General features: G+C 69.4%; 46 protein-coding genes and 1 tRNA gene (1 of these 47 running past the window's edge). 27 read left to right on the top strand and 20 right to left on the bottom strand.

Features of this window, described 5'->3' with window-relative positions:
• Positions 1-92: 92 nt before the first annotated feature.
• Positions 93-422, bottom strand: coding sequence for an MBL fold metallo-hydrolase (locus tag J2X21_RS25815; RefSeq protein ID WP_310333018.1), 330 nt, complete (start codon positions 420-422; stop codon positions 93-95).
• The gene (locus J2X21_RS25820) at positions 419-982 is read right to left on the bottom strand and encodes a peroxiredoxin-like family protein (protein WP_310333019.1); all 564 of its coding nucleotides are present in this window, start codon (positions 980-982) and stop codon (positions 419-421) included. The genes J2X21_RS25815 and J2X21_RS25820 overlap by 4 nt, the downstream gene beginning before the upstream one ends.
• Positions 983-1107: 125 nt before the next feature.
• Here J2X21_RS25820 and J2X21_RS25825 point away from each other — a divergent pair, with 125 nt between their 5' ends.
• Complete coding sequence (locus J2X21_RS25825) at positions 1108-1668, top strand: TetR/AcrR family transcriptional regulator (protein WP_310333020.1); 561 nt, start codon at positions 1108-1110, stop codon at positions 1666-1668.
• An 80-nt stretch (positions 1669-1748) separates the two neighbouring features.
• Here the strand turns inward: J2X21_RS25825 and J2X21_RS25830 are convergent, their stop codons facing one another.
• Entirely contained in the window at positions 1749-2069 is a 321-nt protein-coding gene (locus J2X21_RS25830) for a TfoX/Sxy family protein (protein WP_310333124.1), read from the bottom strand.
• A gap of 182 nt (positions 2070-2251) precedes the next feature.
• Here J2X21_RS25830 and J2X21_RS25835 point away from each other — a divergent pair, with 182 nt between their 5' ends.
• On the top strand, positions 2252-2761 hold the full coding sequence (locus tag J2X21_RS25835; protein ID WP_310333021.1) for a GFA family protein: 510 nt from the start codon (positions 2252-2254) through the stop codon (positions 2759-2761).
• A 38-nt stretch (positions 2762-2799) separates the two neighbouring features.
• Here J2X21_RS25835 and gloA read toward each other — a convergent pair whose 3' ends face one another.
• The 3 genes from gloA to J2X21_RS25850 form a co-directional block, all read right to left on the bottom strand.
• Positions 2800-3207, bottom strand: a complete 408-nt coding sequence (gloA, locus tag J2X21_RS25840; protein WP_310333022.1) for a lactoylglutathione lyase — start codon at positions 3205-3207, stop codon at positions 2800-2802.
• Positions 3204-3590, bottom strand: coding sequence for a tautomerase family protein (locus tag J2X21_RS25845; RefSeq protein WP_310333023.1), 387 nt, complete (start codon positions 3588-3590; stop codon positions 3204-3206). Before J2X21_RS25845 ends, gloA begins: the two co-directional genes overlap by 4 nt.
• A gap of 76 nt (positions 3591-3666) precedes the next feature.
• Positions 3667-4083 (bottom strand): tautomerase family protein, encoded by a 417-nt coding sequence (locus J2X21_RS25850; RefSeq protein WP_310333024.1) that lies wholly within the window; start codon positions 4081-4083, stop codon positions 3667-3669.
• A gap of 118 nt (positions 4084-4201) precedes the next feature.
• Here J2X21_RS25850 and J2X21_RS25855 point away from each other — a divergent pair, with 118 nt between their 5' ends.
• Positions 4202-4768 (top strand): TetR/AcrR family transcriptional regulator, encoded by a 567-nt coding sequence (locus tag J2X21_RS25855; RefSeq protein ID WP_310333025.1) that lies wholly within the window; start codon positions 4202-4204, stop codon positions 4766-4768.
• A 568-nt stretch (positions 4769-5336) separates the two neighbouring features.
• Here the strand turns inward: J2X21_RS25855 and J2X21_RS25860 are convergent.
• The 6 genes from J2X21_RS25860 to J2X21_RS25885 form a co-directional block, all read right to left on the bottom strand.
• Entirely contained in the window at positions 5337-7136 is a 1800-nt protein-coding gene (locus J2X21_RS25860; protein ID WP_310333026.1) for a putative bifunctional diguanylate cyclase/phosphodiesterase, read from the bottom strand.
• Positions 7133-7705 carry a YfiR family protein gene (locus J2X21_RS25865; RefSeq protein WP_310333027.1) on the bottom strand — a complete coding sequence of 191 codons (573 nt, stop codon included), beginning with the start codon at positions 7703-7705 and terminating at the stop codon, positions 7133-7135. The genes J2X21_RS25860 and J2X21_RS25865 overlap by 4 nt, the downstream gene beginning before the upstream one ends.
• A gap of 5 nt (positions 7706-7710) precedes the next feature.
• On the bottom strand, positions 7711-9681 hold the full coding sequence (locus tag J2X21_RS25870) for a TonB-dependent receptor plug domain-containing protein (protein ID WP_310333028.1): 1971 nt from the start codon (positions 9679-9681) through the stop codon (positions 7711-7713).
• A 192-nt stretch (positions 9682-9873) separates the two neighbouring features.
• Complete coding sequence (locus tag J2X21_RS25875; protein ID WP_310333029.1) at positions 9874-11439, bottom strand: ABC transporter substrate-binding protein; 1566 nt, start codon at positions 11437-11439, stop codon at positions 9874-9876.
• A gap of 56 nt (positions 11440-11495) precedes the next feature.
• Positions 11496-12731 (bottom strand): cyclic di-GMP phosphodiesterase, encoded by a 1236-nt coding sequence (locus J2X21_RS25880; protein ID WP_310333030.1) that lies wholly within the window; start codon positions 12729-12731, stop codon positions 11496-11498.
• Between the two features lie 142 nt (positions 12732-12873).
• Entirely contained in the window at positions 12874-13518 is a 645-nt protein-coding gene (locus J2X21_RS25885) for a c-type cytochrome (protein ID WP_310333031.1), read from the bottom strand.
• A 98-nt stretch (positions 13519-13616) separates the two neighbouring features.
• Here J2X21_RS25885 and J2X21_RS25890 point away from each other — a divergent pair, with 98 nt between their 5' ends.
• From J2X21_RS25890 to J2X21_RS25940, 11 genes are all read left to right on the top strand, one after another.
• Positions 13617-14471 (top strand): AAA family ATPase, encoded by an 855-nt coding sequence (locus tag J2X21_RS25890; protein WP_310333032.1) that lies wholly within the window; start codon positions 13617-13619, stop codon positions 14469-14471.
• Complete coding sequence (locus J2X21_RS25895) at positions 14471-14695, top strand: hypothetical protein (protein WP_310333033.1); 225 nt, start codon at positions 14471-14473, stop codon at positions 14693-14695. The genes J2X21_RS25890 and J2X21_RS25895 overlap by 1 nt, the downstream gene beginning before the upstream one ends.
• Positions 14692-15288, top strand: a complete 597-nt coding sequence (locus J2X21_RS25900) for a GNAT family N-acetyltransferase (RefSeq protein ID WP_310333034.1) — start codon at positions 14692-14694, stop codon at positions 15286-15288. The genes J2X21_RS25895 and J2X21_RS25900 overlap by 4 nt, the downstream gene beginning before the upstream one ends.
• The gene (locus J2X21_RS25905) at positions 15285-17279 is read left to right on the top strand and encodes a S9 family peptidase (protein WP_310333035.1); all 1995 of its coding nucleotides are present in this window, start codon (positions 15285-15287) and stop codon (positions 17277-17279) included. Before J2X21_RS25900 ends, J2X21_RS25905 begins: the two co-directional genes overlap by 4 nt.
• Before the next feature lie 68 nt (positions 17280-17347).
• The gene (locus J2X21_RS25910; RefSeq protein ID WP_310333036.1) at positions 17348-18952 is read left to right on the top strand and encodes a serine/threonine protein kinase; all 1605 of its coding nucleotides are present in this window, start codon (positions 17348-17350) and stop codon (positions 18950-18952) included.
• Positions 18949-20190 carry an OmpA family protein gene (locus J2X21_RS25915; protein WP_310333037.1) on the top strand — a complete coding sequence of 414 codons (1242 nt, stop codon included), beginning with the start codon at positions 18949-18951 and terminating at the stop codon, positions 20188-20190. Before J2X21_RS25910 ends, J2X21_RS25915 begins: the two co-directional genes overlap by 4 nt.
• A gap of 114 nt (positions 20191-20304) precedes the next feature.
• Positions 20305-21411: an EAL domain-containing protein gene (locus tag J2X21_RS25920; RefSeq protein ID WP_310333038.1), complete on the top strand. Its 1107-nt coding sequence runs from the start codon at positions 20305-20307 to the stop codon at positions 21409-21411.
• A complete protein-coding gene (locus J2X21_RS25925) occupies positions 21408-23042 on the top strand; it encodes a M28 family metallopeptidase (RefSeq protein ID WP_310333039.1) in 1635 nt (544 codons plus the stop codon). The genes J2X21_RS25920 and J2X21_RS25925 overlap by 4 nt, the downstream gene beginning before the upstream one ends.
• Before the next feature lie 69 nt (positions 23043-23111).
• Positions 23112-24302: a vWA domain-containing protein gene (locus tag J2X21_RS25930; RefSeq protein ID WP_310333040.1), complete on the top strand. Its 1191-nt coding sequence runs from the start codon at positions 23112-23114 to the stop codon at positions 24300-24302.
• Between the two features lie 12 nt (positions 24303-24314).
• On the top strand, positions 24315-26144 hold the full coding sequence (locus tag J2X21_RS25935) for an autotransporter assembly complex protein TamA (protein ID WP_310333041.1): 1830 nt from the start codon (positions 24315-24317) through the stop codon (positions 26142-26144).
• Positions 26141-30127, top strand: a complete 3987-nt coding sequence (locus tag J2X21_RS25940) for a translocation/assembly module TamB domain-containing protein (RefSeq protein WP_310333042.1) — start codon at positions 26141-26143, stop codon at positions 30125-30127. Before J2X21_RS25935 ends, J2X21_RS25940 begins: the two co-directional genes overlap by 4 nt.
• A 128-nt stretch (positions 30128-30255) precedes the next feature.
• Here the strand turns inward: J2X21_RS25940 and J2X21_RS25945 are convergent, their stop codons facing one another.
• Both J2X21_RS25945 and katG read right to left on the bottom strand, forming a co-directional pair.
• Positions 30256-30606, bottom strand: coding sequence for a GFA family protein (locus J2X21_RS25945; RefSeq protein ID WP_310333043.1), 351 nt, complete (start codon positions 30604-30606; stop codon positions 30256-30258).
• Between the two features lie 58 nt (positions 30607-30664).
• Positions 30665-32878, bottom strand: a complete 2214-nt coding sequence (katG, locus tag J2X21_RS25950; protein ID WP_310333044.1) for a catalase/peroxidase HPI — start codon at positions 32876-32878, stop codon at positions 30665-30667.
• A 153-nt stretch (positions 32879-33031) separates the two neighbouring features.
• On the opposite strand from katG, the gene J2X21_RS25955 reads away from it, so the two are divergent.
• From J2X21_RS25955 to J2X21_RS25985, 7 genes are all read left to right on the top strand, one after another.
• A tRNA-Arg gene (locus J2X21_RS25955) sits at positions 33032-33106 on the top strand.
• A 236-nt stretch (positions 33107-33342) separates the two neighbouring features.
• Positions 33343-34200 (top strand): hypothetical protein, encoded by an 858-nt coding sequence (locus J2X21_RS25960; RefSeq protein WP_310333045.1) that lies wholly within the window; start codon positions 33343-33345, stop codon positions 34198-34200.
• 138 nt (positions 34201-34338) lie between these two features.
• On the top strand, positions 34339-34884 hold the full coding sequence (gene ssuE / locus J2X21_RS25965; protein WP_310333046.1) for an NADPH-dependent FMN reductase: 546 nt from the start codon (positions 34339-34341) through the stop codon (positions 34882-34884).
• A gap of 138 nt (positions 34885-35022) precedes the next feature.
• Entirely contained in the window at positions 35023-35982 is a 960-nt protein-coding gene (locus J2X21_RS25970) for a sulfonate ABC transporter substrate-binding protein (RefSeq protein ID WP_310333047.1), read from the top strand.
• Positions 35983-36073: 91 nt separating this feature from the next.
• Positions 36074-37246: an FMNH2-dependent alkanesulfonate monooxygenase gene (gene ssuD, locus J2X21_RS25975; RefSeq protein WP_310333048.1), complete on the top strand. Its 1173-nt coding sequence runs from the start codon at positions 36074-36076 to the stop codon at positions 37244-37246.
• Between the two features lie 2 nt (positions 37247-37248).
• Positions 37249-38019, top strand: a complete 771-nt coding sequence (gene ssuC / locus J2X21_RS25980) for an aliphatic sulfonate ABC transporter permease SsuC (protein WP_310333049.1) — start codon at positions 37249-37251, stop codon at positions 38017-38019.
• A gap of 2 nt (positions 38020-38021) precedes the next feature.
• Positions 38022-38804 carry an ATP-binding cassette domain-containing protein gene (locus tag J2X21_RS25985; protein WP_310333050.1) on the top strand — a complete coding sequence of 261 codons (783 nt, stop codon included), beginning with the start codon at positions 38022-38024 and terminating at the stop codon, positions 38802-38804.
• Here J2X21_RS25985 and J2X21_RS25990 read toward each other — a convergent pair.
• Complete coding sequence (locus J2X21_RS25990; RefSeq protein WP_310333051.1) at positions 38801-39265, bottom strand: hypothetical protein; 465 nt, start codon at positions 39263-39265, stop codon at positions 38801-38803. The two genes, J2X21_RS25985 and J2X21_RS25990, sit on opposite strands and share 4 nt — an antisense overlap.
• Positions 39262-39384: a hypothetical protein gene (locus tag J2X21_RS25995; RefSeq protein ID WP_310333052.1), complete on the bottom strand. Its 123-nt coding sequence runs from the start codon at positions 39382-39384 to the stop codon at positions 39262-39264. Before J2X21_RS25995 ends, J2X21_RS25990 begins: the two co-directional genes overlap by 4 nt.
• 210 nt (positions 39385-39594) lie before the next feature.
• On the opposite strand from J2X21_RS25995, the gene J2X21_RS26000 reads away from it, so the two are divergent.
• Positions 39595-40683, top strand: coding sequence for an MBL fold metallo-hydrolase (locus J2X21_RS26000; protein WP_310333053.1), 1089 nt, complete (start codon positions 39595-39597; stop codon positions 40681-40683).
• 4 nt (positions 40684-40687) lie between these two features.
• Here the strand turns inward: J2X21_RS26000 and J2X21_RS26005 are convergent, their stop codons facing one another.
• Positions 40688-41089: an EF-Tu C-terminal domain-related protein gene (locus tag J2X21_RS26005; RefSeq protein ID WP_310333054.1), complete on the bottom strand. Its 402-nt coding sequence runs from the start codon at positions 41087-41089 to the stop codon at positions 40688-40690.
• Positions 41090-41169: 80 nt separating this feature from the next.
• On the opposite strand from J2X21_RS26005, the gene J2X21_RS26010 reads away from it, so the two are divergent.
• Together J2X21_RS26010 and J2X21_RS26015 are read left to right on the top strand one after the other, a co-directional pair.
• A complete protein-coding gene (locus J2X21_RS26010; protein ID WP_310333055.1) occupies positions 41170-41514 on the top strand; it encodes a thioredoxin family protein in 345 nt (114 codons plus the stop codon).
• A 138-nt stretch (positions 41515-41652) separates the two neighbouring features.
• Entirely contained in the window at positions 41653-50178 is an 8526-nt protein-coding gene (locus J2X21_RS26015; protein WP_310333056.1) for a GH36-type glycosyl hydrolase domain-containing protein, read from the top strand.
• A 61-nt stretch (positions 50179-50239) separates the two neighbouring features.
• On the opposite strand, the gene J2X21_RS26020 is transcribed toward J2X21_RS26015, so the two are convergent.
• Entirely contained in the window at positions 50240-50443 is a 204-nt protein-coding gene (locus J2X21_RS26020) for a hypothetical protein (RefSeq protein ID WP_310333057.1), read from the bottom strand.
• A 167-nt stretch (positions 50444-50610) separates the two neighbouring features.
• Between J2X21_RS26020 and J2X21_RS26025 the strand changes: the two genes are divergently transcribed.
• On the top strand, positions 50611-52101 hold the full coding sequence (locus J2X21_RS26025; protein ID WP_310333125.1) for an ABC transporter permease/substrate-binding protein: 1491 nt from the start codon (positions 50611-50613) through the stop codon (positions 52099-52101).
• A 26-nt stretch (positions 52102-52127) separates the two neighbouring features.
• Positions 52128-52919, top strand: a complete 792-nt coding sequence (locus J2X21_RS26030; RefSeq protein WP_310333058.1) for a substrate-binding periplasmic protein — start codon at positions 52128-52130, stop codon at positions 52917-52919.
• Here J2X21_RS26030 and J2X21_RS26035 read toward each other — a convergent pair whose 3' ends face one another.
• A complete protein-coding gene (locus tag J2X21_RS26035; RefSeq protein WP_310333059.1) occupies positions 52920-53912 on the bottom strand; it encodes an MBL fold metallo-hydrolase in 993 nt (330 codons plus the stop codon). It abuts the gene before it with no gap.
• A gap of 140 nt (positions 53913-54052) precedes the next feature.
• Between J2X21_RS26035 and J2X21_RS26040 the strand changes: the two genes are divergently transcribed.
• Positions 54053-54982: a LysR family transcriptional regulator gene (locus tag J2X21_RS26040; RefSeq protein ID WP_310333060.1), complete on the top strand. Its 930-nt coding sequence runs from the start codon at positions 54053-54055 to the stop codon at positions 54980-54982.
• On the opposite strand, the gene J2X21_RS26045 is transcribed toward J2X21_RS26040, so the two are convergent.
• Positions 54979-57002 carry the 3' portion of a patatin-like phospholipase family protein gene (locus J2X21_RS26045; protein ID WP_310333061.1) on the bottom strand. 202 nt of this gene lie beyond the right edge of the window, so only the last 2024 of its 2226 coding nucleotides appear in the window; the start codon falls outside the window, past its right edge; the stop codon is at positions 54979-54981. The genes J2X21_RS26040 and J2X21_RS26045 overlap by 4 nt on opposite strands.

Below are 57002 nucleotides of genomic sequence, written 5' to 3' on the forward strand. Positions count from 1 at the left end.
GGCGCCACGGCACCGCCGGCGACACTTCGCCGGTCGAGTTCGAACGACGCCATTCCCAACGGCTCACGGGTGTCTAGGAAATCCGGGGCGATTCACCCGAAGGTGCCCGTCGCGCAGAACGTCATGTGCTCTCGCTGCCGGTAGTGCTGCGCATCGCCCTCGTGCGCACAAACCGGCGCGCCGGTCAGCGCACGCAGCCGCGCCGCATTGCCTGCGTGGTCGATGTGGGCGTGCGTGACGACGATCAGCCGGATGTCGTGCCAGCTCATGCCTCGGGACTGCAAGGCCTTCTCCACGGCGCGCTCCGTGTCGGGCAGACCTGCGTCCACCAGCACGGCGCCCGTAGCGCCTACGACGAGGTGTGCATTGACCAGACCAAACGGCAATATGGGGATTCGAACCACCTCAGGCGCTTCCGTCACGCCGTCACCTCGCTTGCAACGATGGGCGGATTGCGCTTCAACCAGGAGGAGACCTCGTCCAGCGGGACATGTTCACCCGCGGCACGGGCGTAGTACGCCAGCTCGATGCGTCCATCGGCCCCAATGAGGAAGTCAGCAGGCAGACGGTCGAATGGGCCTTCTATTCGGCCAGGCGCGAATCCCTTGGAGAACGCCCGGACCGCATGCACCACGTTGCTCGGAGCAAGAAGTCCGGCCCAGCCCCGCTCTACCTCGAATAGCCGGTAGAGCGTCATGTCCGGGTCGGGGATCAGCGCGAACGGCGCGTCATGCCGACCCACATACTCCTGCATGCTTTCGGCGGTGGACTGGAACACGACGAGCATCACCAGCCCATCGCGCGACAGCCGCTCGTGCGCCAGGACCAGCTCCCGCACCCTGAGGTTGCACATTGGGCAAGACGCATAGCGCATGAACGACAGAAGGAGCGGCTGCCCCCTCAAGTCGGAAAGTCGGACGGCGTCACCAAACATATCGGTGGTCTGAAAGTCGGGCGCAATGCCGCCCTGGCGAAGTGACATATCGAATCCCCTGTTGGACGGTCGCCCAATGCTATCAGGACGACCGTCCAAACAAGTGACATTTTGGACGAGCGTCCAGATAGAATCAGTTCATGACAGAGACGTCCGCCCCCCGAGACCGCGTTGTGGCCGCTGCTTCGCGGCTCTTTGCGACTCGCGGCTTCGCAGCGACGTCCATCGCGGACGTCGCCGAGGCTTCAGGACTGCTGAAGGGCAATCTGGCCTATTACTTCAAGACAAAACAGGACTTGCTGGAGGCGGTGGTCGAAGCGCGCGCCAAGGCGCTGTGGGACGAGCTGGTCGCACCGGCACAGCCCGGCGAGGACGCCCGCGCAACGGTTGGTCGCCTGCTGGATCACGTCCGGGCATCCGCCGACGAACTGGCCCAATACGGGTGCCCGGTCGGCGGTCTGGCCACTGAACTCGGCAAGACGGATGACGCACTCCACACGAACGCTGCGGGCTTGCTGCTGAAGCTGGAGGCTTACCTGTTCGAGGCCTTCGCGCAGACGATGCAGAAGAAGGACGCCGAGCGAGCTGCCGAGCACTTGCTCGCTCGCCTGCAAGGGGCGGCCGTCGTTGCGCAAGCGCGGCGCGATCCGGCTGTGGTTCACCGCCAGATTGACGACGCCTTGACCTGGCTGGACACCGTTCTTCCGAGCGCGCGCAGGCGCAGACGGGCCTGACCGTCGAGTTGGTGATCTGCCCGAACGCGCATGAGGGCGCGCGGGTGCAAAGGCGAACTGCCGGCCACCCCTGAGGCGCGCTAGCCAGCCTTCGACGTGCTGCGCGCGACAGGCGTCTTTTGTTTGCCGGCCGGCAGCGTAGCGTTGTGCTGGAGGCAGAGGTCGATCCAGCGGTCCAGGGCAGCATTGGTATTTACCGCTGTCGAGGCAACGAAGACGTAGCCGAGATATGGCCGCCCCTTCATGACGACGGTCTCGACGCCTTCTTGCTTCAGCGACTCGTCGTGCAGAGCTGGGTCGATGCGGCACATCAGTCGTTCGGGCCGAGCTGTAACGCACAGGTTGTCTCGCACCATGAACCCGAGGCTGCCGAACATGCGCTTCTCCCTCACGTCAGACACGCCGGCAAGCGCGCCGCGGACCCGCCCTACCAAGTCGTCACCTGTCGATTTACTCAAGGTTCCTCCGTGTCTGCGCGTTCAGCCATTGCTGCGACTGAGGCGACTGCAGCGGTGAGGTCCACCGGCTAGCATCGAGCTCGCGTCACCTGCGGGGAAGTATCAGCCAAGCTCAAGAGGGTTGCATGGACAGGACCACGTTGTTTCCTACCGAGGGCGGCTGCGACTGCCGCACAGTCAGGTATCGCCTGGAGAGCGCGCCGCTTTTTGTTCACTGTTGCCACTGTCGTTGGTGCCAGCGGGAGTCGGGCGCGTCGTTCGCGCTCAACGCCATGATCGAGGGCGACCGCGTCACGCAGCTTGGTCAGGACCCGGAGATGGTCAACACACCGTCGAATAGCGGCAGCGGTCAGCTGATTGCCCGCTGCCCGCGCTGCAAGGTTGCCGTGTGGAGTAACTACGCTGGTGCCGGGCCTGTGGTGAAGTTCGTTCGCGTGGGTACGCTGGACAACCCCGACCTGCTCCCTCCAGACATCCACATCTTCACCGCATCCAAGCAGCCATGGGTTGTGCTGCCTAGCGATGCGCCTGCGGTGCCAGAGTATTACGACCGCGAGGTGTTCTGGCCGCCGTCGAGCCAAGCCCGCCGGTCAGCGATTCTTCCGCTGATCGAGGCGTATCAACGTTCGAAGTAGCTGCACGCATTACCCCGAGCCTCGCCCGCCTGGCACCCTCAACGCTGGATGAGTTCCACCCGATAGCCGTCAGGGTCATTCACAAAGGCGATGACCTCATCGGGACTTCCGTTCAGCGGGCCGGGTTCGCGTGTGATGGGAACGCCGGCGTCCCTCAAGGCTTCTGCGGCCTCGAACACGTCGGGGACGCCGATGGCGATATGGCCGTAGGCGCTTCCCAATTCGTACTCCCGGGCCTCCCAGTTCTCAGTCAGCTCCAGCACGGTGGACTCGCCTTCATCCGCGTAGCCAACGAACGCCAGCGTGAACCGCCCCTCCAGAAAGTCCTGACGTCGCAGCAGCCGCATGCCAAGCTTTCCGACATAGAAGCCCAGCGCGACGTCAAGGTTCCGGACGCGCAGCATTGTGTGCAGCAAGCGCGGACGCTGCAGTGGAAGGCCCCTCATGCAGTAGCCTGCGCGAGACCGCTGCCGAACGACCAGTTCTCTCGACTGGATTCAACCAGGTTGACGATGACGTCACCCGGGTCGACATGGGCCATTGCCTGGGTGTGAGAGACGATGGCAGCAAACAGCGCTCGCTTCTGCTCGACAGTGCGGCCGGGCGCGCAGGTGATCTGCACGAAGACCGCGTCGGCCGAATGCCGGATACCCAGGAAAGCTGGCGTGATCCTCAGCTGAGAGCCTGCCGAGCGTGCGGAGAACGCCTGAAACAGGTCGTCTGACGCGACACCGAAGGTGTCCCTGAGGGCTTGATGGACAGCGTCTCCGAGACGCTCGACCCGCTCTTGGCTGAAGTCTCTGCTGTGAAAGATTTGGACAAACGGCATGGAGGTGTTCCCTTATGGCGTGACGGCTGGCGAGCAGGCTCGCCAGCACTTGCGAATTGCACTATCGAGGGCTGAATCACCCCTTTGCCACGGCCTCCAGCAGCTCGGCATTCGTCAGCGCTTCGCCACCAATACCCCAGGTGCCATCGACTGCATGCTTCACGTTGACCCAGATGTGCTCGCGGGGCTGACGCCCCCCGCAAGCCTCTTCGACGATGTCCGTTGCCTCCTTCACGTAGGCCCGTTGGACCTCCCGCGACGTGAAGGCGAAGGAGGGAGTCAACCACTCGACAACAGCGATGGGCCTTGGTTCCAGGCCACAGAAGCTGCTGCCGGCCGGCACGCTCTGGACGTGGCCCACCACGTTGGGCGTCAGTGCCCGATTTCCGGACAGGCCGTGCATGCGAAGGAACGACTCAGAAAGACGCGCGACGGTGTCTGCGTACCGGCTCGGGGGGATCAGTCCTTCGGTAACGATGAGGGTCAGGGGCATAGCGTTGCTCCAGTTGAGTGAGGTAGAAGCGGCGTTCACATAACGACCGTTACCCAACTTTAAATAGCGTTCGTTATCCGACTGATAAGATGGGTTATTGGCTTTAATGGACCAAGCGATGAGAAGCGAGCAAAAGGAGCAGACACGTCAGCGGATGCGGCAGGCTGCAGCTGAGGGCTTTCGAAGCCAGGGCTACGGCATCGGCGTGGATGGGCTTGCGAAGCGCGCAGGGGTAACGTCTGGAGCGTTCTATGCCAACTTCAGTTCGAAGGCAGATGCGTTTCGAGAGGCGGTTGCCTTCGGCATGGATGAGCTGCTTGGTGGAATCCGCTACTTCCAGCAGGAGCACGGTCAGGCGTGGTGGCCTGAGTTCGTTCGGTTCTACCTAGGTGAAAAACTGAGTTGCGACCTGGCGCAGAGCTGCAGCCTTCAAACGCTCACACCTGAGCTGGCACGCGCTGATGACGCAGCCAAGGGCGTGTTTCAGGAAAGGCTGCAGTCCATCGCAGCAGCGGTCGTCGACGGACCGGACTCGCCTGCTAAGCCAGCGACACAGTCGGGTGCGCTGACCGCTCTTGCGTCGCTGATCGGGGCCGTGACGATGGCACGAGCAATGGGCGATGACCAGATGGCGCAGAAGGTCGCCACGGCGATGCGGCAGCAGTTGCTGGGACCTGCTGCCTAGCTGTGTTCGTGTGCCGCTGGGAGCTTGTGCGTCTACGTCAGCACCTGCCTCGCCTGCGTCGCAGTGACCGCAATGAGTCCGCCACCGGACGCACGGCGAACGGCGCCGACCGGCTGCAACCGCTGCGAAGCAGCCATTTCCCGCGGCGACGCAAGAACAACCCCGTCAACTCAGATCTTGCCTGTGTGCCGACCTTGGGCAGCGGCCTCATGGTGCCGTCGTCGCTCGATCCTTCGCGTGACGATGCCAACCTCGCGGCACGCGCCTCTGATAGCACCAGTAAATGGCGCAAAGTACAGGCGAAGCACATCCAAGAAGATCTGCTTGTGATTCAGGGGCTGCATGGTCGTCGAAGACGATAACGGATGGCCTGATACACGGGAAGGGGCCAATCGCCAAACGTGCAGTTGGCGCGGCTGCCTTAGTGCAACCCGAATCGTGACCAACCGACAAAGTGCAATCGGACTGTTCAAGATGGGCGCCGACAAGCCATATAGAGGGCCTAGAAACCTCGGCAAAAGGACGGAAAGTGCAATCCGTTGCCTCCGCCCCTGTGCAAGTCATTGGTTCAAGTCACAAGCAGCTGGGCCACCTCCTCAGGCGGCACTGGCCGGCAGAAGCCGAAACCCTGCATCAGGTCGCAGCCCATGGTCACCAGAGCGGCTTCGTCAGCCGGCAGCTCGACCCCCTCCGCCACGACCACCATGCGCATCGCGTGTGCGACGCGCACGACGGACTCCACGAGCATGTGCGAGTCCGCATTGGCCGACAGCCCATGCACGAACAGGCGGTCTATCTTGAGCTTGCGGCAGCGCATGCGCCGCAGGTAGGCCAGCGAGCTGTAGCCGGTGCCGAAATCATCAATGGCCAGGCCATAGCCCAGCCCCTGCAGCGTGAAGATGAAAGAGTCTGGCGTGTCGATGTCTTCGAAGTCGGCACTCTCAGTCAGCTCGAACTCGACGTCCTGCGGTTCCAGGCGCAGCGAGCGCAGCTGCTGCAGGAACCGCTCCCGGTGCTGAGGCTTGCGGCATTGCTCCCAGGACAGGTTGATGGCCACCGTCGGGCAGTTGATGCCGCGCACTCGCCAGCCGTCCAGGTCCCGGCGCAGCAGCGCCAGTGTGGCCAACCCCAATTCGACGATCAGTCCTGAACTCTCCGCAACCGGGATGAACTCGGCCGGAGACACCCAGCCCCGCGTCGGGTGGCGCCAGCGTGCCAGCGCCTCGAAGCCCTGTACACGCCGCTGCGCGTCGTACTGCGGTTGGTAGTGCAGTGAGAACTGCTCCTCTGCCAGCGCCGTGCGGATGTCGTTCTCGAGTGCCAGGCGTGAATGCAAGGCCTCGCCGATCTCCGTCGTGAACTGCTGGAAGCTGTCGACACCCAGCCGCTTGGCATGGCGCATCGCCGCATCGGCACTGCGCATCGCATCACTCGCCGTGCCAGCATGGTCTGGCAACGACACAGCACCGGCGCTGAGATGCACGCGCAGCCATTGGCCATCGTGCAGGCAAGGCTGGGTCAGGCCCGCCTGCAGGCGCTGCACATGCTCGCGCAGCGGCTTGTCCAGGAGGCCGGGGCTCAACAGCAACGCAAACTCGTCGGCCGACAGTCGAGCGATTTGATCGCCAGGCCGGCACAGTTCGCGCAGGCGCTGTGCGGTGGCCTGCAGCACGGCATCGCCAGCAGCATGGCCGTACTGGTCATTGATCTGCTTGAAGTTGTCCAAGTCCAGGATCATCAGCGTGGCGCGGTCGCGCTGGTGAAGCGTTCGCTCCAGCAGCGCGCGCATGTGCTCCCGGTTGGGCAGGTCCGTCAGCGCATCAAAGCGGGCCAGATAGCGGGTGCGTCGCTCGACCTCCTTGATCTGCGCACGCAGCCGCTTGGAGAACAGCCAGGCCAGCACGGCCGTGACCAGCAGGGTGCCGAACGTGGCAACCAGGAACTGCGCCAGGTCAGCCCACATGGGCAACCGGCTGGCTTGAACGACCAACGCGCCGACGTGGCGCCCGTTGGCAAGAACCGGCACCTGCACCTCCACCGTACCGGCCAGCTCGGACGCCGCAGGGTCGGCACGTGCGTAGCGGGTGAATTCGTTGCCCGCGCTGTTGAGCAAACGGGCGCTCAGCACGGCTGGGCTTTGGGCCAGCGCCGCCAGGCTCTCTCCGGCATCGCCGCGGCTTTCAAACACGAGTGCGGCAGACACGGTCTGCGCGACGATGCTGGTTTGTGTATGCAGGTCCTGCAACTGGCGATCGCGCAGGCGGCCGTACTGCAGCAGGCTCAGCACGACCGCGAAGACGAGCAACGTGGCCAGCGCCACCACGAACTCGCGGCGGCGCTCAAGGGCGTCGATCAACGCTGGTTTCATGGCGAGGTCTGCTGTCGGCGGACGAATCGGGCCAAGCGCAGGAGCTTGGTACTGATGTCGAGCCCCGCGCGTCGTGCGGCATCCAACTCGACGTCAAACACGATACGCCCGTCTTCGATCTGCAGGTTGATCATCGCGCCATGGTCCAGCATGGCCGGGGCATCCGAAACGACCAGGATCGCCCCCCCGGCGAGCGCCGCCTTCAGCGCAGGCATGGGTGTCGGCAGGTAGATCAACTGGCAGTCCCCCGCTTGCTCGGGGCGGGCCAAACGACGCACATCGATGGTCAGCTGGCGGATGGGGCGTCCCTGCAGCGACTGCAACGCGGTTTCCATGCGACCGTCCGCCAGCGTGCAGACACGCAACCCGCGCCCCGCAGCTTCACGTTCGGCGGGCCAGGTGACGAACATCAGCGCGCGATAGATGACCTCGGTCTTCAGCGTCTCCGCACTGGCCGGTTCGGCCGCCGATTCGCCGACGGGCGCGAGCCCGCCCGCAAGCAAGACCAGCAGCTCCAGCCAACAGCGCGCTGACGCCACCAGATGGAAAGTCCTCAGGCCGAGAGCCATGTCCGTCAGAACGAGACCGTCCAGTCCAAACGCACGCTGCGCCGTGGCTGTGGGATGACGTCCAGCGGCGTGTCCGGCGTAGACGGATCGAAGTTGCGCCGGTCCAGCGCGTTCGCCACGTGCAGCGCCAGCGTCTGCTGCGGCGCGAAGCGCCATCGCAGGTGGGCGTTGACGACGGCTGTTGCCGGCACCTCGACACGACCCATGCGTGGGCCCAGCACCGACCATTCCACACCCAGCTGCCAACGCCACCATTCGGGTGAGATGACATGCCCCTTGAACATCCATGCGGGCGCATTGCTCAACCGTTCGCCGGCCTCGTTGCGGGCATACATCCACGACGCGCTGGCACGCCACAACCAGCCGCCGGCCACGCGCTGCTCGATGGCCAGATCCACGCCGCGCAGGCTGACGCGGCCGACATTGCGCGACTGCACGACAGCGTCGGGCTCGTCGCTCAGCGGCACCAGCTCGATGAGGCGGTTCATGCGCGTGTAGTAGGCGTTGGCGCTGAGTGCCTGGCCGGTCGGCAGCAGGTACTCCCAGGCCGCCTCGATGGAGTTCAGCCGCTCGGGCTTCAGCGCCGGATTCGCGAGCTGCGACGTGCCACCGTCGTCATAGAAGCGCTCGTAGGCATTGGGCGTGCGGAAGGAGCGTGCCCACACCAGCTTGAACGACTCCCGTTCGTCGGGCCGGAACGCCAGCACCGCGCGCGGCGAGAAGGCGGGCGAGTAGCCACGCACGTGGTCCAGGCGCAGGCCGGAGGTCAACTGCAGCGTGGGGGTGAGACGCCACTGGTCCTGCACATAGGCGGCGGCGAAGTCCTGCGAGACGTTCGAGTCGAGCTTGAGCCCGTATGGGTCCGCGTCATAGTTGCGCTGCACGACATGCGGTGCGGTGCGCAATTCGGCACCTGCCATCAGCTCGTGGTTGAGCAGGCCGCGCCACAGCACCCGGCCCTCCAGCGTCAGCCAGCGGGCGTGGGCCTCATCACGGTTGACGAGCCGCTGCGCCGGCTCCCCAAACACGTAGCTGCCGGTGAAGTCGTAATGCGCCATGCTGACCCGCAGGCTGCGGCGCAGGTCACTCTGCCAGCCTTCGTCGTAGGCCACTTCGCCCAGCACGAGACTGTCCACATAGGTGGTGCCCGCTTCGCCGGCCAGCGTGCCGTAGGGCGCCGTGGGGGCATCCTTCTCGCGCCGCACGGCCGTCACCGACGAGCGCCAGGCACCATGACGATACTTGGCCAGCAGCGACACCTGCCGCTCGCCGTCCAGACCGCGCACCCAGCCATCCGGCGTTCCCAGCTCGGGCAGGTAGAGATCCTCGCCGTCCAGGCGCTGCGCATTAAAGCCGACGAAGAGGTCGCCTCCGCCGGCATCCGCGGCGCCGTACTGCATGTTCATCCGGCGCTGCCGGTTCTCGCCCAGGCTGCCGTTCATGGACAGACCCGGCGCATCCGCGCCATCCAGCGTGACGATGTTGACGACGCCAAGCAACGCATTGCTGCCGTAGATCGACGAACCCGGGCCTTGCACCAGCTCGACCCGCTTGACCCACTCAGCGGTCACCGGAAGTTCCAGCTGCGGCAGGCCCTGGTCGTAGATCGCATCGTTCAGGCGCTGCCCGTCCAGCGCCATCAGCGTGCGGGAGCTGTAGTCGCCCGGGCGATTGAAGCCGCGCAGCCCCAGCGAGCTGTAGCTGCGCGAGTTGCCGATGTAGACGCCGGGCAGCCGCGCAAGCATGTCGCCCACCGTCTGGTGGCCGAGGCGGCTGGCTTCATCGCGGCCGATGACGGTGACCGCAGCCGGCGCATCCATCAGGCTCTGCGCATAGCGCGATGGCCCTTGCACCTCACGTTGCAGCAGCGCTTGCAACGCCTTGTCGTCTTGGGGATCTGGAAACGGCTGGGCGAATGCCCCGGCGGGCACTGCCAAGGTGGCCAGCGCGGCCAACGCCAGGATGCGGCACTCCATGGTGCTGTCACCGTCAGGAATGACGGGAAAAGTGAAATCTGGGAGGACAGCTTAGCCGTCGGCCCCCTTGCGAACCCTGTCAGATTTCACGCTGGCGCGGAACTGAATCATCCCGCGCAAGCAAAGCGACAAGCCTCCTCCATTGCGCCGGTTTTTTGCAACAGGGCTGCCAGCCGCAGCATCGTGCAGGGCTTACTTGACCTGCACCCAGGCCAGCTCCACCCAGTTGTCGGGCCGGTGCACCGGCGTCACGTTGGCCCGCACGGCCCACGGGATGATCTGGCGGTGCAGCGGAATCACCGCCACCTGTTCCCGCAGTTCGACCAGCGCGCCGCGGATCTGCGCCTCGCGCTTCTTGGGGTCGGCCTCCACGCTGCTTTGCGCCATCAGCGCATCGGCCTTGTCGTTGCGCACGTTGCCGAAGTTGTAGAAACCCACGCCCTTGTCGCCGCGGTTGCGGTACAGCGGCGTCAGGATGGCTTCGGCGTCGGTGACGCTGCCGCCCCAGCCGTACATGAACAGACTGCTGTCCTGCTTCTCCAGCTTGGGGAAGTACAGCACGCGCGGCATCGCGTTGACCTTGACCTTGATCTTGAGCTGCGCCCACATGGCGGCCAGCGCCGCGCAGATCTGCTCGTCGTTGATGTAGCGGTTGTTGGGGCAGTCCAGCGTCACCTCGAAGCCTTCCGCGTAGCCGGCCTCGGCCATCAGCTTTCGGGCCGCGGCGATGTCGTAGGGCAGCCGCGTGTGCAGCGCCGGGTCGTCGAAGGACGCGTCGCCGGACGGCGTCAGCCCGCCGGTAGGCACCGCCAGCCCGCTCATCAGCTTGGCCTTCAGCGCCTCGATGTCGATGGCCTGGTAGAGCGCGCGGCGCACGCGCAGGTCCTTGAAGGGGTTCTTGTCGCCGGGCACCTTGCCGTACAGCAGCTTGTCGCGCGACTGGTCCATGCCGATGAAGACGATGCGGTTCTCGGGGCCGTCGATGATCTTCAGGCCGGCCGTGTTGCGCAGCCGCGCGATGTCGCGCGGTGCCGGGTCGTGCACGAAGTCGATCTCGCCGGAGATCAGCGCGGCTAGCCGGGTCGCATCGCTGGCGATGGGCGTGTAGACCACATCCTGCACATTGCCCTGGAATTTTCCCCACCAGTTGGCGTTGCGCTTGAGCACGGTCTTGATGCCCGGCTGACGACTGACCAGCGTGTAGGGCCCGGTGCCGTTGGCGTTCAGCGACGTGAAGCTCTCTTCCTTGTTCTTGAAATCCAGCGGCTTGGCGACGCGGTGCGTCTCACACCACTTGCGGCTCATGATCCACAGCTGGTCGATGTGCTGCAGGAAGATGGGGTTGAAGGTGGCGAGCTGGAAATCCACCGTCAGGTCGTCCACGCGCTTCGGAGTGCCCACCGCGTTCGCGTAGACGGCGATCTGCGACGTGGGCTCCTTGGCGCGCTGGATGGAGAAGACCACGTCGTCCGCCGTCAGCGGCGTGCCGTCATGGAACTTGACGCCGGCCCGCAGCTTGAAGCGCCAGGACAGCGGGCCAGTCTGGGTCCATTGCTCAGCCAGGCCGGGCACGATGGCCAGCCTGGCATTGCGGTTGGTCAGCCGCTCGTAGATCTGGCCGTTGACCATGTTGGTCAGGCTCTCGTTCTGCGAGTGCGGGTCCATGGTCTGCGGATCGCCCTGGTTGGCCCAGCGCAAGGTCTGCGCGGACACTCCGCAGGCCCACAGCAACAGGGCCATGCCCATCCATCGTTTCATCAATGACTCCCAACTGCCTTGTCTGGAGACAGTTTAGGAGGGGGTGGCAACACCCTTCAGGTCCTGGGGTTCCAGAGTTCGTCCAGGTGCTTGAATCCCCAGTTCTCGGGCGGCTCCCGGCCGACGATTCGGTCGTTGGCGTGCTGCGAGGAAAGATCGATCACCTGCAGCGGGATGGGCATGCCGGACTTGGTGGAAAAGAACACCTTGACCCGCGGCGCCACCAGCGAGGACGGGTTCTGGTCCACCACCACCCCAAGCCGGCCCGATTGCAGCCGCACCAGCGTGCCGGTGGGGTAGATGCCCACGCTTTTCACGAAGGCCTGGAAGATCGCCGGATCGAACTGGCCCTTCCACTGCGCCATGCGCTGCAGCGAGCCGGCCGGATCCCACGCTGTCTTGTAAGGGCGCGTGGACGTGATCGCGTCATAGACATCGCAGACGGCACCCATGCGCGCCATCAGGCTGATCTGCTCACCCGCGAGCTTGTGCGGGTAGCCGGTGCCGTCCATCTTCTCGTGATGGTGCAGGCAGACGTCCAGCGCCGCATCAGGCACCTTGGCGCCTTCCCTCAGCAGTTCGAAGCCACGCTCGGGATGGCTGCGCATGACATCGAACTCGGCATCCGTCAGCGCGCCGGGCTTGTTCAGCACAGTGAGCGGCATCTGCATCTTGCCCACATCGTGCAGCAGGCCCGCCAGCCCGGCCTCGCGGACCTGCTCGTCGGGCAGGCCCAGTTGCCTGGCCAGCGACACCATCAGCCCGCACACCGCTACCGAGTGCAGATAGGTGTAGTCGTCCTTGGTCTTGAGCCTGGCCAGGCTGACGAAGGCCGACGGGTTGCGCGCCAGCGACGACGTCACCTCGTCCACGATGGGCAGGCAGACCTCGGAGTCGATGGCCTTGCCCAGCCGCGCTTCGCCGAACAGCGCCATGACGGCCACCTTGGCACGCCCCAGCACCTGGGCGGCGCGGCCCAGTTCCTCTTCCATGCTCGCCCGGGGTTCGGGCTGGGCAACGGGGGGCGCCGCCATCTCCGCAGGCGCAGCGACCGGCGCCGGTGCCGCAGGTGTGGCGGCAGGGGCCGCAGCAGCGGCCGCCAGCTCCACGTCCAGGCCCTTGCTGATGTCTATCCATACCGCCGGCACGCCGCTGCCTTTCAGCGCGGCGAGATCGGCCGGATCGTTCAGGACGAACTTGGTCTTCCAGAAGGGATGCGACATCCAGGGCCCTTCCAGGGCCTGGACAAACATTCCCAGCCTCACTTCGGTGGTCGAGATCTTTTTCAACATTGTCGGTGTCGTCTCGGTCTGCGGAGTATCTGCCCGCACCGGACGACAACGTTGTGCAACCCTGCACGCTTTGCGCGCGGACAACAAAAAGCCGCCACTCGCGAACGAGGGCGGCTTACTGAGCCAAGGGGGAACCCGAGGATCAGCGCAGCTTCTTCTGCGGCACGGTGGCCATCTCCGTGGGCAGGCCGGCGATGTAGGCGGCCATGGCCTTCAGCTCGGCGTTGCTGAATTGCTTGACCTGACCGGCCATGACGCCATTGGAGCGACCCACATTGGCGTTCTTCTCGGTCTTGTAGGACTTCAGCGCCACGGTCAGGTAGTCGGCATGTTGGCCGGCCAGCTTGGGGTAGGTCGGATCGATGGGCTTGCTGAAGTTCGCGCCATGACACGAGATGCAGGCGCCCTTGGTCAGCAGCTCGGCCACCTGGGCCGGCGCGGCGGGCACGCTTTCGGGCGCGGCCGGCACCTTGGCCTGCTGCTCGTAGAAGGCGGCGATGTCCGCCATGTCCTGCTCGCTCAGCGAGGCGGCGATGCCGCGCATGGTCGGGTGCTTGCGGTCGCCCTTGGCGTAGCCCTGCAGCGCCGCAACGATGTACTTGGCGTTCTGGCCGGCAATCATTGGCACCCGGTGGATCTCGGGGAAGCTGGCTTGATAGCCCGCAATGCCGTGGCAGCCAATGCACATGGCGATCTTCTTCTCGCCGGCCTTGACGTCCTGGGCCAGGGCGCCGGAGGCGCTGACGGCAGCGGCTAGGGCGAGCGAGATCTGCAGCAGTTTCTTCATGGTCCCGTGGGTTCGTGTTCTGGAGCGGCGGCGATTATAGGAGGCCTCCTATACTGGCCCGGCACCCCTCCAACTCGGGTTTTGCCCCGGTTTCCCCCATGAAATTCCAAGGTTCCGACCAGTACGTCGCCACCGCCGACCTCATGCTCGCCGTGAATGCGGCGGCCACGCTGCAGCGCCCGCTGCTGATCAAGGGCGAGCCCGGCACCGGCAAGACCATGCTGGCCGAGGAGGTGGCCTCGGCGCTGGGCATGCCGCTGCTGCAGTGGCATATCAAGAGCACCACCAAGGCGCAGCAAGGCCTGTACGAGTACGACGCCGTCAGCCGGCTGCGCGATTCGCAGTTGGCCGGCATCGAGGGCAGCGAGCGCGTTCGCAACATCGAGAACTACATCGTCAAGGGCGTGCTGTGGCAGGCCTTCGAGGCGGACCAGCCGGTCGTGCTGCTCATTGACGAGATCGACAAGGCCGACATCGAGTTCCCGAACGACCTGCTCCGCGAGATCGACCGCATGGAGTTCTACGTCTACGAGACGCGCCAGCTCATCAAGGCCAGGCATCGGCCGCTGGTGTTCATCACGTCCAACAACGAGAAGGAACTGCCGGACGCCTTCCTGCGCCGCTGCTTCTTTCACTACATCAAATTCCCCGACGCCGAGACGATGAAGAAGATCGTCGATGTGCACTTCCCGACCTTGAAGAAGGACTTGCTGGCCGCCGCGCTGAAGAACTTCTACGACGTGCGCAACCTGCCCGGCCTGAAGAAGAAGCCCAGCACGTCGGAACTGATCGACTGGCTCAAGCTGCTCGTTGCCGAGGACGTGCCGGTGGACGCGCTGCAGGCCAAGGACGAGAAGGTCAGCATCCCGCCGCTGGTCGGCGCGCTGCTGAAGAACGAGCAGGACCTGACCCTGTTCGAGAAACTCGTGTTCATGCAGAGAAACAACCGCTGATGGCCCAGGATTTCAACCGCGCGATGCGCGAAGGGCTGGCGGATGCCGTCGGCTTCGTGGGCGGTGCGCTGGCCGGCTGGTGGCTGGGCCGGCAATTCGGCATCGATTTCATCGCCACCAGCGAATGGAACGCCCGCCAGGTCGTCGGCCTGCTGCTCATCGTCGGCGGCTGCGGCGTGGGTCGTTTCGTGGCGCGGCGGCTGATGCTGAAGGACAAGCCATGAAGCCGGTGCTGCCCGTCACGCTGGCGGCCGGCCCCATCCGCCTGGTGCCGCTGACGCCGGAGCATGTGCCGGGCCTGCAGGCCGCGGCGGCCGACGGCGAACTGTGGAATCTGCGCTTCACCAGCGTGCCTGCGCCCGATGAGACCGCCGCCTATGTCGAAACCGCGCTGGCCGGTCAGGCCGCCGGCCACCGCCTGCCCTTCGCCGTGCTGGACGCTCACACCGGCGACGTGCTGGGCAGCAGCAGCTATCACGACATCGTGCCCGCCGTGGAACGCGTGGAGATCGGCTACACCTGGTACGCCAGCCGCGTTCAGCGCAGCGCCGTCAACACGACGGCCAAGTTGCTGCTGCTGACGCACGCGTTCGAGACGCTGGGCGCGAAGCTGGTGGGCTGGCGCACGGACAACTTCAACCACGCCTCGCAGCGCGCCATCGAGCGCCTGGGCGCCAAGCGCGACGGCGTGATCCGCCATCACGCGCTGCGCCGCGACGGGACGGTGCGCGACACCGTCATGTACAGCCTGACCGTGGGCGAATGGCCCGAGGTCAAGGCGCATCTGAACTGGCAACTGACCCGCCCCAGAACATGAGCAAAACCTCCAGGCCCTCCAACGCCACCTTCGACGTTGACGCACTCTGGGCCCTGGACCGCATAGGCGCGCCCAGCCTCAGCCCCGATGGCGCCCAGGCCGTGGCCGCCGTCACGCGGCATTCGATGGAGACCAACAAGGCACAGTCCAGCCTGTGGCTGTTCTCCACGCTGGGCGGCGAGCCACGCCGCCTGACCGCGGCCGGCGACAAGGACGGCCATCCGCAGTGGAGCCCGCGCGGTGACCTGATCGCCTTCACGGCCAAGCGCGAGCAAGGCGGCCAGAAGGACGACGAGCCGCAGCTCTACGTCATCGCGCCCGACGGCGGCGAGGCACGTCGCGTGGGCCAGGTGCCCACCGGCGTGGAGGCTTTCAAGTGGTTCCCCGACGGCCGGCGCATCGCCTTCGTGTCCTGGGTCTGGCCCGACCGCAAGGCCGCCGCGCAGGCCGACGCGCTGAAGGACTTCAAGGCCCGCAAGGAAACGGCCTACGTCACCGACGAGGCGCTGTACCGCTTCTGGGACCACCACATCCCCATGGGCCGCGTGCCGCACTTGCACGTGATGGACGTGGACAGCGGCAAGGCCCGCGACCTGTTTGAAGGCAGCGACCTGGAACTGAGCCGCGCCGAGCCGGATGCCGACTGCTTCGATGTGTCACCCGACGGCCGGCGCATCGCCTTCGTGTTCGACCCCGAAGCCGACAAGCGGCTGGACAACCGCTACGCGCTGGCCGAGATCGACGTGAAGACGCGCCATGCGCAGTTGCTGCTGCGCGATGCCGACTGGCATTTCGGCGCACCGCGCTACAGCCATGCCGGCGGCCACCTGGCCTTCCTGGCCAGCCACCAGGCACTGGGCCACAACCGACCCGACCAGCTCGCCGTGCTGGACCAGCACGGCCGCTGGGCCGTGTTCAGCGACGGCTGGGACCACGAGGTCACCGCACCGCTGCGCTGGGCCGAAGACGACCAGGCCGTGCTGTTCGCGGCGGAGCAGCGGGGCCGTCGCCACATATGGCGCTTCGCTTTGGGCGACAGCGCGGCCGAGGTCGTGTTCGAGGGTGGCCATGTGGCCGCATTCGCGCAGGAGGCCGGCTTCACCGTCATCAACCATGACAGCGTGCAATTCCCGCCGCGACTGTCGGTGCTGGACGAGGGCGCCCCGCGCCGCATCGAGGCGCTGAACGATGCCCGCCTCGCCGCGCACACCTTCGGCCGCCACGAGGAAGTCACCATCACCGGCGCGCGCGGCGACGACGTGCAGATGTGGCTGATCTATCCGCCGGGCTTTGATGCGAAGAAGAAGTGGCCGGTCATGCACGTCATCCACGGCGGCCCGCACACGGCCTTCGGCGACAGCTGGCACTGGCGCTGGAACCACCAGGCGTTCGCGGCGCAGGGCTATGTGGTTGCCTGCGTGAACTACCACGGCTCGTCCAGCTTCGGCCACGAGTTCCTGGACAGCATCACCGGCCGCTGGGGCGAGTACGAACTGCAGGATGTCGAGGCCGGCACCGAATGGCTGCTGAAGAAGCCCTGGGTGAACAAGAAACGCATCGTCGCCACCGGCGGCAGCTACGGCGGCTACATGGTCGCGTGGATGAACGGCCATGTGAAACCCGGCCGCTACCAGGCCTATGTCTGCCACGCCGGCTGCTACGACTGGCAGGCCATGTACGCGGACGACGCCTACAGCTGGCACCGCAAGGAACTGGGCGCCGCCTACTGGGACGACCCGGCCCGCATCGCCGCGCAGAGCCCGCATGCATTCGCGGCGAACTTCGCCACGCCCACGCTGGTCATCCACGGCGCGATGGATTACCGCGTGCCCGACGCGCAAGGCCTGGCCTACTACAACACGCTGAAGTCGCTGGGCGTGCCCGCGCGGCTGGTGTGGTTCCCGGACGAGAACCACTGGGTGCTGAAGCCGCGCAACAGCCGGCTCTGGTACGGCGAGTTCTTCGCGTGGCTGAAGCAGCACGCTGCATGAATCTTGATGATCGGCGCGGCGGCCGGGCCCTCCCATAATCGGCCCGCCATGATCGTCCTGCCCCGCAGATGAGCGCAGCCGCCGCCGATCCTCCCGAAGACCGGGCCGAGCCCACCATCGCGCTGCCGACCCCGCTGACGCCCGGTCACACCCTCCCGACCGGCACGCGCATCCACGACTACCGCATCGACCGCGTGCTCGGCGAAGGCGGCTTCGGCATCGTCTACCTGGCCACCGACGTGGTGCTGGAGCGCCAGGTCGCCGTCAAGGAATATCTGCCCTCGTCGATGGCCGCGCGCGCCGGCCAGTCGCTGACGGTGCTGGTCAAGTCGCCCGTGCACGAGGAGACCTTCCAGATCGGCCTGCGCAGCTTCGTCAACGAGGCCAAGCTGCTGGCCCGCTTCGACCATCCGGCCCTGCTGAAGGTGCACCAGTTCTGGGAGGCCAACGGCACCGCCTACATGGCCATGCCCTACTACCAGGGCCCCACGCTGAAGGCCTCGATGGCCAAGCTCGGCAGGCCGCCGACCGAGACCGAGGTGCGCGCCTGGCTGATGCCGCTGCTGGATGCGCTGGAGGTGCTGCACAAGGAGCACTGCTACCACCGCGACATCGCGCCGGACAACATCCTGCTGACCGACAACGGGCCGCTGCTGCTGGACTTCGGCGCCGCGCGCCGCGTCATCGGAGAACAGACGCACGCTCTGACCGCCATGCTCAAGCCGGGCTTCGCGCCCATCGAGCAGTACGGCGAGATGCCCGGCATCGCCCAGGGCCCCTGGACCGACATCTTCGCGCTGGCCAGCGTGTTGTACGCGGCCATCAGCGGCGGCCGCACGGTGCCGGCCGTCGAACGCCTGCTGCATGACGGCATGCGTCCACTGGCCACGGTGGCTGCGGGCCGCTGCGGCAACGCCTTCCTCGCGGCCATCGACCTCGCACTGGCCGTCCACCCCAAGGATCGCCCGCAATCCATCGCCGAATTCCGTGCGCTGCTCACTGCTGACGACACGCAGGCGCTCGAACTCTCCCAGCTGAAGGCGCTGGGCGTCCCGACCGGCGACGAGACCATCCTGTTGCCGGATTTCGACCCCACGCAGGTCGTGGTGCCCACGGCCCCGAGCCCCGCGCCGCCGGCACCGGCACGACAGCCCACGCCGCCGCCACCGCCCGTGCTGCCGCCTGCGGCGCCACCGCCGCCGCCACGCCCGGCGGCACCGCAGCCCGTTCCCGCGCCCGCACAGACGCCCGCTCCTTCCGCGCTGCGCCGCCTGATCATTCCGGGCGTGGTCGGGCTGGCCGCACTGGCATGGGGAGGCTATCGACTGCTGGTGGCTCCTGCGCCCTCCCCGCTGCCGCCGTCCACCGTGCCCGAAGCCGCGTCGTCCGTGGCCTCGGCCGCGGCACCGGTCGCCTCCGCGCCTCAAGCCGCCGCCCCGGCGGCCTCGACCGCCCCCGCCCTGCCCGCGTCGGCCGCGCCGGCGCCCACGCCAGCAGCTGCAGCCTCGGTGCCGACCCGGCCGCCCGCGACCACGCCCAAACCGCGCCCCGTCGTGGCCGCCCCCGCGCCCACCGTCACGAGAGGCGCACAGTGCAGTGATATTCTGCAAAAGGCCTCATTGGAGCCATTGACGGCCAGTGAGACCGCCTACCTGAAGAGGGAATGCCGATGAGTCGCCTCAGCCTCGTGAATCGCGTCGGTCTTTCGGTTCGCGCGGGGCATGCCGCCGCGCTGGCCTGCCTGGTCCTGCTGGCCGGCTGCCTGGAGACGGCGCCCAAGCAGGCCACGGTGTCCACCAACGAACTGTCCTTCAGCGAGGCCATCGTCGTCGCGACCGACGGCCTCGTGAACCAGACGCAGAAGCTGCCCGGCTTCCTGGCCAAGGTCGAGTCCAAGATCGCCAAGAAGAGCGTCGTCGTCGATCCCACCATCGACGCCACCAGTGGTCAGCAGACCCAGACCACGCTGCTGCTCGAACGCCGCATCGGCGAGCGGCTGGCGGCGCGCACGGAGGGCAGCTTCGACCTGCTGCCCTTCAAGAGCGAGAACCTGGCCAAGGTCCAGTACCTGCTGACCGGCACGCTGACCCGCTTGCTGGACGTGCCCGGCAAGCGCTCCTTGCAGATCAACCTGGCGCTGGTGGAGATCAAGACCGGCCAGGTGGTGGCGCAGGCCTCGGCGCTGGCCCGCGATGACGGTCTCAACCACACGCCACTGGCGATCTACCAGGACAGCCCCGTGCTCGTGAAGGACCGCGTCGTCGACGCCTACATCGGCACCGCACTGACACCACCGGGCCGCGCGGCCAACAGCGTCTACATGGAACGTGTCGCGGTGGCCAGCGTCATCAACGAGGCCGGCACGCTGTACAACGCCGAGCGCTACCCGGAGTCACTGGCCAAGTACCAGGAAGCCCGCAACCAGGCCGGCGGTGAACAGCTGCGCACGCTCAACGGCATCTACCTGAACTTCGTGCGGCTCGGCCGCACCGCCGAAGCCGAAGCCGCGTTCGGCCAGATCGTGGCCTACGGTCTGCGCTCCAACAAGCTGGACGTGAAGCTGCTGTTCAACCCCGGCAGCAGCACCGAGTTCTGGGCCGATCCCAAGGTCAGCGGCGCCTACCCGATGTGGCTGCGGCAGATCGCCAAGGAGAGCGCCGGCGCGCGCGTCTGCATGGCCATCGTCGGGCACACCAGCCGCACCGGCACGGAGCAGGCCAACGACACCTTGTCGTTGCAGCGCGCCGGCTTCATCCAGCAACGCCTGGCCGCGGAGTCCGCCGGGCTGGGCCAGCGCATCAAGGCCAGCGGCATGGGCTGGCGCGAGAACCTCGTGGGCAGCGGCAGCGACAACGCCGTGGACGCACTGGACCGCCGCGTGGAGTTCCGAGTGGAGCCATGCCGTAGCTAGGCCGGCCCTCAAACCAGGGGAAGCGCCGGTGTTCACCTCCGGCGATGTGTTTCAGAATGTGCCATCCCTGCGGCGCACGCACCGAGGCTGCGGCGAGGGGCTCGGAGAGCACGAATGGGCAGCACGCCTTGGTTCCTTGAAAGCATCGTCGCCGACGGTTCGCGCGTCACCCACCGCATCGACCGTCTGCCGTTCAGCGTGGGCCGCGATGCCGGCAACGACCTGACCATCGAGGCCGCCGGCCTGTCGCGCCGTCATGCCGAATTGCAGGCCGACGACACCGGCGGCCTGCTGCTGGTGGACCTGGGCAGCACCAACGGCACCTTCGTGAACCGCGAGCGCGTGGAAGGTGCCCGGCCTCTGTTGCCCAACGACATCATCCATTTCTGCCACGCCGAATTCCGCCTGACCGGCGACGCCACGGGCGCCACGCTGGCGGAACCGCACCACGACCCGACGCGCATGGTGTCGGGCACGCAGACGCTGAGCCAGCACTTCATCCGTCACGAAGCGCAGTTCATGGAGTTCCTGGGCGGCCGTGGCCTGACCGCCGCGGCGCAACCCATCGTCGATGCACACACCGGCAAGCTGCTGGCCTACGAACTGCTGGGCCGCAGCACGCACCCCGAGCTGCCCGGCTCGCCCATGCACCTGTTCAGCATGGCCGCCGCGCTGCGGCGCGAGGCCGAGCTGAGCGCGGCATTCCGGTCCTACGGGCTGACGGCGCTGGCCCCCAAGGCGCAAGGCCTGGGCATCTTCGTGAACACCCACCCGACCGAGACCTTCACCGACGAGTTCTTCCAGTCCCTGCAAGGCTTGCTGGACCTGCCCGGCCGCCCGCACATCGTCGTGGAAGTGCACGAGAGCGCCGTGGTCGAGGTGGAGCGCATGCGCGAACTGGCCGCGCGCCTGGGCAGCATCGGCGTGCGCTTCGCCTACGACGACTTCGGCGCCGGCCAGGCGCGGCTGAACGAGTTGGCCGAGGTGCCGGCGCACTTCGTCAAGTTCGACATGGGCATCGTGCGCAACCTGCACGAAGCCAGCGAGCGCAAGCAGCGCATGGTGCGCGACCTGGTGCGCATGGTGCTGGAGCTGGGCTCCGTGCCGCTGGCCGAGGGCGTGGAGGTGGAGGCCGAGGCACAGGTCTGCCGCGACATGGGCTTCCAGCTGATCCAGGGCTACCTCACGGGCAAGCCCGTGATGGTGGACACGATCCAGTGACGGGCCTGCGACGCCGCCCACTGCTGCAGGCACTGGGCACGCTGGCACTGCCCGCGCTGGCGGCCGCCGAGCCTGCTCGCGGCCCCCAGGCCGACCTCGCGCGGCTGCAGGCCCACCAGCGCTTCCTGGCCGACCCGCTGCTGGAGGGCCGCGAGACCGGCACGCGCGGCTACGACCTCGCCGCGGCCTATGTGGCCAGCCAGTTCGCGCAGCTGGGCCTCAAGCCCCGCGGCGACGCCGGCGGCTTCGCGCAGGCTGTGCCGCTGAAGACGGCCCGGCTTGCCGCCACGCCGCCGGTGCTGGAGCTGTGCCGCGGCACGAGCTGCGAGCGGCTGGCCTGGCTGGATGAGTTCAGCACCCGGCCCGACATTGCGCTGGCGCGCAGCGAGGTCAGCGCGCCGCTGGTGTTCGCCGGCTACGGCATCTCGGCACCTGCCTTCGGCCTGGACGACTACGCCGGCCTGGACGTCAAGGGCCGCATCGCGGTCGTGCTGTCGGGCCGGCCGCCGCAGATGCCCAGCGAGCAAGGCGCGCACTACGGCAACGCTCGCACCAAGCAGGAGCTGGCAGCGCGGCACGGCGCCATCGGCGTCATCACGCTGTCCACGCCTCGCAGCGAGATCGTCGCCCCTTTCCACAACAACCGGCTGTTCGCCGACAGCGTGTCCATGGACTGGGTCACGCCCGAAGGCCACGGCGGCAGCGACATCCCCGGCATGCAGGCCATGGCCAGCGTCAGCGTGCAGGCGGCACCCCGGCTGCTGGCGGCGCTGGGGCGCGACTACGCCACGCTGATCGCCGACGCCGAGGCCGGCCGCCCGCTGCCGCGCGGCGAGCTGGGCCTGAGCGCACGCCTGACCCGCGACAGCGTCCATGGCCAGGCGCGCAGCCACAACGTCGTGGGCTTCATCGAGGGCCGCCATCCGCGACTCAAGCACGAGGTCATCGTGCTGTCGGCCCATCTGGACCACCTCGGCAAGAAGGGCGACGCCGTCTACCCCGGCGCGATGGACAACGCGCTGGGCATCGCCACGCTGCTGGAGGTCGCGCGGCTGCAGGCGCACAGCGCCACGCGGCCGGACCGCTCCATCCTGTTCGTCGCGCTGACCGCCGAGGAGAAGAACTACCTCGGCTCGGTCTACTTCGCCCGCCACCCGCCCGTGCCCGCCACGGCCCTCGTCGCGAACATCAACATCGACATGCCCATCCTGCTGCACGACTTCAGCACTGTGGTGGCGCTGGGTGCCCAGCATTCGACGCTGGGCGCCGCCGTCGAGCGCGCCGTGCGCAAACTGGGCCTGAATACGGCACCCGACCCTCAGCCGGAGCAGAGCCGCTTCACGCGCTCCGACCAGTACAGCTTCGTGCGCCGGGGGATTCCGGCCGTCATCCTGGGCCCCGGTGGCTCGTCCTTCGACGCGCGCGAGGACGGCGACGCGCTGATGCGCGAGTTCCGCCGGCTGCGCTATCACCAGCCCGGCGACGACCTGAGTCAGTCTTTCCACTGGCGCGCGGTGCAACGCTTCGCGCAGCTGCAATGGGAGCTGCTGGCGGAGGTCGCCCGGCAACCCGAGCGGCCCCGCTGGCAGCCCGGGGACTTCTTCGGCGAGTTGTTCGGGTCGCGGCGTTGACCGACAAGGCGGTGCGACCACGCACTGCATAATCGTTTTCGCCCTGCAGTTCCCGCTCACCGCGCCGTCATGCTGATCCAGTTCTTCTACACGCTGCGTGCCGCCAAGCTCAAGGTGACGGTGCCCGAGTACCTGACGCTGCTGGAAGCGCTGCAGGCCGGCGTCATCGCCGGCCCCGAGGACGGCGGCGTCGCGTCCATCGACGACTTCTATCACCTGGCCCGCGCGTCGCTGGTCAAGGACGAAACCCAGTACGACAAGTTCGACCGCGCCTTCTCCGCCTACTTCAAGGGCGTGGAGATGCTGACCGACTTCACGGCCGAGGTGCCGCTGGAGTGGCTGAAGAAGACGCTGGAGCTGGAGCTGACGCCCGAGCAGAAGGCCGCCATCGAGAAGATGGGCTGGAACGAGCTGATGGAGACGCTGAAGAAGCGCTTCGAGGAACAGAAGGAGCGCCACGAGGGGGGCAACCGCTGGATAGGCACCGGCGGCACCAGCCCCTTCGGCAACTCCGGCTACAACCCGCAGGGCGTGCGCATCGGCGGCAAGGGCGGCAACAAGAGCGCCGTCAAGGTCTGGGAACAGCGCGCGTACAAGGACTACGACGACACGCTGGAACTGGGCACGCGCAACATCAAGGTCGCGCTGCGGCGGCTGCGCCGCTTCGCGCGTGAAGGGTCGGAGCTGGAGCTGGACCTGGACGGCACCATCCACGGCACGGCTGCGAACGCCGGAATGCTCGACATTCGCATGCAGCCCGAGCGCCACAACAAGGTCAAGGTGCTGCTGCTGATGGACGTGGGCGGCACGATGGACGAGCACGTGCACCGCGTCGAGGAGCTGTTCTCGGCCGCCAAGAGCGAGTTCAAGCACCTGGAGTTCTATTACTTCCACAACTGCGTCTACGACTTCGTCTGGAAGAACAACCGGCGCCGCTTTGCCGAGAAGCTCAACACCTGGGACCTGATCCGCAAGTACAACCGCGACTACAAGCTCATCTTCGTCGGCGACGCGACGATGAGCCCTTACGAGATCCTGCAGGTGGGCGGCAGCGTGGAGTACAACAACGACGAGGCCGGCGCCGAATGGCTGCAGCGCCTCACGCATGCCTTCCCCAAGTACGCGTGGATCAACCCCGAGCCGCAAGGCGTGTGGCAGTACCGGCAAAGCATCGCGCTGATCCAGCAGCTGATGCAGCAGCGCATGTTCCCGTTGAGCCTGTCCGGCCTGGAAGGCGCGATGCGCCTGCTGAGCAAATGAGGTAGCGGCACGATGACCCGACTGATCGCGCTGCTGCTGTCTGCAGCGCTGCTGACCGGCTGTGCCACCCTGAAGTCCCCCGAACCCGCCGCCGCGCCGCGGCCGGCACCCGACGTGCCCGCCGATGCGCCGGCGGTCTACAGCCTGGACATCGAGGTCGAGGGCGACACACGCAATGGCGACCTGCGCAAGCTGCTGGGCCAGCATCTGGACATCGCCCGCTACCGCGCCAGCGAGGCGGCACTGAGCCGCGTGGAGCTGGCGCGCCTGGCGGCCGCCGCGCCGACACAAGTCCAGGCGCTGCTGGAGACCGAGGGCTACTTCAACGCCAGTGCCGACGTGGAGCGCGACGGCGGCGACTCGTCGCGGCTGCGCCTCATCGTGAAGCCCGGGCCACGCACCCGCGTGGCCAGCGTCGCGATGGAGTTTCGGGAAGGGCTGAGCGACGACTCGAATGCCGACGCCCGCGCGCTGCGCGAAGCGCTGCGCCGCGCCTGGCCGCTGTCGGAGGGCACGGCCTTCACGCAGGGCCAGTGGGGCAGCGGCAAGAGCGACCTGCTGGTGCGCGCCCGCACGGGCGGCTTCCCGCAGGCGCGCTGGGCCGAGACCAATGCGCGCGTGGATGCAGAGAACAACACCGTGGAGCTGCGCCTGGTCATGGCAAGCGGCAACCGCGCCAAGCTGGGCGCGCTGCGCATCGAAGGCTTGCAGCGCCAGAGCCGCGAGTCTGTCGCGCGCCTGGCCGCTTTCGACCACGGCGACCCGTACACCGAGCAGAAGCTGGCCGAGTTCCAGGAACGCCTGGCCAAGACCCAGCTGTTCGATGCGGTGCGCGTGCAGCTGCAGCCGGAGACCGTGGAGGCCGACGGCACCAGCCCCGTGCTGGTCACGCTGACCGAGTCGTCCATGCAGCAGGCCACCGTGGCCGTGGGCTATCACGCCAACAACGGCCAGAGCATCAGCGTGGAACATCTGCACCGCCGGCCGTTCGGGCAATCCGTGCGGGCACGCTCCAAGATGCAGCTCAGCCGCGATCTGCGCGGCGTGGAGCTGGAACTCAGCTCGCATCCGCAGCCCGACCTGAAGCGCAACCTCGCATCACTGCAGTTCGAGCAGGACAGCACCGGCGACACGATTGCTCAGAACCTTGGCGTGCGCCTGGGCCGCATCTACGAATCGCCTCAGGACGACAAGCTGACCTACATCGAGCTGCTGCGCGCCCGCGAGACCACGGGCAGCCAGGTCAACACCAACCTGGCCGTGTCGCTGAACCAGCAGTACATCCGCCGCCGGCTCGACAGCTCGCTGCTGCCCACCGACGGCTACCAGGCACTGCTGCTGGTGGGCGGCGGCCAGGTGCGCGGCGGCGGCACGGACGACAGCGGGCCGTTCGGCCGCATGCAGTTCAAGCTGGGCTACTACAAGCCGCTGGGCGGCTGGTTCGGCTCGGCGCGCGCCGAGTTCGCCCAGGTCATCGCGCGCGAGCAGGTGGGCGTGCCCGAGAAGCTGCGCTTCCTGGCCGGTGGCGACGAGTCGGTGCGAGGCTACGCCTACCGCAGCCTGGGCCCGACCGAGAACGGCCTGACGGTGGGCGGCCGCGTGCTGGCCACCGGCAGCGTCGAGATGGCGCGCCCAATCACGCCCAGCATGCCCAGCCTGCTCGGTGCGGTGTTCGTCGACGCCGGCAATGCCGCCTCGCGCTGGAACGACTTCAAACCCGTCGTCGGCTACGGCGCCGGCGTGCGCTGGCGCAGCCCGGTGGGCCCGCTGCGCATCGACATCGCGCGGGCGCATGAGACGGGCAAGTGGCGTCTGCATTTCTCCGTGGGGGTGACGCTGTGAGGCGCTCCCTGCGCGTGCTGCGCGCCACGCTGATCGGCGTTGTGGCCCTCGTCGTCGTGCTGGCTGCCTTCGTCGCCTGGCTGCTGCAGCGGCCGTCAGGCGGCGCCTGGCTGCTGTCCCATGTGCCGGGCGTGCAGGTCGAAGCGCCCGAAGGCTCGCTGGCGGGCGACTTCCGAGCGAAGCGGCTGCTGTTGACCTGGGCGGGCGGCACCGCCGAGCTGCGCGGGCTGCGCTGGTCGGGGCTGGGTGCCAGCTTCGGCAACCGCGAGCTGCGCGCGTCGACGCTGCAGGTCGACGAGATCCTCGTTCGCACCCAGCCCAGCACCAGCCCGCTGGTCGCGCCGCAAGACCTGTCCCTGCCGGTGGGCGTGCACATAGGCCGCATGCAAGTGGGCAGCCTCAGCTGGGCCGCCGACCAGCCGCCGCTGCGCGAGCTGGATGCCGAGGTGCGCCTGCCGCGCCACGGCACGCACCACGTGAAGCTGAAGATGGCGCGCTGGCAGCACCTGCTCGTCAACGGCGAGGCCAAGGTGGACAGCGTCGCGCCGCTGCAGACCGAGGCCAGCTTCAGCATCCAGCAGCACGAAGCCACCGAACTGCCCTGGGTGGCCGTGGCCGCCGCGCGCGGGCCGCTGGCGCAACTGGCCGCCAAGGCCGAGCTGGAGGCCGCCCAGCAGAAGCTGAAGGCCGAAGGCCAGATCCGGCCGTTCGCGCCCTGGCCCGTGACACGGCTGCAACTGCAGGCCGACAGGTTCGACCTGGCGGCGCTGTCGGCGCTGGCGCCGGGCCTGCCGCGCACCGCACTGACCGGCCAGGCCCAGCTCAACGCACCGGCCCGCGATGCCGAGGCCACGCTGCAGGCGGACCTCGTCAATGCCAATCCCGGGCGCTGGGACCAGGGCGCCCTGCCCGTGCACAAGCTGGCGCTGGCCGTCGCCGGCCGCCCCGACCAGCTCACCAGCCTGCGCTTGACGCAGCTGGATGCCCAGGTGGCCGGTGGCGGCCGCGTGCAGGGCCAGGGCAAGCGGGAAGCAGACGGACGCTGGCAGCTGGAAGCCCGCGTGCAAGGCCTGCGTCCCGAGGCGCTGGATGCGCGCGCAACGCCGGCTCGGCTGGACGGGCCGCTATCGGTGTCCGGCGGCCCCAAGCAACCGCTGCAGGCGCAGCTGGACCTGCGCGGCACGCTGGAGCAGCGCCCGCTGCGGCTGCAGGCCCGCGTGCAGGGCCGGCTGCACGATCGAGGCAGCAGCTGGCAGATCGAGGAGGCGCGCCTGACCAGCGGCGACGCCCAGCTGCAGGCCAGCGGCCGCATCGACGCCACCGAGCCCCCCAAGGGAAAAACACAGCTCGCCGCCAAACTGCAGGCCCAGCTGCGCCAGTTCGACCCGCATCTGCTGTGGCGCGGCGAGCCCGGCTCGGCCTGGGCCCGCCTGCCCGGCCCCACGCGGCTGAACGCCGACGCCACGCTGGACGTGCGCGGCAGCGACGCCGACACCGCCACCGGCAGCGCCGACGCGACGCTGCTGCCCGGCCAGTTCGGCGGCCTGCCGCTGGACGGCCGCGTGCAACTCAGCCGGGCGCGCGCCACCGAGCCCGCCGCCTTCGACATCAACGCCCGCCTGGGCAGCAACCGCGTCCAGGCCCAGGGCAACGCCAAGCCCGATGCCGTGGCCGCCAAGCTCAAGCTGCAGGCCGCCAAGCTGGCCGAGCTGAACCCGCTGCTGGCCTTGTTCAAGCAAGGCCCCATCGCTGGCAGCGTGGAGGGCGACGGTGACGTCAGCCTGCTGCGCGTGAAGCCTCAGGCGCTGGGCAAGCTCGCGCCCAAGACCATGCCCGCCGCGGTCTGGCAGCTGGGCGGCAGCGGCAACGCGACGCTGAAGGGCTTCAGCGCCAACGACATCGCGGTGGACAACGCCAAGGCGCGCTGGTCGCTGCCGCTGCCTGGAGAAGGCGGCGACGCGCCGTTGGCGCTGCAGCTCGAAGCCGGCGGCGTGCGCCAGCCGCAGGTGCAGCTGAAGCTGGTCAAGCTGGACCTGCAGGGCCGGCGCAGCGCCCACGAGCTGAAGCTGCAGCTTGCCGGCCGCGTGCCGCGCGAGTCGCAGGACCTGAACCTGGGCGCCACGCTGCAGGCGCAAGGCGGCTGGGACGGCCGCGCCTGGAGCGGCCGCATCGCCAAGCTGGACATCGCGCCGCTGCGCCCCAACACGCCGGCCGCGCTGGCCGCCAGCAACGTCGCGCTGCGCGTGGGACTGGACGACGCCGGCATCAACGTCACGGCGCAGCCTGGCCGCGCCGAGGTGGGCGGCGCCTTCGTGCGCTGGCAGGCGCTGAGCTGGCAAGGCGGCGCCAAGCCCGTGGGCCGCGCCGAGCTGCAGCTGGAAGACCTGGCCGTCGCGCCGCTGCTGGCGCGCTGGCAGCCCGACTTCGGCTGGGGTGGCGACCTGCGCGTGACCGGCCATGCGTCGCTGCTGCTGAACGACAAGCTGACCGCCGAACTGCTGCTGGAGCGCCAGGGCGGCGACCTGCGCGTGACCGACGAGTTCGGCACGCGCGCGCTGGGCCTGACCGACCTGCGGCTGGCCGTCAACGTGAACGACGGCGTCTGGACCATCGCCCAGGGCTTCGCCGGCCGCGACCTGGGCAGCTTTGGCGGCGCCATCACGCTGCGCCCCGCGGGCCTGCTGCCCGACGCGCAGACGCCGGTGCAAGGCGTGCTGCAGGCCAACGTGGAACAGCTGGCCACCTGGGGCGCGTGGGTGCCGGCCGGCTGGCGGCTGGCGGGCCGCGCATCGGCCCAGCTGCAGCTGGCCGGCCGGGCCGGTGCGCCCGAGCTGAACGGGCACATCGAGGCCGACGGCCTGGCGCTGCGCCACCTGCTGTACGGCGTGGACTTCACCGAAGGCCGCTTCGCGCTGGACCTGAAGGGCCAGCATGCCGAACTCACCAGGCTGGAGGCCAAGGGCGGCGATGGCTGGCTGCGCGCCAGCGGCCGCGCCGAGCTGGGCGCCAAGCCGGCCGCCCACATCGAGCTGAAGGCCGACAAGCTGCGCGTGCTGTCGCGCGTGGACCGCCGCATCGTCGCCAGCGGCGAGGCGACGCTGGACCTGGACGACAAGGGCCTGAACCTGGCCGGCAAGCTGCGCGCCGACGAGGGCCTGATCGACTTCACGCGCGGCGACGCACCCGCGCTGGCCGACGACGTGACGGTGCTGCGCGGCGCGCGCGACGCCGCGCCCAAGGACCCAACCGCGCCGCCGGCACCCAAGGCCGCGCGCAACTCCACGGTCAACATCGCGCTGGACTTCGGCCGCGACTTCAAGGTGCGCGGCCGCGGCCTGGCCACGACGCTGCGCGGCCAGCTCGCCATCACGCAGAAGGACGGCAACCCGCTGCGCGTGACCGGCAAGCTCGATGCCGACGGCGGCCAGTACGCGGCCTATGGCCAGAAGCTGGACATCGAGCGCGGCGACATCACGTTCACCGGCAGCCTGGACAACCCCTCGCTGGACCTGCTGGCCGTGCGGCCCAACCTGGACGTGCGCGTGGGCGTCTATGTCGGCGGCACGGCGCTGTCGCCACGCGTGAGCCTGCATTCCGAGCCGGAGATGAGCGACACCGACAAGCTGTCCTGGCTGCTGCTGGGCCGCGCGCCCGACGGCCTGGGCCGCACCGACACCGCGCTGCTGCAACGCGCCGCCGTCGCGCTGCTCAGCGGCGAGGGCGAAGGCGCCACGGGCCGGGCGCTGCGCCAGCTGGGGCTGGACGAGCTGTCGCTGTCGCAGAGCGATGACGACACGCGCGCCACCATCGTGCGGCTGGGCAAGCAGATCTCGCGGCGCTTCTATGTCGGCTACGAGCGCAGCCTGAACGAGACCTCAGGCAGCTGGCAGTTGATCTACCGCATCGCCCAGCGTTTCACGCTGCGCGCGCAGACCGGCGACAACACGGCGCTCGACCTGATCTGGCAGTGGAAATGGAACTGACTCGCCCACCCCGTACCGGCTTCGCCGGCCCCCTCAAGGGGGCGCCGCCAGCGGCCCGGCAAAGCCGGTTCCGCGGCGGCCGCGCGATGAGCAGCCGGCCTGCGGCGGCGGCTGCGATTACCTGAGGTTCACTTCGAGCGCCCGTCGTAGTGCTGCACCGGAACCGCCGCGAGATCGATGCCTTCGATGCAGCGGATGTTGACCGCCGCGACCGCATCGCCGTTGGGCGCCTTGCCTTCGCCGTAGGGATGGATGCCGCAGTTCGGGCAGAAGCGGTGCTGGATGACGTGCTTGTTGAACGTGTAGTTCGCCAGCTCGCTTTCGGGTGTCAGCAGCCGCAGCGACGCGCGCGGCGCGAACCACAGCAGCGAGCCCTTGCGCTCGCAGATGGAACAGTTGCAGGACAGCGCGGAATCGATCTCGCCGTCGACTTCGAACTTCACGCGGCCGCAGTGGCAGCTGCCTTGATGGGTGGTCATGGGTGGCCTTCGCAGGATCGGGGAGAGGGTCATTCTGGCCCGCCTCCCCTTTCTTGCATCAGGCGAGATCGAAACGATCGGCGTCCATCACCTTGACCCACGCGGCGACGAAGTCGTTGACGAACTTCTGCTGCGCATCGCTGCCGGCATAGACCTCGGCCAGCGCGCGCAGTTGCGCGTTGGAGCCGAAGACCAGGTCGGCCACGGTGGCCGTCCAGCGGCGCTCGCCGGTCCCGCGATCCACACCCTCCAGCACGTCACCGTCGGCGGCTGACTTCTGCCACTTCGTACGCATGTCCAACAGGTTCGTGAAGAAGTCGTTGCTCAGCGTGCCGGGCTTCTTCGTGAAGACGCCGTGCTTGCTGCCGCCCGCATTGGCGCCCAGCACGCGCAGCCCGCCGACCAGCACCGCCATCTGCGGCGCCGTCAGCCCCAGCAGCTGCGCCTTGTCGACCAGACGCTCGGCCGCCGAGGCCGCCGGCAGGCCCTTGCGCAGATGATTGCGGAAGCCGTCGGCCTGCGGCTCCAGCACGGCGAAGGAGTCGACGTCGGTCTGCGCCTGCGTCGCGTCGCCACGGCCCGCACGGAAGGGCACGCGGACGTCGAATCCGCCCTGCTTCGCCGCGGCCTCGACGGCGGCGCTGCCACCCAGCACGATGAGGTCGGCCAGCGAGATCCGCTTGCCGCCGGAGGCCGACGCGTTGAACTCCTTCTGCACGCCCTCCAGCTTGGCCAGTACCTTGGCCAGTTCGGCCGGCTGGTTCACTTCCCAGTCCTTCTGCGGCGCGAGGCGGATGCGCGCACCGTTGGCACCCCCACGCCTGTCGCTGCCGCGGAACGTGGAGGCCGAAGCCCAGGCCGTGCTGACCAGCTGCGAGATGCTCAGCCCCGAGTCCAGCAGCTTGGCCTTCAGCGCGGCCACGTCCTTGTCGTCGACCAGCGCGTGGTCGGCCTTGGGGATGGGGTCTTGCCAGATCAGCTCTTCCTTGGGCACCAGCTTGCCCAGGTAGCGAGCGCGCGGGCCCATGTCGCGGTGCGTCAGCTTGAACCAGGCGCGCGCGAACGCGTCGGCGAACTCGGCCGGGTTGGCATGGAAGCGGCGCGAGATCTTCTCGTAGGCCGGATCGAAGCGCAGCGCCAGGTCGGCGGTGGACATCATCGGCGCGTGGAACTTCTTCGGGTCGTGCGCATCGACCACGGTGGTGGCGCCCGCGCCGCCCTTGGGGCGCCACTGGTGCGCGCCGGCCGGGCTCTTCGTCAGCTCCCACTCGTACTTGAACAGGGTGTCGAAGTAGCCGTTGTCCCAGGTCGTCGGATTGGGCTTCCAGGCGCCTTCCAGGCCGCTGGTGATCGCATGGCCGGCCATCCCGCTCTCGAAGCTGCTGCGCCAGCCCAGGCCTTGCTCGAGGATGTCGGCGCCCTCGGGCTCCTTGCCCAGGTGGCTGTCGGGGCCTGCGCCGTGCGCCTTGCCGAAGGTGTGGCCGCCGGCCACCAGCGCCACGGTCTCCTCGTCATTCATCGCCATGCGGGCGAAGGTGTCACGGATGTCGTGCGCCGACAGCTTCGGGTCGGGGTTGCCATCCGGGCCTTGCGGGTTCACGTAGATCAGGCCCATCTGCACGGCGGCGAGGTGCTCGGCCAGCTGGCGCTCGCCGCTGTAGCGGCTGTTCTCCGCGCTGCTCAGCGCCAGCCATTCGGCCTCGGCGCCGAAGTCGATTTCCTCGGGCTCGTAGATGTCATCGCGACCGCCGCCGAAGCCGAAGGTCTTGAAACCCATGGACTCCAGCGCGACGTTGCCGGTCAGGATGAACAAGTCGGCCCAGGACAGCTTGCGGCCGTACTTCTGCTTGATGGGCCACAGCAGGCGGCGGGCCTTGTCGAGGTTGCCGTTGTCGGGCCAGCTGTTCAGCGGTGCGAAGCGCTGGCTGCCGGTGACGCCGCCGCCGCGGCCATCGGCCACGCGGTAGGTGCCGGCGGCGTGCCAGGCCATGCGGATGAAGAAGGGGCCGTAGTGGCCGTAGTCGGCCGGCCACCAGTCCTGCGAATCGGTCATCAGCGCATGCAGGTCCTTGACGACGGCGTCGAGGTCCAGCGTCTTGAACTCGGCGGCGTAGTCGAACGCCTCGCCCATCGGGTTGCTCGCCGACGGATGCTGGTGAAGGATGTTGACGTTGAGCTGGTCGGGCCACCACTGCCGGTTGCCTCGCGCGCGGGCCGGTGTGGGGGTGGCTTGGCCACCGGTGAAGGGGCACTTGGCTTCGGTCGTGGACATCAGGGGTCTCCTGTTTTTGGGACCTGGAAAGTCTAGGAAGCGGCGCCCGCGCGGGCAATGCAAGCTTGGCAATGGCAGCGATAGCCCGAACCCACAGCCAAGCCCATGCGAGAATCCGCGCCCTCGCGTGGGCCACGCCCGCGCGAGCGGTGCCTCTCCGTAGTTCAATGGATAGAACGGCCGCCTCCTAAGCGGCAGATACAGGTTCGATTCCTGTCGGAGGGACCAGTCACCGCCCCGCGCAACCCGCCCGCACGATAGGCCCACTGGTGCGCCCCATCCGCTGCCGGTCGCCCTTCGCGGCAACACCGTGTAGTCTTGCAGGCAGCCCCTCGGCGGCAAAGCCATTTTTCGCGCCTCATCGCCGATTGCGAAGCTGTCCGAGACCCAGCCCGGCCACGCGGGCCTAGCGTGCGTGCATGGCGAAGGCGACGATGCAGCCACCCGGCCAAGGGACACGCAAGATGCGCAGCTTCATGACAGGCTTGAGACTAGGCACGCTGCGCCTCTCGGCAGCGCTGCTCGCATCCCCCGTGCTTGCCAGCACGACGCTGCCCGCGCTGAACAGCTACAGCCAGCCGCCCTTCGTGCTGCCCACGGCCGACCCCACGGCGGGGCTGGCGGCCGCGTTTGTCGGTTTGCTGAACGAGCAACTGGCCCCGGGGTCGCAGCTGCAGCTTGAGAACCTGCCACGGCGCCGGCTGGAACTGGAGCTGACGAACCGCGGCTTCTCGGGCATCGCGCTGTTCCTGGCGCCGGAATTCCTCGCCGCCCCGGTGCAGCAGGGCGGCGCGTGGTCCATCCCGGTCATGGTGGACGAGAACCTGCTCGTCAGCGTGCGGCCGCTCAAGCTGTCGACGCTGGACGACCTGCGCGGACTGCGGCTGGGCGGCATCGCCGGGCACATCTACCGTCAACTGGTGCCGCTGATCGACGACGGACGCCTGGAGCGTGAAGACGCGGTCGACCACATCGCCAACCTGAAGAAGCTGTGCCTGGGCCGCATCGACGTCATCGTCATCAGCCGCTCGGAGCTGGCCGGCACCGAACCGCTGGCTCGCTGCGCACACGAATACCGGCCGATGGCGTTTCCCGAGCCCCAGGTCATCGTGCGCCGCGTGCTCGTGCGCATGCCGGGCCATGAAGGCGCGCAGCCCCTGCTGGGCGCCATCGCCAGCGTGGCCTGCGGCGACAGATGGGGCGCGGCGCTGGCGGCCTACCGACTGTCCACGGTCGGCTGCCTGCATGGCGGCGCCGGGCGCAGCAGCGACACGCCACCACCCGTGAAGGCCCGCAGGCAACGCGCCGCCACGCGCACCTGAAGACCGGCCGCCTCCTCATGTCACGCCGGGCGACGAACGGCAGCGTCAACGCTTCCCGCATAAGCATCGCCGCTTTCCTTCGTTCCTCACACAAGCGCCCTTCCCTATCGTGCAAAGCCTGAACTCCAGCAGGCTCCCATGCACATCCTCAGCATCTCCGGCAGTCCCAGCGAACGCTCGCGCTCCGCGTGGCTGACGCAGTTCGCGCTGACCCGCCTCGAAGGCGTCGCCACCGGCAGCCGCAGCATCAGCGTGCGTGAACTGCCCGCCACAGCGCTGTTGGTGGCCGACACGCAGCACGTCGACATCGCTGAAGCGATCGCGGCCGTGGCCCAGGCCGACGTGGTGGTCATCGGCACGCCCATCTACAAGGCCGCCTACTCGGGCCTGCTGAAGCTGTTCCTGGACCTGCTGCCGCCCGACGCGCTGCGCGGCAAGACCGTGCTGCCGCTGGCCACCGGCGGCAGCGCCGCCCACCTGCTGGCGCTGGACTACGCGTTGAAACCCGTGCTGTCCGCCTTGGGCGCCCGCCATGTGCTGGACGCCGTGTTCGCCACCGATGCGCAGCTGCAGCGCCATGAGGCCGGCGGCTATGTGCTGGAGGCCGACCTCGTCGCGCGGCTGGACCGCGCCGTCGCGCCGCTCGCGCCACGCCGCGTGGCCGAGCCGCTGACCAGCTGTTGACGTCGGCCGCCGCACTGAACCCTCACTGACCGTTTGTCTCCTCGCCTCCCATCCTGGGATCGGCGACTTCGTCCCGGCGCTCGGGCGCGGATCGGGTGTGACCGAGCGCCGGGATCTTTTTGACAAGGACTCATTGCCATGACTTTCCGTTCCCTGCTGCGCTGGACCGCGCCGCTCGCCCTTGCCGTCTTCGCCCTCAACGCCACCGCACAGACCACGCTGCGCATCGGCTTCCAGAAGTCCGCCAGCCTGCTGACGCTGCAGAAGTCCAACGGCTCGCTGGAGAAGAAGCTTGCCCCGTTGGGCGCCACCGTGAAGTGGGTGGAGTTCCCCGCCGGCCCGCAGCTGCTGGAAGGCTTGAACCTCGGCGCCGTGGACGTGGGCTTTGTCGGCGAAGCGCCGCCCATCTTTGCGCAGGCCGCTGGCGCCAAGTTCGTCTACATCGGCTTCGACCCCGCGGCCCCCGAGGCCGAAGCCATCGTGGTGCCCAAGGGTTCGGCGATCAAGTCCGTCGCCGAGCTGAAGGGCAGGAAGGTCGCGCTGAACAAGGGCAGCAACGTGCACTACCTGCTGGTCAAGGCGCTGGAGAAGAACGGCCTGAAGTTCACCGACGTGCAGGCCGTCTACCTGCCACCGGCCGATGCGCGCGCGGCTTTCGAGCGCGGCGCGGTGGACGCCTGGGTGATCTGGGACCCGTTCCTGGCCGCCGTCGAAAAGCAGAGCGGCGCCCGCCTGCTGCAGGACGGCCGCGGCATCGTCAACAACTACGCCTACTACCTGGCCGAGCGTGGCTTCGCGGCCAAGCATCCGCAGCTGGTACAGGCGCTGTTCGAGGACACGCAGGCCCAGGCCGTTGCGCTGAAGGCCAACATCAAGGCCGCGGCCGCCGTCATCGCGCCGCTGCAAGGCCTGGAGCCCGAGGTCGTCGAGAAGAGCCTGCAGCGCTATGAGTTCGGCGTGAAGCCGCTGACGCCGGCCGTGGCTGCCGAGCAGCAGAAGATCGCCGACACCTTCCATGCACTGGGCTTGATTCCCAAGCCCATCCGCGTGGCCGATGCGCTGCCTGGAAGTGCCACCGTCGCCGAGGCCGCGCGATGAACAGCAGCGCTATCGCCCACCGCCTCGCCGCCATCCTGGCCACCACGGCCGCCGCCTGGCGCACCGCCCGGCCCCAACGGAGCTCACGCCCGTGAAGATCTTCTGGTTCATTCCCACCCACGGCGACAGCCGCTACCTCGGCAGCTCGCGCGGCGCACGCGTCAACGACTTCGCCTATTTCAAGCAGATCGCCATCGCGGCCGACAGCCTGGGCTACGAAGGCGTGCTGCTGCCCACGGGCCGCAGCTGCGAGGACTCGTGGGTCGTCGCCGCCAGCCTGATCGACGCGACGCGCCACCTGAAGTTCCTCGTCGCGCTGCGCCCCGGCCTTGTCGCGCCGACGCAAAGCGCCCGCATGGCCGCCACGCTGGACCGGCTGTCGGGCGGCCGCCTGCTGGTGAACCTGGTCACCGGCGGCGACGCCGAGGAGCTGGCCGGCGACGGGCAGTTCCTGGACCACAAGGCCCGTTACGAGCAGTCGGCCGAGTTCATCCGCATCTGGCGCGACGTGCTGACCCGCTCGCACACCGGCGAGGCGCTGGACTATGACGGCGAGCACCTCAGCGTGAAGGGCGGCAAGGTGCTGTACCCGCCCATCAACCGGCCCCACCCGCCGGTGTTCTTTGGTGGTTCGTCCGGCCCGGCGCACGACCTGGCGGCCGAGCAGGTCGACACCTACCTGACCTGGGGCGAGGCGCCCGCCGACGTGGCCAGGAAGCTGTCCGACGTGCGCGAGCGCGCCGCCGCCCGTGGCCGGCAGCTGCAGTACGGCATCCGGCTGCACGTCATCGTGCGCGAGACCGAGGACGAGGCCTGGCGCGCCGCGGCCGAGCTGGTGTCGGAACTGGATGAGGCCACCGTCGCCGCTGCGCAGGCGCGCTTCGCGGGCATGGATTCGGTCGGCCAGCGTCGCATGGCGGAGCTGCACCGGGGCCGCTTCAACAAGGCCAACATCCGCGAAGGCCTGGAGATCTCGCCCAACCTGTGGGCCGGCGTGGGGCTGGTGCGTGGCGGCGCGGGTACGGCGCTCGTCGGCAGCCCTCCGCAGGTGGCCGACCGCATCAAGGAGTACGCCGAGCTGGGGCTTGAGCACTTCATCTTGAGCGGCTACCCGCACCTGGACGAGGCACATCGATTCGCCGAACTGGTGTTCCCGCTGCTGCCGCTGTCGGTGCGCGAGAAGCTCGCGGCGCCGTCACTGACCGGGCCGTTCGGCGAAGTCGTCGCCAACAGCTACGCACCCAAGACCGTGTCCGCGAGCTGATCATGGCCTTCGCGCACCGCCTCGTTCCCTGGCTGCTGCCCACGGCCATCCTGATCGCATGGGAGATCGCATCGCGCAGCGGCGTGCTGGCCGCGCGCATCCTGCCCGAGCCGGCCGCCGTGCTGGCCGCGTTCTGGCAACTGCTGCGCTCGGGCGAGCTGGCCCATCACGTGGGTGTCAGCGCCGCGCGTGCGTTCTCGGCGCTGGCCCTAGGCGGCGGCCTGGGCCTGTTGCTGGGCCTGCTGACCGGCACCTGGCAGCGCGCCGAAGCGCTGCTGGACACGACGCTGCAGATGCTGCGCAACATCCCGGCGCTGGCGCTGATCCCGCTGGTGATCCTGTGGTTCGGCATCGGCGAGGCGGCCAAGCTGGTGCTGGTGGCCGTGGGCGTGTTCTTCCCGGTGTATCTCAACACCTTCCACGGCATCCGCAACGTGGATCGCGACCTCATCGAGATGGCGCGCAGCTACGGCCTGAACCGCTGGCAGCTGTACCGTCAGGTCATCCTGCCCGGCGCGCTGCCGTCCATCCTCGTGGGCCTGCGCTTCTCGCTGGGCCTGATGTGGGTGCTGCTCATCGTCGCCGAGACGCTGTCGGCGCAGGAAGGCATCGGCTATCTGACGATGAACGCCCGCGAGTTCCTGCAGACCGACATCGTGCTGGTGGGCATCCTGCTGTACGCCATCCTGGGCAAGCTGGCCGACGTCGTCGCGCGCGGGCTGGAGAAGGCCTGGCTGCCCTGGCACAAGGGTTATGCGGCGGAAGGAGCCTGAGCATGTTTCTGACCGAGTTCGACACCCCTGTGCCGCCACGTGAACTGGCCCCCGAGGCCGCAGCGCCGCGCACATCGCCCGGCGACGGGCTGGCGGTGACGCTGCGCGGCATCGCCAAGTCCTTCGGCGCCCGCCATGTGCTGCAAGGCCTGGACCTGGACATCGCCCCCGGCGAGTTCGTCGCGCTGGTGGGCCGCAGCGGCTGCGGCAAGAGCACGCTGCTGCGCCTCATCGCCGGGCTGGATCAGCCCAGCGCCGGCACCGTCGAGGCCGGCCAGGTCCACGAGCGCCGGCTGATGTTCCAGGACGCCCGCCTGCTGCCCTGGAAACGAGTGGTGGACAACGTCGCGCTGGGCCTGGCTGGCCGCGATGCGAAGGACCGCGCGATGGAGGCGCTGTCGCAGGTCGGCCTCGCGGGCCGTGGCGGCGACTGGCCGTCCACGCTGTCCGGCGGCCAGCGCCAGCGCGTGGCGCTGGCCCGCGCGCTGGTGCACCGTCCGCGCCTGCTGCTGCTGGACGAACCGCTGGGCGCGCTGGATGCGCTGACGCGGCTGGAGATGCACCGCCTCATCGAACAGCTGTGGCGCCGCCACGGCTTCACGGCGCTGCTGGTCACGCACGACGTGGCCGAGGCCGTCGCGCTGGCCGACCGCGTGCTTCTCATCGACCGCGGCGGCATCGCGCTGGACGCCGCGGTCACGCTGCCCCGCCCGCGGTCACGGGCCGCGCCCGGTTTCGCCGAGCTGGAGGACCGCGTTCTGCGTCACATCGTTGGCCAGCCCTAGGTTTCCCGCCGTATCGCCTCGGCCCGCGCCAGGTGCACCCGCGCGCGGCTGAGCAGCCAGTTGTGCTTGTGCGTGCCCTCGGGCGGCTGCCAGGCCAGCAGCAGTTGCTGATAGCAGTGGCCCAGCGTCTCGAAGCTCAGCTGCAGGTCATCCCGCCGGCTCAGCAGCTCAGTCTGGGCCAGCAGGTCGGCTGGCCAGGGCGCGCAGCCGCTCTTGGCCGCCATCTCGCTGGACTTCAGATACTCGCCGTCCAGGTTCGCGATCAGCACGTTCATGCGCCGCACGCCCACGCCACGCAGCTGCCGCAGCGCATCCGGCTGAGCGCAGGTCTCCTCCAGATGCTTGAGCTGCGCGAGCAGCAGCGTCCACAGCTTGCGCAAGGCCTCGCGGTCGGGCGCCGCCTGAGGCCCATGGGCGGAGTGGCGCGCGCTAGCCTCGGCCTGCTCCGACGCCGCAATCATGCGCGCCAGCCGGTCGGCAGGCGCGGCCCCTGGGCCCGGGCCGCGTTGCACAGCCAGCGGCTTTCGTTCAGCGCGGCCATGCACAGCCGCGCAGCGGCACACGCAAGGGATGTGACCATGGTTGTCTCCTGCAGCTGGGCAGCTGGCTGTCTTGTCGTTCTAAATCGCCGCGGATTGGCAACCGATCAGGCCGCTTGACCCGCGCCTGCGCAGTATTCCGCCGCCCACCCGCGCGCCGCCATTTGCCATTCCTTATGGCGGACATAGCGACAAACTTCCAAGAAGTCCACCGCCGGCCGGGGTTGGCCGGCTGCGGGCACACTCACCGGATGCCCAGTTTGCGCCATCTTTCCCTACTCGCCACCCTGGCCGTTGCGGCCCTCGCCGCCGGCTGCGCCAGCAGCGGCAGCTGCGATTCGCCCTACGCGTCTTCGCCGCAGTTCAAGGACTGCGGCTTCGTGAACCCGCCCAACGCCGCGACGCCGCCCAGCGCCAGCGGCTGGAAGATCTGGTCGCGCTTCCTGTTCGCCGGCAAGACGGGCACCGTGCCGGTCGACGCCATCCCGGTGCGGCCGCTGACCCGCGCGCAGCTGGACGCGCTGGACCCGCAGGCCAACCATGTCGTGCGGCTGGGCCATTCGTCGCACCTGCTGAAGCTGCAGGGTCGCTACTGGCTGATCGACCCGGTGTTCGGCGAGCGCGTGTCGCCGTTCAGCTTTGCCGGCCCCAAGCGCTTCCACGCGCCGCCGCTGGCGCTGCAGGATCTGCCCCCCATCGCCGGCATCATCCTGTCGCACGACCACTACGACCACCTGGACGTACCCACCATCGCCCACCTCGCGCAGAAGGCCGAGCGCTACTTCGTGCCGCTGGGCGTGAAGGCGCGGCTGGTGGACATGGGCGTGCCGGCCGAGCGCGTGCAGGAGTTCGACTGGTGGCAAGCCGCCACGCACGCCGGCGTGAAGCTCACCGCCACGCCGGCCCAGCACTTCTCGGGCCGCACGCTCAGCGACCGCAACAGCACGCTGTGGGCGTCATGGGCGCTGGAAAGCGGCGGGCAGCGCATCTTCTACAGCGGCGACTCCGGCTACTTCGGCGGCTTCAAGCAGATCGGCGAGCGCTTCGACGGCTTCGAGCTGGCGCTGATGGAGAACGGCGCCTACGACGCCTACTGGCCGGGCGTGCACATGACGCCCGAGCAGAGCGTGCAGGCCTTCATGGACCTGCGCGGCAAGCAGCTGTATTCGGTGCACAACAGCACGTTCGACCTGGCCTTCCACACCTGGCAGGACCCGCTCAACCGCATTGCCGACCTGGCCGATGCCCAGGGCATCGCGCTGGCCACGCCGGAGATCGGCGAGGTGCTGACCGTAGGCCAGCCGCGCAGCAACAAGCGCTGGTGGGCGGGGCTGAAGTAGCCGCTCAGCGCAGTTGGACGGCGCCCTTGCCCACCTGCTTGCCGCCCTCCAGCACCGTGAACTCCCCCTTGCCGGGCACAACGCTGACGGCCTCCTCGCACACCAGCGTCGCGTTGGTCGTCTGCCCCGGCTCCAGCGACGGGAAGTGCTTGGGCAGTTGAACGACGCAGCCCACCTCGGCGCCGGTCGACGCGAAACGCAGCTGCGGCCGGTAGTTGTTGCCGATGGCGCTGCCGCGCCCGACCTCGCCTTCGGCCTTCAGCAGCGTCAGGCTGACGGTGATGGGCGATTGCGCGTTGAAGACCACGGGCATGGCTGCACGTCCATCGTCGGCCGACTTGGAGCAGCCCGCGGCCAACCACGAAGCGACGCAGACGACGGCGGTGCAGCGCAGCAGCTTGTCCATGGCGATTGCTCCGCAGCGTTGGAGCCCCCGTTATATCCCGCCGCCAGCCCGCCTGCAGCGGCCGTGGCACCATGCCGCCCATGTCTCTTCACGTCGCCTGCCTCTGCGCCGCCTGGTGCCGCACCTGCGAGTCCTATCAAGAAGTCTTCGAAGCCGCCTGCGCCGAGCTGCCGCAGGCCGGGCTGCACGTGCGCTGGATAGACATCGAGGACGAAGCGGAGTTGGTCGGCGATCTGGACATCGAGACCTTCCCGACGCTGCTCATCGCCGACGGCGAGCATGTGAGATTTGCCGGCCCGCTGCCCCCTCAACCCGAAACGTTGAAGCGCGTGCTGCGCGCCCACCTGGCCGATGCGACGCCGGCCCGCGTGGCCGCCGAGTACATCGAGCTGGCTCATCGCCTCAAGACGGGGCATCACCCCTAACTCGACGGCCCTAATCCACCGATTTTTTCGCATCGCGAGCGGGGCGGCCTCCGACAGCGCAAACCGTAGGACTCCACTGACATCCATACGGCACGCAAGCCGCTGTCCCCCATGGGCCAGCCCGCCCAAAGTGCTTGCATGACCGATGCGCCGCCCGCCCCACCCGCACCGCCGCCCCAGGACCTGACGCCCGCCGGCGCCACCACCGCCTTCCTGCGCGTCGCCGCAGGCCCCGAAGCCGCCGCCCCCGCGGTACGCGCCGTGCAGTTCGGCGCCGAACGCTTTGCCGAGCACGGCCGCAGCCTGGCCGCGGCGCAGCGCGTGGAGAGCGACGGCCACAAGCCCCGCCCCTTCTCCCCGCGACTGCGCAGCAACCTGCAGGTATGGAGCGCAGCGCTGGAGGTCTTGTCCGAGGAAGGCCTGCAGGCCGACACCGACCCCGCGCACGCCTGGCTGCTGGACAACGCCCGCCTCGTGCAGCAGCAGCTCGACGAGGTGCTGCACGACCTGCCGCGCAGCTACTTCCAGCGCCTGCCGCGCCTCGCCGACGAGCCGCTGCAAGGTCTGCCGCGCGTCTACGGCGTGGCGTGGGCCTGGGTCGCGCATGCCGACAGCTCGCTGGACCTGAGCGTGATGCGCCATTTTCTCGAGGGCCATCACGAATCCCAGGCGCTCACGCTGCGCGAGCTGTGGGCGCTGCCGTCCACGCTGCGCGTGGTGCTGGTGGAGAACCTGCGGCGCCTCGCCGAGCGCGCAGCCTGGCGCCACCTCGCCCGGCGCGCAGCGCAGCGGCTGTTCGAGGCGCTGCCGCAGCTGAGCGCCGATGCAGTGCAGCGCCAGCTGGCCGACTGGCAGCGCGCCTGGCCGCGGGAGCCGGCGGTTGAGGCGCTGGCGCTGCGCCTGCACGATCGCCTGCTGGACCGCGCGATAGGCCTGCCCGAGCAGACCGACGAGCCCGAGAACTCGCCCTGGGCCGCAGCGCAACGCTGGATCTCATCGGTGCTGGCCGACCCGGCGGCCGCGCAAGCGCACGCGCAGACTGAAAGCGCGGCCGACCACCAAAGCATCCGCAACGCGATCGGCAGTTTGCGCCAACTGGGCGCCGCCGACTGGGCAGGCCTATTCCAGGCCGTGCATCCGGCGCTGAAGGCGCTGAGCCGCATCGACGTCTACCGCGAGGAACACGACAGCACGCAGGACCGTGCGATGCACGCCATCGAAGCACTGGCCGCCCGCCACGGCCTGCCCGAGGCCGAGGTCGCGCAGGTGCTGCGCCTGCTCTGCAGCGATCCCGATTGGCCCGAGGACGCCGCCGAGCGCGCGCCGCTGCACTGGCTGACCGGTCGCGGACGACCGCGCCTGCTGCAGGAACTGCGCGTGAAGGAGCAGTGGCCCGAACGCGCCACTGCCGTGCTGCTGGAGCAGCGCACCGCGATCTACCTGTGCTGCCTCGCGCTGCTGGGCGCGGCGGCGATGAGCCTGCTACTGGCCGTGGGACTGCCTGCCGGTACCGGCGCCTGGGTGGTGCTGGGCGCCGCGCTGCTGGCGCTGCTGCCCGTCAGCGAGGCCGTCGTCGCGCTGGCCAACCGGCTCATCAGCGAATGCGCGCCCCCCCTGCGGCTGCCACGGCTGTTCTGGCCAGGCGGCATCCCGGCGCATTCACGCACCTTGGTCGTCATCCCGTGCATGCTGACGCGGCCGCGCGGCATCGCGACCTTGCTGGCGCAGCTGGAGCGCCACCACCTCGCCAACCTGGAGTCCGAGGCACAGTTCGCGCTGCTGAGCGACTTCGGCGATGCGAAGTCGCAGCAACTGCCGCAGGACGAAGCGCTGGTCGAGCAGGCACTGGCCGGCATGCAGGCCTTGAACGAGCGCCACGGCCCCAGCTGCGACGGCCGGCCCCGCTTCCTGCTGCTGCATCGCGAGCGGCGCTGGAGCGAGACCGAACAGCACTGGATAGGCTGGGAGCGCAAGCGCGGCAAGACCGAGGCGCTGGTGGCGCTGCTGGCCGGCCAGCCCGCCGACACGCTGCCCGACCGCTTCATGGACCTGGGCGAGCTGTCCACGCCGGCGCCTGGCATTCGCCATCTTGTGACGCTGGACAGCGACACGGCGCTGCCCCCCGGCGCGTTGCGTGAGCTGGTGGCCATTGCCGCCCATCCGCTGAACCGACCGCGCGTGGCGTCCACGCCGCGTGGCGGTGTCACCGTCGTGCATGGCCACGGCATGCTGCAGCCGCGCATCGCGACGCCGCTGGCCACCGCCGCGGGCAGCTCCACGGTGCACGGCACCTGGTTCCACAGCCTGTTCGCCGGGCAGCCGGGGCTGGACCCGTACAGCACCGCCAGCTCCGAGGTCTACCAGGACCTGTTCGACGAAGGCAGCGCATCCGGCAAGGGCCTCATCGACGTGCAGGCCGCGGCCCTTGTGCTGGCGCACCGGCTGCCCGAGAGCCAGGTCTTGAGCCATGATCTGCTGGAAGGCTCGCTGATGCGCTGCGCCGGCGTCAGCGACGTGACGCTGATGGAGCCCGCGCCCATGCACGCCGACGTGGCGGCCTCGCGCATCCACCGCTGGACGCGCGGCGACTGGCAGCTGCTGCCTTTCATCGCGCACGCGCGCCGCTGGGGCCTGCGCGGCATCCATGTCTGGAAGATGCTGGACAACCTGCGCCGCAGCCTGGTCGCGCCCGCCGCGCTACTGCTGCTGGTGACCTCATGGCTGGGCGTGGGCCTGACGCCCGGTTGGGCGCTGGCCGCCGCCGCCGCGGCCTTCGGCGCGGGTCCGCTGATGGGGGCACTGGCCGGCTGCGCGCCGACGCGCGACCGCATCTCGCTGCCGCGCTTCTACCGCCAGGCGCTCATCGAGCTGGGCCGCGCCGTGGGCGGCACGCTGTGGCATCTGGCGCTGCTGCCAGCCGCCACATGGCTGCAGCTGGATGCGATCACGCGCGCGTTGTGGCGCCACTTCATGACGCGCCGCAGCCTGCTGGAATGGACCACCGCCGATGCCGCCGAAGCCGCCGCCCGCACCGACTGGCTGCCGCTGTGGCGCCAGCATCGCAAGCTGACCATCTCCAGCGGCGTGCTGGCGATCGCGCTGATGGCGCTTGCGTCGCTGGGCGTGCCGGTGGCATGGGACGAGGCGCTGCCGCTGGTGCTGGCCTGGCTGCTGTCGCCGCTGTGGATCGCGCTGGCCAGCCGCCCGCGCGCGCGGCCGCGCCGCGAGGCCGTCAACGACGACGAACGCCACTACCTGCTGGGCGTCGCGCGCGACACCTGGCGCTGGTTCGAGCGCTGGGTCACGAAGGACGACCACGATCTGCCGCCCGACAACGTGCAGTTCGACCCCGACGTGGCCGTGGCCCATCGCACCTCGCCCACCAACATCGGCCTGTACCTGTTGTCCGCCTGTTGCGCGCGCGAGTTCGGCTGGCTGCACGACGTGGGCCTGGCCGAGCGCGTGGGCCGCACGTTGGACACGCTGGACAAGCTCCCCAAGCACCGTGGCCACCTCTACAACTGGATGGAGACGCAGCGCCTGGCCGTGCTGGAGCCGCCCTATGTATCGGCGGTGGACAGCGGCAACCTGTGCGCGCACCTGCTGGTGGTGGCGGCGGCCTGCGAGGGCTTCGCGCGCGGTGGAGACGGCTTCCCGCCGCCGCCCGAGGTGGCCCAGGCCCTGAACAGCGTCGCGGCCCGCGCCCGTGCGCTGGCGCTGGCGCACGACTTCACCTGGCTGTACGACACCCAGCGCCGCCTGCTGCACATCGGCGCCATCGCGCCGCTGGGCTGTGAGCCCGGCACCGAGCGGCTGGACCAGAACCACTACGACCTGCTCGCCTCCGAGGCGCGGCTGGCCAGCCTGGTCGGCATCGCCAAAGGCGACCTGCCCGCCTCGCACTGGGGCGCTTTAGGCCGGCCCTTCTTCTCGCGCGGCCAGGTCACGGGGCTGAAGAGCTGGTCGGGCTCCATGTTCGAGATGCTGATGCCATCGCTGGTGCTGGACGAGCCGGCCGGCAGCGCGCTGGAGCAGGCCGCCCGCGCGACGGTGCTGGAGCAGATCCGCGAAGGTCGTGCGCGCGGTCTGCCCTGGGGCGTGTCCGAGAGCGCCTACGCCAAGCGCGACGAGAGCCTGGCCTACCAGTACGGCCCGCAGGGCACGGCCGCGCTGGCGCTGCGCGACACGCCGCCGGACGAGATCGTCATCGCGCCGTATGCGACGCTGATGGCCACGATGGTGATGCCGCGCGCGGCGGTGGCCAACCTGCGCCAGCTGCAGGCGCTGGGTGCGCGCCACGACACCGGCTTCATGGAGGCGCTGGACTACACGGCAGGCCGGCAGCCGGAGGCCGCAGGCGAGGCCCCGGCGACCAAGCTGCAGCGCATCGGCACGACGATGAGCCACCACCACGGCATGAGCCTGATCGCGCTGACCGAGGTGCTGTGCGGCGGCGCGCCGCAGCGCTGGGCCGACGCCGAGCCGCGGCTGTCGGCCGTGCGCTGGCTGCTGCACGAGCGCGCGCCGCATGAGGTGGCGCCACTGGTGGAGCCGCCGCGGCCGCCCCGCCGCACCGCGCCACGCCGCGCTCACACGTCGCTGCTGGTGCCCGATGTGCGCGGCCGCGCGCTGCCCGCCACCGCGTGGCTGGGCCACGGAAAGTTGTCCGCGATGCTGCGCGAGCATGGCGGCGGCACGCTGATGTGGGGTGAGCCGGGCCAGCAGGTGCTGGTCAACCGCTGGCACGACGACCTCGCGCAAGACCTGCTGGGCCATCACCTGCACCTGCGCGACCTGGACACGCCCTGGCCCGCCAGCACCGAGCAGAGCTGGCGCGGCGGCCCCGAGTCCAGCCCCTGGCGGTCGCTGACGCTGCGGCCCACGCCGGGCCCGCAATGGCGCTATGGCGCGCGGCTGCATCCGGCCAGCGCGCAGTTCACGGCCGAAGGCGAGCAGCTGCACGCGCACACCGAGGTCTGGGTGGCCGTGGAGGACGACGTGGAACTGCGCCGCATCACGCTGCGCAACCTGTCGGACCGCGACCGCCGCATCGTGCTGGTGTCCAGCTTCGAGCCGGTGCTGGCGCCGGCCCGCGCGGACCTGGCGCACCCGGCCTTCGGCAAGCTGTTCCTGCAGGCCCACTGGCTGCCCGACAAGCGCGCGCTGTGCTGGCAGCGCCTGCCGCGCGGCCACAAGGAGAAAGCCGTGCACGCGATGCACGCGTTGTCCGGCCTGGAGCTGGAAGGCGGCGCGCGGCTGGAGCGGCTGCAGGCCGGCGCCGACCGCGCCCACTGGCTGGCCCGTGGCGGGCGCCCCGGCCAGCCGGGCGGCGCCATCGCGCGCGCCGAGGCCAAGGCGCTGATCAACGGCCAGGTGACGGGGCTGTCCAGCGCGGCCGGCGCACTGGACACCGGCAACGACCCGATCTCGCTGATCCACGTGACGCTGACGCTGCCGCCCGGCAGTCGCGTGATGCTGACCGTCTCCACCGCCGCCGCGGCCGACGCGCAGACGCTGAACCATGTGCTGGACAAACTGGCCCAGCAGCCGCTGCGCGAGCGCACGCTGACGCTGGCGCACACGATGGCCGGCGTGCGAACCCAGGGGGCGGGTCTGGCGCCGGGTGCGTGGCGGGCGGGTCTGGCGCTGCAGACGCTGCTGACCTCGCAGGCCCCGCGCGAGGGCGTCGTGGCGCTGGAAGGCAGCTTCCAGCGCGACGCGCTGTGGCGCCACGGCATCTCGGGCGACGCGCCCATCATCCTCATCCGCGTGGCCGACACCACCGGCGTGATGATGGTGCGGGAGCTGTGCGCGCTGCTGCAGGCGCAGGGCAGCCCGCTGGCGGTGGACATCGTCGTGCTGGACGCCGAGCCGGCGTCCTACCTCGCCCCGGTGTCGCGCGCGCTGCGCTCGCTGGCCGAGCAGATCCGCGGCCGCGCCAAACTGCATGTGCTGGCCGACGCCGCCGTGCAGGACGACACGCGCTTCGCGCTGAACCTGCTGGCGCGCGTGCGCTGGTTCGCCGACGGCCGGCCGCTGGCGCAGGCACTGGAGCGCCTGCCAGCACCGCACGAACAGGCCGCGAAGGCGCGCCGCGAGGCCGGTGCCATCCATGTGCAATGGCGCCATGCCGAACCCGGCGCCGTGCAGCCGCCGCATGAGTTCGACGCCGCGAGCGGCGCCTGCGGCTTCGAGCTGGGGCCGCGCGCGCAGCCGCCGCGGCCGTGGGTCAACGTCATCGCCAACGAAGGCTTTGGCTGCCAGGTCTCCGAGCGCGGCGCGGGCATGGCCTGGGCCGCCAACAGCCGGCTGCACCAGATCACGCCCTGGTCCAACGACGCGCTGCTGGACTCGCCCGGCGAGTGGCTGATCCTGCACTGCCTGGACAGCGGCTGCGCCTGGCTGCTGGGCCGCGCCAGCGACCACCAGGCCGTGGCCCATCTGCCCGGTGCGACGGCGATGGCCTTCACGCTGCCCGGCATGGTCGTGCGGCTGCGCTGGACCGTCGATGCCGAGGCGGCGCTGCGTCAATGCCAGGTGGAACTGCACGCCGCCCCCGGCACCGCGCCGCGGCGGCTGCGCCTGCTGGCCGCCGCGCAATGGCAGCTGGGCATGGACAGCGGCGCACGCCGCAGCGTGGTCACGCGCGTGGAGAGCCCGCTGAGCGCCGACACGCCGCTGCTGGTGCTGGCCACTCAGGCCGACGGCTTGAACGGCTTTGGCGGCCAGACGGCCTGGATGGCGCTGCGCCCCACGCTGGGTGGCGACGTCACGCCGGACCTGCTGCCCGAACTGGCCGAGGACCACGCGCTGTGGCCGTGGCCGCACGAGGCCGGCTTCACGCCCGACCTGAACCCGCCACGGCAATGGAGCACGCCGGTCGAAGCCAGCGGCGACCGCCGGCTGCTGTTCGACGGCGAGGGTCGCCTCGTCATGCCGCAGGCGCTGGACGGCCAGGCTGGCCCCGGCACCGACCCCGCCGCGCTGCTGGCCGTGCCGCTGCGCCTGGAGGCCGGCCATGCCTGGCACGCCACCGTGCTGCTGGGCCACGCGCCGACGCTGGTCGCTGCCCGCGAGCTGGCTCGCGGCGCCTGGCGGCTGGACCCGCTGCGCCGCCTGGCCGCGCAGCGCCAGGTGTGGCGCACGCTCAGCAGTGCCGTGCAGGTGGCCACGCCGGATGCGGGCTTCGACGCGCTGGTCAACCACTGGCTGCCAGCGCAGGTGTTGGGCTGCCGCATCTGGGGGCGTGCGGGCTTCTTCCAGGCCGGTGGCGCCTTCGGGTTCCGCGACCAGCTGCAGGATGCGATGTCGCTGGTGGGCCATGCGCCGGAACGCCTGGCCGAGCAGATCCGCCGCCACGCGCGTCGGCAGTTCCCCAAGGGCGACGTGCAGCACTGGTGGCACGAGCCCGCCGGCGCCGGCGTGCGCACGCATTTCGCTGACGATCGGCTGTGGCTGGCGCTGGCGCTGGCGCTCTACACGGAGCGCACCGGCGACACCGCGCTGGCCGACGAACAGGCTCCTTTCATCCACGGCCGCGAGGTGCCGGAAGGCGCCGAGGACATCTACGAGACGCCCGAGGTCAGCACCGAGACGGCCAGCCTGTACGAGCATGCGGCACGCAGCATCGACGTCAGCCTGCCGGTGGGCGCGCACGGCCTGCCGCTGTTCGGCACCGGCGACTGGAACGACGGCATGAACCGCGTCGGCGCGGAGGGCCGTGGCGAGTCGGTGTGGATGGGCTTCTTCCTGTGCGCCGTCATAGACGCGCTGCGGCCCATGGCCATCGCCCGGGGCGAGCACGAGCGCGCCGAGCGCTGGAAGCAGGCGCGCGATCAGCTCTCCGCCGCGCTGGACGCCAACGCGTGGGACGGCGAGTGGTACCGCCGCGGCTGGTTCGACGACGGCACGCCGCTGGGCACGCACACGGCCAGCGAATGCCGCATCGACCTCATCGTGCAGGCCTGGGCCGTGCTGACCGGCGCGGCCCGGCCGGACCGCGCGGCGCAGGCGCTGGACAGCGCCTGGCGCGAACTGCACGACCGCGACGCCCACCTGCTGCGCCTGCTGTGGCCGCCGCTGAAGGACCATCATCCCGAGGCCGGCTACATCCAGGCCTACCCCGGCGGCGTGCGCGAGAACGGCGGCCAATACAACCACGCCGCCACCTGGGCGCTGATGGCCAGCGCCCGATTGGGACAGGCCGAGCGCGCCTGGGCCGCGTTCACGGCGATCAGCCCGGCGCACCGTGGCGCGCACGGCGCCGTCTACGGCCTGGAACCGTTCGCCGTGGCCGGCGACATCGAGACGGCGCAGCCACACGCCGGCCGCGGCGGCTGGAGTTGGTACACCGGCGCGGCCGGCTGGCTGCTGCGCGCGGCGGTGGAGAACATCTGCGGCGTGCGGCTGGCGGCCGGCCAGCTCAGCGTGCAGCCCTGCCTGCCGCCGCATTGGTCGCAGGCGCGCGTCACGCTCAACGTGGGCGGCCGCGTCGTCGAGCTGCTGGTGCAGCGGGCCGGCGCGCAAACGCGCGTGCCGGCGGGCTTCCGAGCGCTGCCGCCGGGCGAGGTGCTGGTGCTGGCGGACGAGCCGGGCGAGCTCAAGCTGTGGGTGCCCGCGCCCGAACGTTCTCAAGTGCCCCGTGCAGAGCCCGTACTGGTCTGAGCGTCCAACGCAAAGCGGCCCCTCGGGGCCGCTCGTTGTTTCGGCAAGACTTGCCGGCGCTTCAGGCGCTGAAGGTCAGGAACAGCGCCATCACGACGCTGCCCAGCACCACGGTGGTGAACAGCCGGTGGCCCACGGCCGCGTCCAGCGCCTCCAGCGAGCACAGCGCGCGCTGGCTGCGGTCCGACAGCTTGCGGCACTGGCGCAGGTGCGCGCCCAGGCTGTCCCGATGCTGGCGCAACAAAAGATCGGTGGCTCGGGACATGGGGAACTCCTGGGTTATGGGTTGAACTTGAACAATAGGTCTGGAAACGCGCCGTTGCATTCGGAGACGTTCCGCGTCGGATGTAGGACCAGGCCGACCGGTCTTGAGGCAGCATCACGGTCATGAGCTTGCTCCGCCTTGCGTTGCTGACCTGCCTGATCCTGGTAATGGGCAATCTGCATGCCCAGCCCGTCAAGGTCGGTTCCAAGCGATTTACCGAGAGCTATCTGCTGGGCGAGATCGTCAGCCAGACGCTATCGGCCCAGGGCCGGCCCGCCGAGCATCGCCAGGGCCTGGGCAACACGGCCATCCTGGCCGCGGCGCTGCGCGAAGGGCAGATCGATGTCTACCCCGAGTACACCGGCACCATCGTCCGCGAACTGCTGAAGCGCGAGTCGCCCGCCGACGCGCAGGCTTCCCTGCAGCAGATCAATGCATGGCTAGCACCGCTGGGCCTGAAGGCCGGTGTGCCGCTGGGCTTCAACAACAGCTATGCGCTGGCGATGCGCGAGGCCGACGCGGTGCGGCTGGGCATTGCGACGATCTCCGACCTGGCCGCAAAAACCGCAAAGGACACGCCGACGCTGAAGATGGGCCTGTCGCACGAATTCATCGCCCGCGCCGACGGCTGGCCGGCGCTGCAGCGTGCCTACGGCCTGAAGCTGAGCCCCGGTGCCGGGCTGGACCACGGGCTGGCCTATCAGGCGCTGGCCGGTGGCCAGGTGGACCTGATCGACGTCTACACGACCGATGCGCAACTGGCCCGCCAGCCGGTGCGCGTGCTGCGCGACGACCGCGGTTTCTTCCCGCGCTACGACGCGGTGCTGCTGATGCGCGCCACGCTGGACGACGCGCCGCTGCAGGCGCTGGCCGGGCGGCTGGACGAGGCACGCATGATCCGGCTGAACGCCGCCGCCGAGTTGGACGGCCGCCCGTTCGCCGACGTCGCGCGCGGTTTTCTCGGTCCGGCGGCGCCCACTGCCGCGCAGGGGCTGACGCAACGTCTGCTGGCACCCGACCTGGCGCGGCTGCTGGGCCAGCATCTGGCGCTGGTGCTGGCGTCGCTGGCCATGGCGGTCGCGCTGGCCGTGCCGCTGGGCATCGCGGCGCACCGCCTGCCGCGGCTGGCCGCGCCGGTGATGGCGGTGGTGGGCCTGCTGCAGACGCTGCCTTCGCTGGCGCTGCTGGCCTTCCTGATCGCGCTGTTGGGCCGCATCGGCTTCGTGCCGGCGCTGCTGGTACTGTTCGTCTACGCGCTGCTGCCCATCGTGCGCAACACGCACGCGGGACTGCAGGCGGTGCCGGACGGGCTGCGCCAGGCGGCGCTGGCCCTGGGCCTCACGCGCGGCCAGGCGCTGCGCGCGGTGGAACTGCCGCTGGCGCTGCCCACGCTGCTGGCCGGCGTGAAGACGGCCGCCGTCACCAACGTGGGCACGGCCACGGTGGCGGCCTTCGTCGGCGCGGGCGGGCTGGGCGAGCGCATCGTCGCCGGCCTGGCCGTCAACGACAGCGCGCTGATGCTGGCCGGTGCCCTGCCTGCCGCGGGCCTGGCCATCGTCGTGCAGCTGACTTTCGATGCGTGGGAACGACTGATTTCGCCATGGGCCGCCAGCAACCCTCACAATGGGCCGCGCAGTTCAGGGGGTCAAGGAGCATGAACGCAAGCGTGCGAGCAGGCCTGTGCATGGCCGGATGGCTGGCGGTAGCGACCGCGCAAGCCGCCTGCACGCGCCCCATCAACGTGCCGATGGCCGCCATCGGCGTCAGCGTCAACTTCGACGAAAGCAAGGCGGTGGGCATCTATCCGACGCTGCTGCGCGAGGTGGCCGCCAGCACGCGCTGCCAACTGGACATGCACAAGGTGCCGCGCGCGCGGCTGCAGACGCTGTTCGACGCTGGCCAAGCCGACATGCTCATCCCCGCCTCAGCCACGCCCGCGCGGGACGCCATCGCCGAGTTCGTGCCGCTGATCCAGGTGCGCGTGAGCCTGCTGACGCTGGATGCCGACGCCGCCGTGCCGCGCTCGCTGGCCGACCTGCTGGCCCAGCCCGACTACAAGCTGGCGGTGGTGCGCGGCTTCTCGTTCGGCGCGGCCTACGACGCTACCGTCGCCGCGCTGCGCCAGCGTAACCGGCTCATCGAGGAACCCGACCCCAGCGGCGTGGCGCGTGCGCTGCGCCAGGGCCTGGCCCAGGCCACGGTGATGACGGCGTCCATCATGGTCGGCACACTGGTCAACGACACCGAACTGCAGCCGCTGCTGAAGCGGCTGCGCATCGAGCCGCTGGAGGAACTGGGCTGGAGCGCCAGCGGCCTGTATCTTTCGCGCCGCGCGCTGGGCGAGGCCGACCGGCGCACGCTGCGCACGGCCTTCGGGCAGGCGGCGCGCAACGGCCGCATCTGGCAGCTCTTCAACGAGCACCATCCACCCGGCAGCCTGGGCGTCAGCATCCGGCCGCTGCCCACGCCGCCCTGATCAACGCAGCTGCGTGCTGTAGTCCAGCGGCAGCCAGGTCCAGCCCTTGCCGGCCTGGCGCAGCCGGCCCATGCCAGGGAAGCTGAAGTGCGAGGCCCCCACCAGGCTGCCGTCCCGCGCCAGTTCGGCAAACACGCGGGCCCGCGCCGCCGCGGCCTGGGGCTCATCGGTGTCGAACGCGATGGTGATGCCGGGCGACGCCAGCTGCACCGACGCGACGTGGATCAAGTCGCCGATCAGCACCAGACGCTGGCCCTGGCTTTCGACCGCGTAGATCGCATGGCCCGGCGTGTGGCCCGGTGTCGCAACGGTCCGTACGCCCGGCACGATCTCGCTGTCGCGCTCGAAGGTCTTCAGCCGGCCCGCCTTCACATAAGGCTGCAGCGAGGCCTGTGCGCCCTGGAAGAAGCCCTTTTTCTCCTGGGGCGCCGCGTCCAGCTGCGCCTGCGACAGCCAGTACTCGGCCTCGGCCTTGTGCGCGTGCACAGTGGCGTTGGAGAACAGACGCTGGCCGTCGGCCGCGAGGCCGCCCACGTGGTCGGCGTGCATGTGGGTGATGAGGATGTCGTCCACCTGTTCGGACGCGTAGCCGGCCGCGCGGATCTGCTGCATCAGCTTGCCCAGCGTGGGGCCGAAAAGGCCGCCAGCGCCGGCATCCACCAGGACGAGGCGGCTGCCCGTGTTGATGAGCCAGGCATTGACGGAGGTCTCCAGCGGCGCCGACTGGAAATGCTGCTTCAGCTCGGCCGCGACATGGCCGTGCGGCGCATGCAGCAGCTGGTCCACCGGCAGTGCGACGGTGCCGTCGCTCAGCGCGGTGATCTCGAAGGCGCCCAGCACCAGCCGGTACCAGCCGGGCGCCTGGGTCTTGTGCTGCGGCGCGGCAGCCTGGGCGGGTGCAACCCAGGCGGCCGGGGCCAGGCCGGCCAGCCCGATGGCGGCGGCCAATGCCAGGCGGGCGGGGAAACGGGAAACGAAACTGAGGGCTTGCATCGGTGAGCTTTCTAGCGGCGCGGCGGCCGCTTCGGTGGGTGGGTGTTCGCGAACGGCGCGCATTGTTTTGCTTTGCGCAATCAAGAACAATCGCTGCGACTGCAAACCATGTTTGCGAAATTCGCAAACAACATCGCCTGATGATCGAAGCCCTGGAAACCTTCATTGCCGTTGCCTCCGCCGGCAACTTCTCGGCCGTCGCGCGGCAGCAGGATGTCGCCGTGTCGTCGGTCACACGCAAGATTGACGCGCTGGAGGCGGAGATCGGCTCCCGGCTGTTCCATCGCAGCCCGCGCCGGCTGGCGCTCACCGATGCGGGCCAGCAGTTCCTGCCGCGGGCGCGCAACATCCTGGGCGAGCTGGCGGAGGCGCGCGAGGCCATCGTGGCCGGCGACGCCGAGCCGCGCGGCCTGCTGACGGTGACCGCGCCCACCGCCTTTGGTCGCCGCCACGTGGTGGACGCGCTGGCCAGCTTCCTGCGCCGCTACCCGGACATCGAGGTGGACCTGCACCTGCAGGACCAGGTCGTGGACCTGTCGGAGCAGCGCATGGACGTCGCGGTCCGCATCGGCCTGCTGCCCGACAGCGACCTGCACGCCACGCCGCTGGCCCAGGTGCGTCTGGTCACCTGCGCCAGCCCGGCCTACCTGGCCCGCGCCGGCCGCCCCCACGCTCCGGAAGACCTGCTGCGGCACGACTGCATCACCGTGGCCACGCCGCCGGCACCCGGTTTCGTGTGGCGCTATGCCGGCGTGAACCGCAACCAGCCGCTGCCCGTACGCGGCCGCTACCGCACCGATGACAAGGACGGCATGCTGCAGGCCGCGCTGCAGGGCCTGGGCATCGTGCACATCGCGACATGGATGGTGTGCGACCAGTTGCGCTCCGGCGAGCTGGTGGCGCTGTTTCCCGATGAGGCGACCACGTCACCCGCGCCCGGCCTGCCGGGCATACACGCGGTGCGCCTGCGCGGGCGCAGCCACGAGACGCGCGCGCGGCTGTTCATCGACCACCTGCGCAGCGAGATCGGCAGCACGCCGTGGTGGGATCTGCAGCTGCAGCCGGCCTAGGGCTGGCCGAGGAACAGATAGACCGCCTGCGCGCTGGAGCTGGCGCGCCCATAGCCCAGGTACAGCGGCCCCAGCGGCGTGTCCACGCCCAGGAAGATCGCATTGCCATGCAGGGTGCCTGCGGTGTTGGGGCCCCGCACCGTGTCGCCGATGCGGCCGGCCTCGGCCGACACGCCGGCAAAAACGCCTTCCAGCAGGCCGGCGCTGCGCAGCTGGTACGTGTAGATGACCCGTCCGAAGCGCATGCCGCGCCCGACGAACTCGCCGGTGTTGTGGCCCGACAGCTGCAGGAATCCGCCCAGCCATGACAACTCGTGCGCAGGCAGATCCTGCTGCCCGCCCAACGCGCCGGCGCCGCCCAGGCCCAGCCTCAGCGTGTGCCGGCACAACGAGTAGGCGCCGCGCAGGTCCACGCTGAGCTTGCTGTAGGCCGTGCTGGCGCCCAGCGACGGCAGCGAGCGCTGCAGCTTCACGTCAGCCAGATAGCCCGAGCGTGGGAAGCGCAGGCTGTCCAGCGCGTCCACGCGTAACTGCGCGGTCAGCGCGCCGACCCGCGCCGAAGGGAGGTCGCCGCGAGGCACACCGCCCACCTCGCTGCTGAACCGTGTCCGGCCATGCAACAGCCCCAGCCTCACCTCGCCCTGCGTGCCCAGCGGCACACCCAGGTCCAGCCCCAGCAGCGCCTGCTTGAGCTTGACGCGCACCAGGCGCTCGCCGTTGTCATAAAGGTCGAAGGGCTGGCGCTCGTACTTGCCCCAGCCCGACACGAACCAGCGCTGCGCGGCAGACAGAGGCTGGTACCACTCGCTGCGCAGCCGCTCGGTCTGGCCGATCTGCACGTCGTTGCGCCACTCGGCGCCCAGGTGGTTCAGCCAGGTCCAGCGGTGGCTGGCCGCGGCGTTGAAGTAGGCATTGCCGGTGAAGTCGGTCGACAGCGCGAGACCAAAGCGCAGGTAGTGCGGCCCCCAGGATTTCTCGGCAACGTCCACCGTCAGCACACGCCCGGTGCCCGGTTCATCGCCAAGCCGATAACTCACATGCTCGAAGTCGCCGCGGCCGTAGATGCGCTTCAGGTCGCGGTCCGCCACGTCGGCATCGAAGGGCTGTCCGGCACGGGTCTCCATCGCCGCGAGCACGACATCGGGTTCCACGTGCCGCGTACCGACCACGCGCACCTCGTCGACGCGGTCGTCCCCCGCCGCCACCGCCGCCATTCGCGCGGCCGCGAAACGCGCATAGCTGGCCGGATCGACGCTGAGTGTTGACAGCGCCTGCGTCGCGGCACGCGCCGCGTGCTCGCCTGCGGCCACTGCCTCGGACAGACGGTCAAAATCCACCGTGGTCACGCTGCCAAGGTCGGGCGTCAGCAGCACATCGCGCGGCGTCAGGTCGCTGAGCGACTGAGCCACGTTCCTGGCGGTCAGGATGCGCACCATCTGGTCGGCCACCGACAGCAACGACACGATCTGGCGTCGCTGCAGCAGCGGCGTGCCGATGTTGACGGCGATGATGACGTCGGCTCCCAGTTTCCGGGCCACGTCGACCGGCAGGTTGCGCACCACGCCGCCATCCACCAGCAAACGCCCCTCGATCTGCACCGGGTTCACGGCCGCCGGCAAGGCCATGCTAGCCCGCACGGCGTCACTGAGGCTGCCATGGTCCAGCACCACCATCTCGGAGGTGGCGACATCGGTCGCGACCGCCCGAAAGCGTATCGGCAGGCCGTCGAAGTTCTCCGTGCGCTGGCGCGCGGTCAAGCGGCGCAGCACGGCCTCCAGTGACACGCCGGAGATCGCGCCCTTGGGCAGCTGAACGCCATCGGGACCCAGACCGATCTCGGGGCCGATGAAGTTGATCTCGTCATCCGCCTTGCGCCGCAGCGGCGTGTCTGCGCGGACGATGTCGCGAAACAGATCGGCCGTGCGCAGGCCGCTCATCTCCCGCTCGATGTCTTTGACCGGCATACCGCTGGCGTACGCCGCCCCGACGATGGAGCCGGCACTGGTGCCCACGAGCACAT

The sequence above is a fragment of the Roseateles asaccharophilus genome, from assembly GCF_031458115.1.
Taxonomy (GTDB): domain Bacteria; phylum Pseudomonadota; class Gammaproteobacteria; order Burkholderiales; family Burkholderiaceae_C; genus Pelomonas; species Pelomonas asaccharophilus_A.

What these genes read in the sequence shown, in the direction of transcription:
- J2X21_RS25900 (WP_310333034.1), top strand. Translation starts at nt 14,692, where the DNA reads ATGAAGCCGGTGCTGCCCGTCACGCTGGCGGCCGGCCCCATCCGCCTG.
- J2X21_RS26040 (WP_310333060.1), top strand. Translation starts at nt 54,053, where the DNA reads ATGATCGAAGCCCTGGAAACCTTCATTGCCGTTGCCTCCGCCGGCAAC.
- J2X21_RS26015 (WP_310333056.1), top strand. Translation starts at nt 41,653, where the DNA reads ATGACCGATGCGCCGCCCGCCCCACCCGCACCGCCGCCCCAGGACCTG.
- J2X21_RS25865 (WP_310333027.1), bottom strand. Translation starts at nt 7,705, where the DNA reads ATGGCTCTCGGCCTGAGGACTTTCCATCTGGTGGCGTCAGCGCGCTGT.
- J2X21_RS25985 (WP_310333050.1), top strand. Translation starts at nt 38,022, where the DNA reads ATGTTTCTGACCGAGTTCGACACCCCTGTGCCGCCACGTGAACTGGCC.
- J2X21_RS25990 (WP_310333051.1), bottom strand. Translation starts at nt 39,265, where the DNA reads ATGATTGCGGCGTCGGAGCAGGCCGAGGCTAGCGCGCGCCACTCCGCC.
- J2X21_RS25910 (WP_310333036.1), top strand. Translation starts at nt 17,348, where the DNA reads ATGAGCGCAGCCGCCGCCGATCCTCCCGAAGACCGGGCCGAGCCCACC.
- J2X21_RS25860 (WP_310333026.1), bottom strand. Translation starts at nt 7,136, where the DNA reads ATGAAACCAGCGTTGATCGACGCCCTTGAGCGCCGCCGCGAGTTCGTG.
- katG (WP_310333044.1), bottom strand. Translation starts at nt 32,878, where the DNA reads ATGTCCACGACCGAAGCCAAGTGCCCCTTCACCGGTGGCCAAGCCACC.
- J2X21_RS26000 (WP_310333053.1), top strand. Translation starts at nt 39,595, where the DNA reads ATGCCCAGTTTGCGCCATCTTTCCCTACTCGCCACCCTGGCCGTTGCG.
- J2X21_RS25895 (WP_310333033.1), top strand. Translation starts at nt 14,471, where the DNA reads ATGGCCCAGGATTTCAACCGCGCGATGCGCGAAGGGCTGGCGGATGCC.
- J2X21_RS26005 (WP_310333054.1), bottom strand. Translation starts at nt 41,089, where the DNA reads ATGGACAAGCTGCTGCGCTGCACCGCCGTCGTCTGCGTCGCTTCGTGG.
- J2X21_RS25875 (WP_310333029.1), bottom strand. Translation starts at nt 11,439, where the DNA reads ATGAAACGATGGATGGGCATGGCCCTGTTGCTGTGGGCCTGCGGAGTG.
- J2X21_RS25885 (WP_310333031.1), bottom strand. Translation starts at nt 13,518, where the DNA reads ATGAAGAAACTGCTGCAGATCTCGCTCGCCCTAGCCGCTGCCGTCAGC.
- J2X21_RS25845 (WP_310333023.1), bottom strand. Translation starts at nt 3,590, where the DNA reads ATGCCGTTTGTCCAAATCTTTCACAGCAGAGACTTCAGCCAAGAGCGG.
- J2X21_RS25930 (WP_310333040.1), top strand. Translation starts at nt 23,112, where the DNA reads ATGCTGATCCAGTTCTTCTACACGCTGCGTGCCGCCAAGCTCAAGGTG.
- J2X21_RS25995 (WP_310333052.1), bottom strand. Translation starts at nt 39,384, where the DNA reads ATGGTCACATCCCTTGCGTGTGCCGCTGCGCGGCTGTGCATGGCCGCG.
- J2X21_RS25890 (WP_310333032.1), top strand. Translation starts at nt 13,617, where the DNA reads ATGAAATTCCAAGGTTCCGACCAGTACGTCGCCACCGCCGACCTCATG.
- J2X21_RS25855 (WP_310333025.1), top strand. Translation starts at nt 4,202, where the DNA reads ATGAGAAGCGAGCAAAAGGAGCAGACACGTCAGCGGATGCGGCAGGCT.
- J2X21_RS25920 (WP_310333038.1), top strand. Translation starts at nt 20,305, where the DNA reads ATGGGCAGCACGCCTTGGTTCCTTGAAAGCATCGTCGCCGACGGTTCG.
- gloA (WP_310333022.1), bottom strand. Translation starts at nt 3,207, where the DNA reads ATGAGGGGCCTTCCACTGCAGCGTCCGCGCTTGCTGCACACAATGCTG.
- J2X21_RS25835 (WP_310333021.1), top strand. Translation starts at nt 2,252, where the DNA reads ATGGACAGGACCACGTTGTTTCCTACCGAGGGCGGCTGCGACTGCCGC.
- J2X21_RS25880 (WP_310333030.1), bottom strand. Translation starts at nt 12,731, where the DNA reads ATGTTGAAAAAGATCTCGACCACCGAAGTGAGGCTGGGAATGTTTGTC.
- J2X21_RS25945 (WP_310333043.1), bottom strand. Translation starts at nt 30,606, where the DNA reads ATGACCACCCATCAAGGCAGCTGCCACTGCGGCCGCGTGAAGTTCGAA.
- J2X21_RS25970 (WP_310333047.1), top strand. Translation starts at nt 35,023, where the DNA reads ATGACTTTCCGTTCCCTGCTGCGCTGGACCGCGCCGCTCGCCCTTGCC.
- J2X21_RS26035 (WP_310333059.1), bottom strand. Translation starts at nt 53,912, where the DNA reads ATGCAAGCCCTCAGTTTCGTTTCCCGTTTCCCCGCCCGCCTGGCATTG.
- J2X21_RS26030 (WP_310333058.1), top strand. Translation starts at nt 52,128, where the DNA reads ATGGCCGGATGGCTGGCGGTAGCGACCGCGCAAGCCGCCTGCACGCGC.
- J2X21_RS25915 (WP_310333037.1), top strand. Translation starts at nt 18,949, where the DNA reads ATGAGTCGCCTCAGCCTCGTGAATCGCGTCGGTCTTTCGGTTCGCGCG.
- J2X21_RS26025 (WP_310333125.1), top strand. Translation starts at nt 50,611, where the DNA reads ATGGGCAATCTGCATGCCCAGCCCGTCAAGGTCGGTTCCAAGCGATTT.
- ssuC (WP_310333049.1), top strand. Translation starts at nt 37,249, where the DNA reads ATGGCCTTCGCGCACCGCCTCGTTCCCTGGCTGCTGCCCACGGCCATC.
- J2X21_RS26020 (WP_310333057.1), bottom strand. Translation starts at nt 50,443, where the DNA reads ATGTCCCGAGCCACCGATCTTTTGTTGCGCCAGCATCGGGACAGCCTG.
- J2X21_RS25905 (WP_310333035.1), top strand. Translation starts at nt 15,285, where the DNA reads ATGAGCAAAACCTCCAGGCCCTCCAACGCCACCTTCGACGTTGACGCA.
- J2X21_RS25960 (WP_310333045.1), top strand. Translation starts at nt 33,343, where the DNA reads ATGCGCAGCTTCATGACAGGCTTGAGACTAGGCACGCTGCGCCTCTCG.
- ssuE (WP_310333046.1), top strand. Translation starts at nt 34,339, where the DNA reads ATGCACATCCTCAGCATCTCCGGCAGTCCCAGCGAACGCTCGCGCTCC.
- J2X21_RS25935 (WP_310333041.1), top strand. Translation starts at nt 24,315, where the DNA reads ATGACCCGACTGATCGCGCTGCTGCTGTCTGCAGCGCTGCTGACCGGC.
- J2X21_RS26010 (WP_310333055.1), top strand. Translation starts at nt 41,170, where the DNA reads ATGTCTCTTCACGTCGCCTGCCTCTGCGCCGCCTGGTGCCGCACCTGC.
- J2X21_RS25820 (WP_310333019.1), bottom strand. Translation starts at nt 982, where the DNA reads ATGTCACTTCGCCAGGGCGGCATTGCGCCCGACTTTCAGACCACCGAT.
- J2X21_RS25850 (WP_310333024.1), bottom strand. Translation starts at nt 4,083, where the DNA reads ATGCCCCTGACCCTCATCGTTACCGAAGGACTGATCCCCCCGAGCCGG.
- J2X21_RS25870 (WP_310333028.1), bottom strand. Translation starts at nt 9,681, where the DNA reads ATGGAGTGCCGCATCCTGGCGTTGGCCGCGCTGGCCACCTTGGCAGTG.